52 protein-coding genes, 3 tRNA genes, 1 rRNA gene and 1 pseudogene (2 of these 57 running past the window's edge) are annotated in these 56059 nt (G+C 59.1%); 22 read left to right on the top strand and 35 right to left on the bottom strand.

Features of this window, described 5'->3' with window-relative positions:
• On the bottom strand, nucleotides 1–325 hold the 5' portion of the coding sequence (locus CZ345_RS16570; protein WP_144277281.1) for a hypothetical protein. Its footprint begins 101 nt before the window's first position; only the first 325 of its 426 coding nucleotides appear in the window; it begins with the start codon at nucleotides 323–325; its stop codon lies beyond the left edge, outside the window.
• Between the two features lie 254 nt (nucleotides 326–579).
• Here CZ345_RS16570 and CZ345_RS16575 point away from each other — a divergent pair, with 254 nt between their 5' ends.
• Entirely contained in the window at nucleotides 580–969 is a 390-nt protein-coding gene (locus CZ345_RS16575) for a hypothetical protein (RefSeq protein WP_144277282.1), read from the top strand.
• A gap of 3315 nt (nucleotides 970–4284) precedes the next feature.
• On the opposite strand, the gene CZ345_RS07935 is transcribed toward CZ345_RS16575, so the two are convergent.
• From CZ345_RS07935 to CZ345_RS07955, 5 genes are all read right to left on the bottom strand, one after another.
• Complete coding sequence (locus CZ345_RS07935) at nucleotides 4285–4662, bottom strand: iron hydrogenase small subunit (protein WP_077072616.1); 378 nt, start codon at nucleotides 4660–4662, stop codon at nucleotides 4285–4287.
• 9 nt (nucleotides 4663–4671) lie between these two features.
• Nucleotides 4672–5922 (bottom strand): [FeFe] hydrogenase, group A, encoded by a 1251-nt coding sequence (locus CZ345_RS07940; RefSeq protein ID WP_077072617.1) that lies wholly within the window; start codon nucleotides 5920–5922, stop codon nucleotides 4672–4674.
• A gap of 568 nt (nucleotides 5923–6490) precedes the next feature.
• Nucleotides 6491–7291 carry a MetQ/NlpA family ABC transporter substrate-binding protein gene (locus CZ345_RS07945; RefSeq protein WP_077072618.1) on the bottom strand — a complete coding sequence of 267 codons (801 nt, stop codon included), beginning with the start codon at nucleotides 7289–7291 and terminating at the stop codon, nucleotides 6491–6493.
• Between the two features lie 35 nt (nucleotides 7292–7326).
• Nucleotides 7327–7989 (bottom strand): methionine ABC transporter permease, encoded by a 663-nt coding sequence (locus CZ345_RS07950; RefSeq protein ID WP_077072619.1) that lies wholly within the window; start codon nucleotides 7987–7989, stop codon nucleotides 7327–7329.
• On the bottom strand, nucleotides 7982–8989 hold the full coding sequence (locus tag CZ345_RS07955) for a methionine ABC transporter ATP-binding protein (RefSeq protein ID WP_077072620.1): 1008 nt from the start codon (nucleotides 8987–8989) through the stop codon (nucleotides 7982–7984). The genes CZ345_RS07950 and CZ345_RS07955 overlap by 8 nt, the downstream gene beginning before the upstream one ends.
• A gap of 189 nt (nucleotides 8990–9178) precedes the next feature.
• Here CZ345_RS07955 and ybaK point away from each other — a divergent pair, with 189 nt between their 5' ends.
• The 3 genes from ybaK to CZ345_RS07970 all read left to right on the top strand — a co-directional run bounded on the left by ybaK (nucleotide 9179) and on the right by CZ345_RS07970 (nucleotide 12278).
• Nucleotides 9179–9661, top strand: coding sequence for a Cys-tRNA(Pro) deacylase (ybaK, locus tag CZ345_RS07960; RefSeq protein ID WP_077072621.1), 483 nt, complete (start codon nucleotides 9179–9181; stop codon nucleotides 9659–9661).
• Nucleotides 9662–9799: 138 nt separating this feature from the next.
• Nucleotides 9800–11323 (top strand): sigma-54 interaction domain-containing protein, encoded by a 1524-nt coding sequence (locus tag CZ345_RS07965; RefSeq protein ID WP_077072622.1) that lies wholly within the window; start codon nucleotides 9800–9802, stop codon nucleotides 11321–11323.
• 364 nt (nucleotides 11324–11687) lie between these two features.
• Nucleotides 11688–12278, top strand: a complete 591-nt coding sequence (locus CZ345_RS07970) for a GNAT family N-acetyltransferase (protein ID WP_077072623.1) — start codon at nucleotides 11688–11690, stop codon at nucleotides 12276–12278.
• 735 nt (nucleotides 12279–13013) lie between these two features.
• Here the strand turns inward: CZ345_RS07970 and CZ345_RS07980 are convergent.
• The 8 genes from CZ345_RS07980 to CZ345_RS08015 form a co-directional block, all read right to left on the bottom strand.
• A complete protein-coding gene (locus CZ345_RS07980) occupies nucleotides 13014–13724 on the bottom strand; it encodes a formate dehydrogenase subunit gamma (RefSeq protein WP_077072625.1) in 711 nt (236 codons plus the stop codon).
• On the bottom strand, nucleotides 13721–14482 hold the full coding sequence (locus CZ345_RS07985; protein WP_077072626.1) for a 4Fe-4S dicluster domain-containing protein: 762 nt from the start codon (nucleotides 14480–14482) through the stop codon (nucleotides 13721–13723). Before CZ345_RS07985 ends, CZ345_RS07980 begins: the two co-directional genes overlap by 4 nt.
• A gap of 12 nt (nucleotides 14483–14494) precedes the next feature.
• Nucleotides 14495–16651 (bottom strand): molybdopterin-containing oxidoreductase family protein, encoded by a 2157-nt coding sequence (locus CZ345_RS07990; RefSeq protein ID WP_077072627.1) that lies wholly within the window; start codon nucleotides 16649–16651, stop codon nucleotides 14495–14497.
• Between the two features lie 267 nt (nucleotides 16652–16918).
• Nucleotides 16919–17206, bottom strand: coding sequence for a transcription factor (locus CZ345_RS07995; protein ID WP_239446643.1), 288 nt, complete (start codon nucleotides 17204–17206; stop codon nucleotides 16919–16921).
• 27 nt (nucleotides 17207–17233) lie between these two features.
• A complete protein-coding gene (locus tag CZ345_RS08000) occupies nucleotides 17234–18403 on the bottom strand; it encodes a hypothetical protein (protein ID WP_077072628.1) in 1170 nt (389 codons plus the stop codon).
• Nucleotides 18404–18562: 159 nt separating this feature from the next.
• The gene (locus CZ345_RS08005; protein WP_077072629.1) at nucleotides 18563–18856 is read right to left on the bottom strand and encodes a ComEA family DNA-binding protein; all 294 of its coding nucleotides are present in this window, start codon (nucleotides 18854–18856) and stop codon (nucleotides 18563–18565) included.
• Between the two features lie 193 nt (nucleotides 18857–19049).
• Complete coding sequence (locus CZ345_RS08010; protein WP_077072630.1) at nucleotides 19050–20051, bottom strand: TOBE domain-containing protein; 1002 nt, start codon at nucleotides 20049–20051, stop codon at nucleotides 19050–19052.
• A 24-nt stretch (nucleotides 20052–20075) separates the two neighbouring features.
• Nucleotides 20076–20345, bottom strand: a complete 270-nt coding sequence (locus CZ345_RS08015) for a hypothetical protein (protein ID WP_144277283.1) — start codon at nucleotides 20343–20345, stop codon at nucleotides 20076–20078.
• Between CZ345_RS08015 and CZ345_RS08020 the strand changes: the two genes are divergently transcribed.
• Complete coding sequence (locus CZ345_RS08020) at nucleotides 20338–21990, top strand: FmdE family protein (RefSeq protein ID WP_077072632.1); 1653 nt, start codon at nucleotides 20338–20340, stop codon at nucleotides 21988–21990. The genes CZ345_RS08015 and CZ345_RS08020 overlap by 8 nt on opposite strands.
• A gap of 136 nt (nucleotides 21991–22126) precedes the next feature.
• Nucleotides 22127–22750, top strand: a complete 624-nt coding sequence (mobA, locus tag CZ345_RS08025) for a molybdenum cofactor guanylyltransferase (protein WP_077072633.1) — start codon at nucleotides 22127–22129, stop codon at nucleotides 22748–22750.
• 311 nt (nucleotides 22751–23061) lie between these two features.
• Here the strand turns inward: mobA and selD are convergent.
• The 5 genes and pseudogenes from selD to yedE form a co-directional block, all read right to left on the bottom strand.
• A pseudogene (gene selD / locus CZ345_RS08035) lies at nucleotides 23062–24084 on the bottom strand (selenide, water dikinase SelD); the annotation flags it as partial.
• 83 nt (nucleotides 24085–24167) lie between these two features.
• Nucleotides 24168–25097 (bottom strand): sugar kinase, encoded by a 930-nt coding sequence (locus tag CZ345_RS08040; RefSeq protein ID WP_077072636.1) that lies wholly within the window; start codon nucleotides 25095–25097, stop codon nucleotides 24168–24170.
• Nucleotides 25085–25663, bottom strand: a complete 579-nt coding sequence (locus tag CZ345_RS08045) for a putative Se/S carrier protein (protein WP_083717240.1) — start codon at nucleotides 25661–25663, stop codon at nucleotides 25085–25087. The genes CZ345_RS08040 and CZ345_RS08045 overlap by 13 nt, the downstream gene beginning before the upstream one ends.
• Nucleotides 25663–25866 carry a sulfurtransferase TusA family protein gene (locus tag CZ345_RS08050; RefSeq protein ID WP_077072637.1) on the bottom strand — a complete coding sequence of 68 codons (204 nt, stop codon included), beginning with the start codon at nucleotides 25864–25866 and terminating at the stop codon, nucleotides 25663–25665. Before CZ345_RS08050 ends, CZ345_RS08045 begins: the two co-directional genes overlap by 1 nt.
• Before the next feature lie 21 nt (nucleotides 25867–25887).
• Nucleotides 25888–26976 (bottom strand): YedE family putative selenium transporter, encoded by a 1089-nt coding sequence (yedE, locus tag CZ345_RS08055; RefSeq protein ID WP_077072638.1) that lies wholly within the window; start codon nucleotides 26974–26976, stop codon nucleotides 25888–25890.
• Nucleotides 26977–27385: 409 nt separating this feature from the next.
• Between yedE and CZ345_RS08060 the strand changes: the two genes are divergently transcribed.
• The 9 genes from CZ345_RS08060 to CZ345_RS08100 all read left to right on the top strand — a co-directional run bounded on the left by CZ345_RS08060 (nucleotide 27386) and on the right by CZ345_RS08100 (nucleotide 35215).
• Nucleotides 27386–28114, top strand: coding sequence for an AzlC family ABC transporter permease (locus CZ345_RS08060; protein WP_077072639.1), 729 nt, complete (start codon nucleotides 27386–27388; stop codon nucleotides 28112–28114).
• On the top strand, nucleotides 28111–28431 hold the full coding sequence (locus tag CZ345_RS08065; protein ID WP_077072640.1) for a branched-chain amino acid transporter permease: 321 nt from the start codon (nucleotides 28111–28113) through the stop codon (nucleotides 28429–28431). Before CZ345_RS08060 ends, CZ345_RS08065 begins: the two co-directional genes overlap by 4 nt.
• Nucleotides 28432–28899: 468 nt before the next feature.
• On the top strand, nucleotides 28900–29592 hold the full coding sequence (locus CZ345_RS08070) for a GDSL-type esterase/lipase family protein (protein ID WP_077072641.1): 693 nt from the start codon (nucleotides 28900–28902) through the stop codon (nucleotides 29590–29592).
• A 189-nt stretch (nucleotides 29593–29781) separates the two neighbouring features.
• Entirely contained in the window at nucleotides 29782–30240 is a 459-nt protein-coding gene (locus CZ345_RS08075; RefSeq protein WP_077072642.1) for a Spy/CpxP family protein refolding chaperone, read from the top strand.
• A gap of 128 nt (nucleotides 30241–30368) precedes the next feature.
• Nucleotides 30369–30947 carry a nitroreductase family protein gene (locus CZ345_RS08080; protein ID WP_077073013.1) on the top strand — a complete coding sequence of 193 codons (579 nt, stop codon included), beginning with the start codon at nucleotides 30369–30371 and terminating at the stop codon, nucleotides 30945–30947.
• Between the two features lie 334 nt (nucleotides 30948–31281).
• Entirely contained in the window at nucleotides 31282–32457 is a 1176-nt protein-coding gene (locus CZ345_RS08085; protein WP_083717245.1) for an ABC transporter substrate-binding protein, read from the top strand.
• A 71-nt stretch (nucleotides 32458–32528) separates the two neighbouring features.
• On the top strand, nucleotides 32529–33542 hold the full coding sequence (locus tag CZ345_RS08090) for a FecCD family ABC transporter permease (protein WP_077072643.1): 1014 nt from the start codon (nucleotides 32529–32531) through the stop codon (nucleotides 33540–33542).
• Nucleotides 33532–34419: an ABC transporter ATP-binding protein gene (locus tag CZ345_RS08095; RefSeq protein WP_083717247.1), complete on the top strand. Its 888-nt coding sequence runs from the start codon at nucleotides 33532–33534 to the stop codon at nucleotides 34417–34419. The genes CZ345_RS08090 and CZ345_RS08095 overlap by 11 nt, the downstream gene beginning before the upstream one ends.
• A 181-nt stretch (nucleotides 34420–34600) precedes the next feature.
• Complete coding sequence (locus CZ345_RS08100; RefSeq protein WP_083717249.1) at nucleotides 34601–35215, top strand: FmdE family protein; 615 nt, start codon at nucleotides 34601–34603, stop codon at nucleotides 35213–35215.
• A gap of 579 nt (nucleotides 35216–35794) precedes the next feature.
• Here CZ345_RS08100 and CZ345_RS08110 read toward each other — a convergent pair.
• From CZ345_RS08110 to CZ345_RS08180, 14 genes are all read right to left on the bottom strand, one after another.
• The gene (locus CZ345_RS08110; protein ID WP_077072645.1) at nucleotides 35795–36196 is read right to left on the bottom strand and encodes a (deoxy)nucleoside triphosphate pyrophosphohydrolase; all 402 of its coding nucleotides are present in this window, start codon (nucleotides 36194–36196) and stop codon (nucleotides 35795–35797) included.
• A gap of 13 nt (nucleotides 36197–36209) precedes the next feature.
• A complete protein-coding gene (locus tag CZ345_RS08115; RefSeq protein ID WP_162274950.1) occupies nucleotides 36210–37583 on the bottom strand; it encodes an MATE family efflux transporter in 1374 nt (457 codons plus the stop codon).
• 48 nt (nucleotides 37584–37631) lie between these two features.
• Nucleotides 37632–37746 (bottom strand): 5S ribosomal RNA (gene rrf / locus CZ345_RS08120).
• Nucleotides 37747–38204: 458 nt separating this feature from the next.
• Nucleotides 38205–39752 carry a sulfatase-like hydrolase/transferase gene (locus CZ345_RS08130; RefSeq protein ID WP_162274951.1) on the bottom strand — a complete coding sequence of 516 codons (1548 nt, stop codon included), beginning with the start codon at nucleotides 39750–39752 and terminating at the stop codon, nucleotides 38205–38207.
• A 193-nt stretch (nucleotides 39753–39945) separates the two neighbouring features.
• Nucleotides 39946–40021: transfer RNA gene (locus CZ345_RS08135), tRNA-Lys, on the bottom strand.
• A 49-nt stretch (nucleotides 40022–40070) separates the two neighbouring features.
• Nucleotides 40071–40146, bottom strand: a tRNA-Lys gene (locus tag CZ345_RS08140).
• Between the two features lie 130 nt (nucleotides 40147–40276).
• Complete coding sequence (locus CZ345_RS08145; RefSeq protein ID WP_077072649.1) at nucleotides 40277–40741, bottom strand: threonine/serine exporter family protein; 465 nt, start codon at nucleotides 40739–40741, stop codon at nucleotides 40277–40279.
• A 5-nt stretch (nucleotides 40742–40746) separates the two neighbouring features.
• Nucleotides 40747–41550, bottom strand: a complete 804-nt coding sequence (locus tag CZ345_RS08150) for a threonine/serine exporter family protein (protein WP_077072650.1) — start codon at nucleotides 41548–41550, stop codon at nucleotides 40747–40749.
• Nucleotides 41551–42803: 1253 nt separating this feature from the next.
• Nucleotides 42804–43247 carry an IS200/IS605 family transposase gene (gene tnpA, locus CZ345_RS08155; RefSeq protein ID WP_077072651.1) on the bottom strand — a complete coding sequence of 148 codons (444 nt, stop codon included), beginning with the start codon at nucleotides 43245–43247 and terminating at the stop codon, nucleotides 42804–42806.
• A 186-nt stretch (nucleotides 43248–43433) separates the two neighbouring features.
• The gene (gene secG / locus CZ345_RS08160) at nucleotides 43434–43886 is read right to left on the bottom strand and encodes a preprotein translocase subunit SecG (RefSeq protein ID WP_077072652.1); all 453 of its coding nucleotides are present in this window, start codon (nucleotides 43884–43886) and stop codon (nucleotides 43434–43436) included.
• Between the two features lie 16 nt (nucleotides 43887–43902).
• Nucleotides 43903–44658, bottom strand: a complete 756-nt coding sequence (gene tpiA / locus CZ345_RS08165) for a triose-phosphate isomerase (protein WP_077072653.1) — start codon at nucleotides 44656–44658, stop codon at nucleotides 43903–43905.
• Between the two features lie 73 nt (nucleotides 44659–44731).
• Nucleotides 44732–45592, bottom strand: a complete 861-nt coding sequence (locus CZ345_RS08170) for a TIGR00282 family metallophosphoesterase (protein ID WP_077072654.1) — start codon at nucleotides 45590–45592, stop codon at nucleotides 44732–44734.
• On the bottom strand, nucleotides 45592–46389 hold the full coding sequence (locus CZ345_RS08175) for an HD domain-containing protein (protein ID WP_077072655.1): 798 nt from the start codon (nucleotides 46387–46389) through the stop codon (nucleotides 45592–45594). The genes CZ345_RS08170 and CZ345_RS08175 overlap by 1 nt, the downstream gene beginning before the upstream one ends.
• On the bottom strand, nucleotides 46379–46609 hold the full coding sequence (locus CZ345_RS08180; protein WP_077072656.1) for a hypothetical protein: 231 nt from the start codon (nucleotides 46607–46609) through the stop codon (nucleotides 46379–46381). The genes CZ345_RS08175 and CZ345_RS08180 overlap by 11 nt, the downstream gene beginning before the upstream one ends.
• A 167-nt stretch (nucleotides 46610–46776) precedes the next feature.
• Here CZ345_RS08180 and dnaE point away from each other — a divergent pair, with 167 nt between their 5' ends.
• The 3 genes from dnaE to CZ345_RS08195 all read left to right on the top strand — a co-directional run bounded on the left by dnaE (nucleotide 46777) and on the right by CZ345_RS08195 (nucleotide 51371).
• Nucleotides 46777–50307 (top strand): DNA polymerase III subunit alpha, encoded by a 3531-nt coding sequence (gene dnaE, locus CZ345_RS08185; RefSeq protein ID WP_077072657.1) that lies wholly within the window; start codon nucleotides 46777–46779, stop codon nucleotides 50305–50307.
• A gap of 159 nt (nucleotides 50308–50466) precedes the next feature.
• Nucleotides 50467–50859 carry a 6-pyruvoyl trahydropterin synthase family protein gene (locus tag CZ345_RS08190; RefSeq protein ID WP_077072658.1) on the top strand — a complete coding sequence of 131 codons (393 nt, stop codon included), beginning with the start codon at nucleotides 50467–50469 and terminating at the stop codon, nucleotides 50857–50859.
• Nucleotides 50856–51371: a hypothetical protein gene (locus CZ345_RS08195; protein ID WP_077072659.1), complete on the top strand. Its 516-nt coding sequence runs from the start codon at nucleotides 50856–50858 to the stop codon at nucleotides 51369–51371. The genes CZ345_RS08190 and CZ345_RS08195 overlap by 4 nt, the downstream gene beginning before the upstream one ends.
• A gap of 401 nt (nucleotides 51372–51772) precedes the next feature.
• Here CZ345_RS08195 and CZ345_RS08200 read toward each other — a convergent pair whose 3' ends face one another.
• Nucleotides 51773–52057 carry a hypothetical protein gene (locus CZ345_RS08200; RefSeq protein ID WP_077072660.1) on the bottom strand — a complete coding sequence of 95 codons (285 nt, stop codon included), beginning with the start codon at nucleotides 52055–52057 and terminating at the stop codon, nucleotides 51773–51775.
• A gap of 69 nt (nucleotides 52058–52126) precedes the next feature.
• On the bottom strand, nucleotides 52127–53161 hold the full coding sequence (locus tag CZ345_RS08205; RefSeq protein ID WP_077072661.1) for an AI-2E family transporter: 1035 nt from the start codon (nucleotides 53159–53161) through the stop codon (nucleotides 52127–52129).
• A gap of 257 nt (nucleotides 53162–53418) precedes the next feature.
• Here CZ345_RS08205 and CZ345_RS08210 point away from each other — a divergent pair, with 257 nt between their 5' ends.
• The 4 genes from CZ345_RS08210 to CZ345_RS08225 form a co-directional block, all read left to right on the top strand.
• Complete coding sequence (locus tag CZ345_RS08210) at nucleotides 53419–54027, top strand: TetR/AcrR family transcriptional regulator (RefSeq protein WP_077072662.1); 609 nt, start codon at nucleotides 53419–53421, stop codon at nucleotides 54025–54027.
• Nucleotide 54028: 1 nt separating this feature from the next.
• Nucleotides 54029–54835: an undecaprenyl-diphosphate phosphatase gene (locus tag CZ345_RS08215; RefSeq protein WP_077072663.1), complete on the top strand. Its 807-nt coding sequence runs from the start codon at nucleotides 54029–54031 to the stop codon at nucleotides 54833–54835.
• A gap of 87 nt (nucleotides 54836–54922) precedes the next feature.
• Nucleotides 54923–54999: transfer RNA gene (locus tag CZ345_RS08220), tRNA-Met, on the top strand.
• A 104-nt stretch (nucleotides 55000–55103) separates the two neighbouring features.
• Nucleotides 55104–56059 carry the 5' portion of a manganese-dependent inorganic pyrophosphatase gene (locus CZ345_RS08225; RefSeq protein WP_077072664.1) on the top strand. Its footprint extends 100 nt past the window's final position, so 956 of the gene's 1056 nt are visible here — the first part of the coding sequence; the start codon lies at nucleotides 55104–55106; its stop codon lies off the right edge, out of view.

The raw sequence follows: 56059 nt of genomic DNA on the forward strand, positions 1-56059 counted from the left end.
GCTTCTGCAGCCGAAAATCAGGGAAAACATGCCGTGAGAAGGCCGCTTTTGAAAAGCACGCCGCGGCAATCTGTGCCGGGATGTTTTTACGACGGATGATTCCGAGGCGTTTATCTTTCTTCGGTTTAATGGTTCGATATTGTCCGCAGCGCCATTTCATAAAACGTCGTTTGCCACCTGGCAGGAAAACCGGGCAGCATAGAAAAATCGCACCCTCGTAGCGCAGACTTTCTTCAAGCAGAATATTCAGGAGCTGATCCGTTGCAGGTCTGCCCGTATTGCCCATTCGGGAAGGGGACTTTTCGTGACAAAAATTTTTTGACATGGCGTTTTATATCTGTCGGAGCATCACCAGCAGAAGAGCAGGGCAGAGGATACCCTTTCACAGCGCTGCCTGCATTGTATCTCTCGCATGGCGATTTCAGGTGTTTTTGCATTTTTTTGCAAAAGCAGAGAGTTTTTATATTTTTTGATGGTGTCTGGTTTTTGCTGTCTCGAACTTTCGCGTCGACGTTCCGGCATAGGGGGATCGAGTGGCAGCATCGAAGACTCGGAAAAAGCGACGGATCAGGCGCCGTCATGCAGGGGAGTCCCTGTCTCTTTGGGGAAACCGAGAGCCAGTTCTTACTGTACAGGCAGAGAAAGCTCTGGAAACTCCACGAAAAGCCGGAAGAGAAGGGGAGTGGATTCCCGCAATACAGAGACGGAAGTCTCTTGTTCTGGGGTATATATTTTCATGTCTTTGGGGGCCGTGATGGGGACTTGAAAAAACGCCGGGCGGCAACATGCGGAAGTTTTTCGGCGACGTGGTGCCGTTCTCAGGCGATCCCGAAAAATACATTTATTTCTGCATGGCCGGAAAAAGTCTGTAATTCTGAAAAAATGAAGCATAAAAAAGATAAAAGGAACACAACAGGTAAGGTATATTTATATCTTGCATGTTTTTTTATAATGAAAAAAATAAAATAATATGAATCATAGAGACTCCGCTTCAGCTATCTCTGCGACGCAGGACTATGAGTAAAATTTTCTTCTAAACGTTCATGCCAGGAAGATACGCCTTCGATATAGCAGAAAGTGTGCTGTTTTGAGGAGGAGAGAGCTTTTTGTCGGTCCAGAAGTCGGTTTTCATTTCAAAATGTAGTTTCCGGTCCCCATTCCCCGCCTTTCCGCGCAGAACGAGGCGGAGAATGGGCATGACTTCGACCACGAACAAAGTCCGGCCTTGCTCCACATCTGCCGCTCCTGCGCTCAGGGCAGAATAGTACAGCGTATTTCAAGAAAGAAAAAATTACCTTCTCTGATATCTCCCTTGGGGGGGATTTATGATGTTCGTGCCGCAAATCGCCCCCTGCGGAGTTTTTTCTTTCCGGTCTTAAAAAAGAAACACGTTATGCTTCGACGTCGCAGCCATTCGTTCCCAGGAACAGGGAGAATATGTTTTCGAGAGGAGTCTGCTTTTGTAAATACGAGGAAGAGCTCGGCAAAAATTTCGATATGTGGCGACCCTTTAGGTAGTGGAGGAGGTTGAAGTTCGTATTGCGTTGAGATTATTGTTTTTTGTGTTTTCAAAGTTTACATAATTTACATTATGGGACAAAAATAAAAAATAAACATATTTGCCGTTGCCGCCGTTTTTCAGCTTTCCATGGCATGACCCCTTAGGCTGCTGGAACGGAACGCTCTCAGAAATGCGAACCCGTCAACCATCTGGAGTTTTCCCCAAAAACAGACCTTCCGATGTCAGCGCTGTGAAGTTTCAGATGCCGCAGTACAAAGCGTTTCTATTAATCAAACTTTCGCGGTGATGTTACTTCGACCAATACCTCGTTATTCTTGCGCGGCGTACTTTTTTGAAGGTCGTCGAAAAAAAGTCCTCACAGAAGGCGTTTTAAGGCTCAAAAATAAAAAATCCGACTCCGGCATCACGAATGCAAAAAAAAACGGCCTCTTAAAAATCCGTTTTTTCATGAATCTCCGGTAATCGAAAATATTCACACACTCTCTGCATAGGTGCGATGACAGGCCATCAAATTTTCAAACTCAGAGCTACTCGTTATTGCCCCTGTCTCCTTTGGAGCAAGATTCTTTAATTCCCCTTTCTCAGAAAATCGCCCTCCCCTCCCCGACTTTTCCGAGATGTATTTTTATTTCATCCGGTATTTCAGAAACGGAACCTGGCGGCAGCTCGTCTTTCCTTTTCCCCCGCAGCCTCCGGTCTCTCTATGACGCAGAGGGTGAACCTTATGACGCTGCGAAGCAGAACTTTTACGGCAGAACCTTCACCTGTCCGCTGTCCTGATGTGGCCCCGGCTTTCTGGTCATTTGTTCGACCGGCAAAAGTATTACGCCACGCATATTTTATTTTTGAAACAGCTCTTCTTGCTCCGCACAGCACACAGGAAAATCGGTTCTCATATCTAGCCCGCCACAGGCAATGTTTCCCCAAACATCCCTCTGTGGCGTAGAATAAAACCGACCGTACTCCCTGCAATGTGTTGCAGGAGACATGACGGGTTCCCTTCTCCCCGATACGCCCCGAATTTCCATTTTTCACAGGGGGCATCCCGCATTCCGGCATCTTCTGGTCGGCCAGTGGATTTCCATATATGCCTGTATGACGCTTTATTTTTGCCCGGGCCTTCCCTGGAAGGACAGATGCTTCTGCCTTCCGATGCCACCGGCACCAGCGCTGATTATTCTTGTCTTCAACCAGAAGAGAGAGGAAAAGCACGCATCCGGGACCGGAAAGATACTCCGTGAACGCTGTTTCCAATATGAACCGTGACTTTTCCCGCTCCGGGTCTGCTCGAAAAGAAAAGACGTCATGATACCCCATAACCGACCTTTTCTTCCAAAAAAATCCGCCTCGATATGCTGCGAAAAGCGCCTTTCCGCCTCTGTGTGCCAGAATTTTCTTTCCTGTCTGCGGGGGGGGGCAGCGGCAGGAAAACTTCAGAAGTCGGGCCACAAAAAGGGTATGGAATGTACTTCTGTGTTCTCTTCCCCTGTGGAGCTTCTCCCGCCGTTTCCGAAGGTTCAGAATACCGTACCGTTCCGGGCTGTCTGCCTTCTGGCTTCTTCCGGGAAGAAACAGGTGGCAACTAATAACATATCTTTATTTTTCGCTTTATTGGAGAAATTTTTTCAAGTATTCCTTGAAGTATCGGCATATGTCCTTTCAGAACGTGCGCATCGACTCTCGCAGTCTCCCCACTTACGAAGCAGACTTGCCGCTCAAATTTTTCTTCCCGCAACATAAAAAATACCGCCGGAGGCATTGTAAAACGGTAAGAGCCATCCGTACATTAATGCGGCTTTGCATCTTCTCTCCGGGACTCAAAACTCACCTACTCCATGCTATAAACACATGCCCGCAGCCCGCCTGTACTCTCCCCTGCTCCATGGTTCTTTACTTTGCCCCTTTTCCGACCTGTCCTCCCCTTGTCATGACCATACCCTATGGTCAACATTATGCCTTTCTTCTGCACCGCAGCATCTTGTCTGCATGGGGGAAATACGATTTTTCGGCTCCATTTCTTGCAGAAAACAAGACTCGTTATCTCCTCAATATGCCCGCAGATATCGCTTTTCATGTGTCACCAGGGAATACCGGACAGCGCTGAAGCAAATTTTAATTCCGTTCATGCAGCGAAGATGGAAACATCTTCGCTGCTCTGATCCAAGATGCGCCCCCCCCTTCTCCATGCCGAGGCATAAAAAAACTGACCGGCTGCGCCTGGACAGGCGCGTGTACGATTTGCTCTCTGCTTTCCTGTTACCGGCGGCTCATAAGCGGGCTTCCGACGAAGCGAAGAGTCAATGCCCTCCGATTTTATCCTCGTCCCTGCGCTGACCGATACCCAAAACAATCTTTGCCTTGTTTTGCCTGTCGTATCGACATCGTGACCGCGGTGCCGGAATCCTCGATTCCGAATTTTCCAGACTGCTCATCTCTCATCAGACTGTCTTCCCTTTCTCATACCCGACGAACGACGATACGCCCATCTCCGACGGATTTTCCGACAATATATGGTTAGCAGTCCGCTTTGCCGTGCCTGCTCCTTTCCTTTCACAGCGTCTTCATCCTGTTTCTTCTATGGCGCATTTCTTTCTCCATGGAAAATCTGTCTGCGATATTCTGGTAAAATCCTGTGTGATGTTTGCCTTTCGTATGCGCTGTAGGCATCATTATATTTTTGGAGGCCCCCAGCCAGGCCGGGGGGCGTTAAACGAAAAAGCCCCGTGAAAACACGGGGCTTTTTTCGGAGACGGAACGAAGAACTACGCTTCGTAAGGATACTTCTTGTAGCGGAATTCACCGCCGCGAGGTCCGGGATACTGACCGGCCTCATGCAGCTTCTTCACAGCCGCAGACTTGTCATACCACTTGGTATGCAGCAGGTGATGCGACTTTTCGCTCAGCGGCTTATCCAGGAACTTCTGATACAGGGCCTTCACCTGTTCGTTGTCCTGCGAAGCGCGATGCGCGAAAGACTTGTCTTCGCGGTACACGCTGGCAATACGTTCCTGCATGTAATCCTTGATGCTGCGCACGCCGGCCACGGCGCGACCGGTCCAGTGAATGCCCATGGCCAGGCCGCCTGTGAGAATGCAGCAGCCGCGCAGGAAACCACGGCGGGTAATGCTCTTGATGGACATGGTATCTCCTTACGCCTGGTTTTCTTCAAGGCGCTGTCTGTAGCTGGCGAAAAGCTGGCCGGCCTTATGTTCAAACACATCCCACACGGTGGGCATGATGGGCTGACCGCCGCCGCAGACGCAACCGCCGGGGCAGGCCATGAATTCAATGAAGTGGTAGGGGCATTCACCGGCGCGCACCTTGTTGAGCACGGCGGGGAAGTTCTTCGCGCCGTGCACCACGGCGACCTTGATTTCCGTACCCGCAATGTTCACGGTAGCTTCACGGAAGCCCTTCATGCCGCGCACGGGATGGAAATCCATCTTGCCGGGCTTTTCGCCGGTAACGGCTTCATAGGCATAGCGGAGAGCCGCTTCCATCACACCGCCGGTAACGCCGAAGATGGTAGCGCCGCCGGTGGATTCGCCCATCAGACTGTCCACGCCGCTTTCAGGAAGATGCGCAAGGTCGATGCCCGCCTTCTTGATCATATAGGCGAGTTCGCGGGTATTGATGGTGGCGTCGATGTCGCGCGTACCGCTGGAATGGAGTTCAGGGCGCAGGCCTTCATACTTCTTGGCCACACAGGGCATGATGGAAACCGTGTAGATGCTTTCCTTGGCATAGCCCTTCTGCTCGGCGCCGTAGGTCTTGGACAGCGCGCCGTTCATGCCCACAGGAGACTTGCAGGAGGAGAAATGCGGCAGCAGATCGGGATAGTAGGTTTCACAATACTTCTGCCAGCCGGGGCAGCAGGAAGTGAACTGGGGCAGATCCTTCTTTTCGGTAAGGCGCTGCACGAACTCGGAGGCTTCTTCCCAGATGGTGACGTCGGCCGTGAATTCCGTATCCCAGCAGTGGGCGAAGCCCAGCATCTTCAGGGCGGTAAGCATACGGCCGGTGGTCACGGAACCTACGGGCATACCGAAGGCTTCGCCGAGGGCATAGCGCACGGCGGGTGCGGGCATGGCGATGCACTTCACGCTCTTGTCGGCAAGCTTCTTTTCCAGTTCAGGAACCCAGGTCTGCTCTTCATAAATAGCGCCCTGGGGGCAGTGCACAAGGCACTGGCCGCAGTTGATGCAGGCTTCGGGGTGAGGAATACTGTGCACCTTGCCGGATGCGCCATAAATGGCATCCACGGGGCAGTAGCGCTGGCAGGAATCGCAGCCGATGCACTTTTGAGGATCGATCTGCACGAAAGAAAGCTGGTCCGGGTTGCTCCCAACCGCGGGGACATGCGCTTCATACTGCACATGCTCCATAGTAATACGAGCCATTCAACTCTCCACAGGTAAGATGTTCGGCCATGAATCCCCCGCGTGAAAAGCGGACAGGTCGGGATACATTGCGTTGTAGTACCCTAGCCTATTAAACGCCCCTTGTAAATAATCCGGCGGATTTTTCTCTCACGGTGAAGGCGGCGGACAGAACGTGGCGCTTCCGGGGAAAAAGCACTTCACCTCTTCCCGTAATTTGCTTTTTTTCTTTGAAAAAACAAGAAGTTCCCGCGTCGTACAGAACCCGTCTTTCTCCACATGCGGCAGAATGTGTTCTCCGGTTCTTCCTTTCCTCATTGAAAGAGCGCACAGAATCTTCTGCAAAGGCAGAGACCGCCGATAACAAACACTTCCCGGAACAGCCTGTATTTCAGAAAAATACGGCTTTTTCCTTACCGGTCCTTCCGTCGGGCCTCCTTTCCGAAAAGCTTCTTTTCACGGACGGCCCGGGGACTTCCCGCTCCGGGCGCCGCCTCCCCGACCGTCCGCACCGCCCTTCTCCCCAAGGCTCCGGGCATAAAAAAACGCCGTGTTTCCACGGCGCTTTTCCCATATCGGCGGGGGCTTCCTACTTGGCGGGAACCACGGCGCCTTCGTACTTGTCGTTGATGAACTTTCTGATTTCGTCGCCCTTCAGGACTTCAACAAGAGCTTGAAGTTCGGGGCGCTGTTCATCGCCTTCACGCACGGCAAGCACATTGGCGTAGGTGGTGGCGGCCACGGATTCCGCGGTTTCGGCAGCGAGGGCATCCTTCACCTTGAGGCCGCCGAGAATGGCGTAATTGCCGTTGATGGTGGCCAGATCCACATCCGGCAGGGAACGGACAAGCTGCGCGGCTTCCAGTTCTTCAATCTTCAGCTTGAGCGGATTTTCCACGATATCACGGCGGGTAGCGCTGAGGCCGGCGCCTTCGCGGAGCTTGAGCAGTCCGTTTTCCTGGAGCAGCAGCAGTGCACGGGCTTCATTGGTGGTATCGTTGGGCACGGCCACCACGGCGCCCTTTTCGAGAGCCTTCAGATCCTTGGTCTTGCCCGCATAAATACCGAAAGGCTCATAGTGCACGGAAGCGATGGAAACAAGCTTCGTACCCTTTTCCTTGTTGAAGTCGGTCAGATAGGGCTGATGCTGAAAATAGTTGGCATCCAGATCACCGGCGTCCAGGGCCATGTTGGGCTGAACGTAGTCGGCGTATTCGATGATCTTGAGCTCATGCCCTTTGGCCTTCATCAGCGGAATGGCGGCCTGAAGAATTTCGGCATGAGGGGTGGGGGAAGCGCCTACCTTGACCTCGGCGGCTCCGGCCTGGGAAAACGCGCCCGCAAAGCCGAGGGCAAGAAGAGCCGAAAGAAAAACGGGGCAGAGTTTCATAAAAACCTCTCTGTGTTGCCGGTGCGGGGCACCGTTTAGAACATGCGCTTGTCACAGCGCTTCGTCGCCCAGTTGCCCAGCATCTGGAACAGCTGCACGATAACGATCAGCAGAATGATGGTGGCGAACATGATATCCGTCTGATAGCGGTTGTAGCCGTACATGATGGCAAGCTTGCCGAGACCGCCGCCGCCCACGGCGCCCGACATGGCGGAGTAGCCGAGGATGGTGATGGCCGCCACGGCGCTTCCGTTCAGCAGGGAAGGCAGCGCTTCCGGCAGCAGCACCTTGGTGATGATCTGCCATGTGGAAGCGCCCATGGACTGCGCGGCTTCCACCACGCCGCCGTCCACTTCAAGAAGCGAGGCTTCGATGAGCCTTGCGACGAAGGGCGCGGCCGCAATGACCAGCGGCACCACGGTGGCGTTGTTGCCGATGGTCGTTCCCACCAGAAAACGGGTGAAGGGAATGACCGCGATCATCAGAATGAGGAAGGGGAAGGAGCGCGTCAGGTTCACCACCACGTCGAGCACGGCATAGAACACCGGACGCGGCGCGATGCCGTCCTTGCGGCAGATAACGAGCAGCACGCCCATGATCATGCCGAAAACATAGGAAAGCACGGTGGAAACCACCGTCATGTACAGCGTGTCGAGCACGCCCTCCCACAGCATTTCCATAAGGTGGGCGTCAAACATGGTTCATATCCTCCAGTTCCAGGCCGCGGGAAGCGGCAAAGGCATGAATGCGTTTACAGGCTTCCGCGTCGTCGGGAAGCTGCATGACCATCTGCCCGCAGACGACGCCGTCTATCTCACGCAGATCGGAATACAGAATGCTGAGGGGCTTGCCGCAGTCGAGAATCATGTTGCCGATGATGGGTTCCAGGCTGCTCGCGCCGTTGAACACGATGCGCACGACGCGCTCGGAGGGAAGCCTTTCCGGCTTGAGTGCGTCGGGAATGACCATGGTGCGCGCCGCTTCCGTGCGGGGGTGATAGAACACTTCCTCAACAGGTCCGGTTTCCGCAATCTTGCCGCCTGCAATGATGGCGACATGGCTGCATATCTTTTCGATCACGCTCATCTCATGGGTGATGATCACGGCCGTAATGCCGAGACGGCGGTTGATGTCCTTGATGAGGGAGAGGATGGATTCCGTGGTGCTCGGGTCGAGGGCGGAGGTGGCTTCATCGCACAACAGGACCTTGGGGTCGGAAGCCAGGGCGCGGGCTATGGCCACACGCTGCTTCTGTCCGCCGGAAAGCTGGGAGGGGTAGGAATTCGCCCTGTCGGAGAGGCCCACCAGTTCCAGAAGTTCGGCGGCTCTCTTTCTGGCCTCTGCCTTCGGAGTGCCCACAAGTTCCAGCGGGAAGCACACGTTTTCCATGGCCGTGCGCTGCATGAGCAGATTGAACTGCTGGAAGATCATGCCCATGGACCGCCGGGCATGGCGCAGTTCCCTGTCGGAGAGAACGCACAGATCCTTTCCTTCGAAAAGAACCTGACCGCCCGTAGGACGCTCCAGCATGTTGATGCAGCGCACCAGCGTGGACTTGCCCGCGCCGCTGCGGCCGATAATGCCGAAAATATCACCGCGATTGATATCGAGATTGATGCCCCGCAGGGCATAGACTTCAGAATTTTTGCTCTGGTATTTCTTTTCCAGGTTGCAGATTCTGATGATTGGCTCAGCCATAGTTCACTCCACCCGTCTTGCGGGAAAAAATATGTCCTTCACAGAAGGACGCGTCAGCTTAGCTTGTTTTTCTTTTTTTGTGAATAGAAATCTTTCCCCCGGCAGAACCGGCTCTGTACTTTCCCCTTATTCAAGGTTAAAAGAGGCCTGCCTTCTGGTTCCGCACATCGGATACAATATGGAGTTCTTATGGCATCCCTCAAGAAAACAAATGCAGCCCGGGTTCTGGACAAGCTGGGCATTCCCTACGCGCTTAACAGTTATCCTGTGGATATTGATGATCTTTCTGCAACGCATGTTGCGGAAAGCATGGGTGTGGATCCTTCCTGCGTATTTAAAACACTCGTTACCCGGGGGCATCCCAACGGCATCGCCATGGCGGTGGTTCCCGGCAATGCCGAACTCAGCCTGAAAAAACTCGCCGCCGTTTTTCACGACAAAAACGTGGAAATGGTACCTCTTAAGGAAGTGCTTCCCCTCACGGGATACATCCGTGGCGGCTGTTCTCCCGTAGGTACCAAAAAGCCCTACCCCGTCTGCATCGACGAATCCGCCAGAAATTTTGAAAAGATCTACGTTTCCGCAGGGCAGCGCGGTCTTCAGTTCCTCATTGCGCCGGAAGATCTGGCCCGGGCGGTCAACGCCGTGTTTGCCGACATCGTCATGCGCTGAAGCTCCGCCCGGAAAACGCCTCTCCGAGTCTGGAGGAGAAGAAAACGCCGGCATCGCCCTGCGGCACGGCGCAAAAAACTTCTGCTCACGGCAGCCGCGCAGAGGCCCCCCTCTTCAACACCAACAGCACCGGACGCCATGTATCTTGTTCTGCTTACCGAAATAGCCGACGCGCTGGAACGCTCTCTGCCTCCGCGCGAAGCGCTTCAGCTCACGCTTCAGATCATGTCCCGGCATCTGGGGGTGAAGCGGGCTTCCGTTGCGCTGACCGATCCCGACGGGAAGGAGGTGCGTATCTACGCCTCCCTCGGACTTTCCTCCACGGAAGAAGCACGGGGGCACTATGCCCTGGGCGAAGGCATCACGGGCCGGGTCATTGCCGGGGGAAGACCGGAAATCGTTCCCGACGTGGCGGGCGATACGCGCTTTCTCAACAGAACAAGAGCCCGAAACCTGCGTAAGGAACATACCGCCTTCATCTGCGTCCCCATCCGTCTGGACGATCAGGTCGTAGGCGCACTCGCCGTCGACCGCAGGGCCGGGGCCCGTGAATCGCTGGACGATCAGAGCCGCCTGCTTACCGTCATTGCCTCCCTCATGGCCCATACGGCAGGGCGGTGCCGGGCCGGACTTTCCCCGACGCCGAAAAAGAAGGCGCAGCCTCAGCCCGGGCGTATTCCGGGCTTCATCGGGCAGTCGGAGGTCATGAACCTCGTGTTCACCCGCATCCGTCAGGCAGCGCCCTCCTCGGCTACGGTACTGCTTCGCGGCGAAAGCGGTACGGGCAAGGAGCTGGCAGCCCATGCCATACACGAAGCAAGCGGCCGCAGAGACAAGCCCTTCATTTCCCTGAACTGTGCCGCCCTGCCCGACAGTCTGGTGGAAAGCGAACTTTTCGGTCACGAACGCGGAGCCTTCACCGGTGCAACCACCGTAAGGAAAGGCCGCTTCGAACTGGCCGACGGCGGAACCCTTTTTCTGGACGAGGTGGGAGAACTCAGTCTGCCCATGCAGGCAAAACTTCTGCGCGTCATTCAGGAACGCAGTTTCGAACGTCTGGGCGGCATGGAAAGCATACAGGTGGACGTAAGACTCATAGCGGCCACCAACCGCGATCTGGAGCAGATGGTAAAGGAAGGCGCCTTCCGCAAGGACCTCTATTACCGCCTCAACGTCTTTCCCATCGTGCTTCCCCCGCTGCGCGACAGGCCGGAGGATATCCTTTCCCTTGCGGCGCACTTCATCCAGCGCTACAGCGCGGCCAACGGCAAAACAGGCGTGCGCCTTTCCCTTTCCGCCATGGAAATGCTTCAGCGCTACCGCTGGCCGGGCAACATACGCGAACTGGAAAACGTCATGGAACGGGCGGTGCTTCTCGTCAGCGGGGAAGGTCTTATTCTGCCCCTGCACCTGCCGCCCAACCTGCACAGCGCGGGCTGCCCCTACGGGGAGGAAGGAGGCTTCGGAGAACATCCCCTCATGGGTTCCCTGCAACAGCGGCTGGATGAAATGGAACGCGCCTACATCATCGAAGCCCTTTCCCATTTTCAGGGGCATCTCGGCCGGGCCGCCGCAGCGCTGGGCCTGACGGAACGCATGATGGCCCTGCGCATGAAAAAATACGGCATTACCTACAAGGCGTTCCGGCATCCCACCGCCTGAACGACGCGCCGGGAAAGGCAGTGTCTTCCCCCTTCCCGGAACACGCCGGAAACATTCACAAGTCAGTTTTGCCGCCTGACGCGGCGCTTTGAACCGCGCCGGTTCCCGACGTCCCGGCGAGCCTGTCTGAAAATGAGGCAAAAGCACCTTCCTGCCGGAAAAATTTCTCTTCTGTACTCCCGGCCCAGAACGGCAGGAACATCATATGGTTCTTTCCTGCCGGACGGCATTTTGACACGCCCCGCCGGGAGGCCTATCGTGTTTTCCACACGAACCGAGCTGCGCCCATGAACGCGGCGCTCTCCCTGTCCCCAATCACGGGTATTTTTCTCTCCTGTATCATCGCCCCAGAAGGAGCCTCGTCATGATTCTTGAAACTTCGCGCGTCCGTCTGCGTCCGTGGGAGGAAAGCGACCTTGCGCCCTTCCGCACCCTGAATGCCGATCCTGCAATCATGCGTTTCTTTCCCGCTCCGCTGACGCATGAAGAAAGCGACGCTCTGGCCGCATCTCTGCAGGAACGCATGCAGCGGAACGGATTCGGCCTGTGGGCGCTGGAACTTCCGGGGATTGCGCCCTTTGCAGGCTTCATCGGGCTGAACGTGCCCGCCTTCAACCCCTCCCTTGTGGAAATAGGCTGGAGAATGCACAAAAACTTCTGGGGCAGAGGTTTTGCCACGGAAGGCGCAGCTCTGGCCATGGAAGCGGGCTTTTCCCTCTTTTCTCTTAAGGATATCTGCAGCTTTACGGCCACGCTCAACACGCCTTCCCGGCGCGTGATGCAAAGGCTCGGCATGGAACATCACCCGGAAGACGACTTCAACCACCCCGCCCTGCCTCTTGAACATCGCCTTTCGCGGCATGTGCTCTACCGCATGTCGAAAGAACGCTGGACCGTGCAGAAAGAACGCTTTCCCTTCCTTCGGCATATGCGCGTGACGGAAAAAACGCGTTAAACAAAGCCGGGGCAGGCACGGCAAACTCCCCTGCAGCAGGGTCAACTGTGTTCTCTCCCGGCGGATAGGCAGAGGCCCTTGCCGTCTTTGGGGCACTTTCTTCCCGCCTCCGCCGGAAAACCGGCGTTCTTTGCTGCCGGGCGGAAGCCGCAGTGAAAGCCCCGTGCCCCTCTGCCTGCAGAACATACGGCTTTTTCATGAACCATGCCGGGGGTTTCCCGGAGGAATTTCCGCCTGTTCCCACTTCAAGGAGCGTTTCCCCTTTCCGTCTGCCTGCTTTTTTCTGTCCTGCATGTGCGGAAACTTCCGGCATTCTTCTTTCCGTCCTCCGCCTGGCCATGTTGCAGGCACGCCTTTTTCCGGCAGATGACGCCCGGCACTACGGGCTGAACACCGGCCGCATCTTTCTCTCCGTGCAGGGCGGAATAAGAAAAGCAGCGCCCTCTCCCTCTCTTTTGCTCCTCTGGGCGCGGCGTGCTCTCAGCATTGCGCGTCCGTCGTACTTTACCCCTGCAATCCTGATCCGCATGGGCGATATCCCCGCTTCTTCATTCTTCAAGAAAAGGTTTAAAGTATGACCAGGTTTTTGGGGATGAATGTTCTGCAACTGCCCGGAATCCCCTCTTTACCTTTTTTCCGCTTTGATTTCGGGCCTCGGGCTGGGGCTTTTCCCCCCCCAAAAAAAAACGGAGTCTCGCCCGGAGACTCCGCTTTTTTGAACTGTTTCGTTCCGGCCTAGAGGCGGCCTTCCTTCTTCAGTGCCTCATACCAGAGCGGGTTGTGATGCTCGATGTGGCGTTCAGGCACAAACCCCGTGAACATGGAACGCAGCGCGGGGCCTTCGCCCGGAGCCAGCGCCGCCATGTAGATATGGACGGGCAGGAGTATGGCCATGATGCCCGCGCAGCAGAAATGAAGGAAGATGCACCACTGCAGCACGGTTTCCGAAAGGGCATATTCCACATTGCCGGAGAAGAACCCCATGATGATGCCCGTCACGGCAAGCCCGATGCTCGCCATCACGGCCATCACGGCCACCATGCGCTGACCGGCGTTGTAGAAGCCCTGCGGGGGAAGTGCCGGATCTATGCCGAGCTTCATGGTCTTCTTCGGGCCGAGCACCAGCCACAGCCCCTTCTTCATGCACCATTCCACATCGCTCTTGATATGGAAGGTGGTGACTTCACGCAGGAAGGGCAACACCTCTTTGCGGCAGAAGACCACGATATACAGCGCGTAGACGACGACCCACAGGGTACCGACGGCAAGATGCGCCACAAGAAGGCCTCTGTCGCCGAACATGCCCTGCCAGAGATTGATCCACCATTCGCCTACGGGCTGCATTTCCCCGGCAAGCAGAGCAAAACCGGAAAACAGCAGAAACAGCCAGCACAGCGCATTGAACCAGTGCATGAATATCGCGGAACGGGAATGTCGACGGATCATGCGTTATCCTCCTTTTCGCGCTTCTCTTGAGCAGCGCCCTTCTTTTCCGCCGCGATTTCCTCGTCTTCCTTTTCGGAAGACTTGATGAGCTGACGGACGAAGGTGCCGGTGAGCGCGGCCAGCACAAGGCCGCCCACCCAGGTGACGCCCTTGGCCAGGGGCCGCATGGTATCGACGGGGTAGCTGACGGTGCTGCCTTCGGGCAGCGCGTCGGGCGTGGTGGTATCAAGATAGGTGAGCGTGGGCTTCGCTCCGCTGTTTAAAGGAACGACGTGCACGGCCTTGCGCGAGGCGAGAACCTTCGCCACTTCGGAGGAAGGATCGTCCGCATCGCCGAAAATACGGCAATGCACGGGGCATACGGCCACACATGCAGGCTCCTGCCCGGGCGTGCTCGCACGGCAGTAATCGCACTTGTCGGCGGTTCCGGTTTCGGGGTGACGGAACCGGGCATGATAGGGGCAGGCGGAAATGCAGCTTCCGCAGCCGATGCAGCGGGAACGGTCTATTTCCACGGCGCCGTCACTGCCCTTCCATGTAGCGCCCGTGGGGCAGGCCCGCACACAGGAAGGATCGTCGCAATGCATGCATGCGCCGGGCTGGAACTTGAAGCCGCAGGGAGAGCTTGTGCTGTCCGTTTCATGCACCCAGTTGCGGGAAAGGCCGTAGGGAACATGATTGCGCTGCTGGCATGCAATGATGCACGCCTTGCAGTTCATGCACTTTTCAGAATCAATGACCATGACATATCGAGCCATGACGACCTCTCATCATATTTTTCTCAGGCGGCACCCTGTGCAGTTGTGCTGCGCAGAAATGCGGTCCCAGTAATTCGGCAGGATATCGCAGATGGATTCGCTCTGGTTTTCCTTGAGCGGCGTGGTCCGGCAGCAGTTGGCTGGGGTGAACACCGCGCCGGGGAGCACGTTCTCCGTAATATCCACCCAGGCTTCGATGCCGCCCATGGTGGTTTCCAGCATCACGCGGTCGCGCTGCCTGAGGCCGAGTTCCTGTGCGGTCTTCGGGTTGACCTGCACGAAACGGCCGTTCGAGAACTGTGCCATGGAACGGGCAAAGTTGGTCAGCGTCTGCTGCCAGTGCCAGAGCTGCTTGCCCTGAGTAAGAACAAGCGGAAAATCCTTCTTGCCGTCCTTGCTCTTCGGGTGACCCTTGGGATAATCCCAGCGATCGATGCCGCCGAACACCCTGTCCATCACCGTCATCTTGCCCGTGGGGGTGAGGAGCCTGCCTTCCGTGAACACGGTCCCCCTGCGCTCCTCATCGCCTTCTTCAAACAGCGGCCAGGTCACGGTGGGGGAAGTACGCATACGCTCCATGGTAATGCCCTTCCAGGAGGGAACCTCCTTCTGCATCATGCGGCAGATTTCTTCCGGGTCCTTGAAGTCGGGATAATGTTCGGGGTCCATCTTGCGGCCGATATCGCGGTAGAACTGCCACGCAGGCACGCATGAACCGGGAGCTTCCACAATTTTTTCTCTCCAGGCTACCTGATTTTCATTGCCGTAACCGCAGCCCTGACTTTCCGGGCCGAAGGTGGCGGGAATGAACAGCGTGGAAACTTCGGACTCCTCGTCAAGGAAGAAGCCCATGTGTACCACGAAGGGCACTTTCTGGATGGCCTTGCGCACGCCCAGCGCGTCGGGATTGCGGCGATAGCTGGAATTCAGGAAAAGAATGTCGAGTCTCTTCTTTTCCATGGCCATGCGCAGACGGCGGAAGTTCATTTTCGGAGTCTTGTTCTCGCCGAAGTAATGGTCCACCAGTTCCTCACCGCCGCCGGGCTTGCCGCTCTGGAAGGTGAGCATGCCCCTGCCCTCGCCGATGAGGTTGTCGCGCAGGGCCTGCATGAGAATGATGGCACGGTCGGTGGTGATGCCGTTGGTCTGACGGGAAAGGGAACCGCCGATCCAGACTATGGTCTTTCTGCTCGCGGCCACGGTATCGTAGAAGGCGACGATTTCCTCGCGGGAAAGGCCGGTGACGGACTGCACGTATTCCAGCGTGAACTTTTCCGTCTGCGGAGCGAGATTTTCGAAGTCCTCAATCTGGAAGCGGGCCCGCTCCTCGTCGTAGGAGCCCTGCTCCAGAATATAGCGGATGGCGCCGAGAGCCAGCACGCCGTCGGTACCGGGCTGCGGACGCAGCTGGCTGTCGCACCAGATGCTGGTACGCGTTCTGCGCGGATCGATATAGATGATTTTCGTGCCCGCCTCACGCGCGGCCTTGAGCCAGCGGGTATAGGGCGGATACAGGTCGTTGACGTTGGCGCCCCAGAGAATGACGGTCTCTGCCCTGGGCAGCTCGTCCACCTGGGTGGAACCGCTGTTCACGCCGAGCATGAGGCCCAGCATGTTGGAAGCCGTGGATACGCAGGTTTCCCCCGGGGGCATGGCCTGCACGCAGCCCACGGTACGCAGCGCCATGAGCGCGGCCACTTCGGATTCGAAGCAGTCCCACAAGGGCATGGTCAGCGCAACGCGGTTGCCTCCCTTGTCGCCGTACTTGTCGCGCACGGCCTTCATGCGCTCGACAACCATGTCCACCGCTTCCTGGTAGCTTATCCTGCGCCAGCTTCCGTCCGGTTCATGGTACATGGGTTCGGTAATGCGGAAGGGGCTGTCCATGAGTTCAAGAATGGACATGCCCTTGGGGCACATGGCGCCGCCGGTCCAGTAGTTGTTCCTGTCCCCGGTAATGCTGAGTATCTTGCCGTCCTGCACACGGGCGATATAGGTGCAGCGCACCTGACAGAAGGGGCAGTACCCCTTGACTTCCGTCACGGGGCCGCCTTTGGGAGGAACGTAGCCGATGGCGCGTGCTCTGGACGGATTGGCGATGGCCGCTCCGCCCGCGACCAGGGCTGCGCTCAACTTAAGAAAATTTCTTCGTGAGTAAGCGTCGGGCATGATGAACCTGCCTGTTGAAACTTGTTGCGCAGAAGATGCTGCCTGTATGCCGCGCAGAGCCGCAACGCCGCACGGGACCGGCCCTTCAAAAGACCATATGCGGCGACGGGAACCTCAAAGTCCGGGAAGGCTCCGTCAAGCCGGCTGCGCGAGGGAAAGAAAAGCCAGACAAAGCGCCTGGCCCTTCTGTTGAAGCAGGCATCGAGCTGCCTGCCTCAACCGATGAAAAGGGCACGGGAACCGCAGAATCCCCGTGCCCGACCGATGCTATTTGAACACGTCCATGCCCTTCAGATGTTCATCATACATCTTGCCGTACCAGCGGCTGATGAAGTGAACGGTGGAACGGCACGCCTTGCCGACGACAAGGTCAATGTTCTTGCCCTGGGCGCGAGTCGCGAGGTTGTCAGTCTTGGCCTTAGCGGTTTCGACATGCCAAGCCTTCACGGTCTTGCCGTCAAATTCATCGATAACGATCTTGAACTGATTGTTGGGACCAACAAACACGTTGTTGGCTCCGCCGTCGAGTATGATCGGTTCCTTGTTGGCGATCATGACTTCGTGCGGATAGGTGCAGGTCGCTCAGGTCTCGGGACGTGTCAGGAACCGCGGGTCAGCAGGCCAGTCGGAACCATTCTGCACGTCGATGACATCAGAGTACGCAACCAGTTCAACCTTACCGTCCTTGAACGGATTGCCGGGGCGGATGTTCAGATGGACAAGAGTCTTGCCATCCTTGGAAACCACGTAGCACTTGTCGCGCTCAACCATGGACTGCATGAGCCACTTGGCGTTCTTGGAGTCGATGTAGAGCTTCTTGGTGGTGACGGTACCGGCCTTGTCGGTGATGGAAACTTCCACACTGTCCTTGCCGATGTTCTTCACCGCCACGCTGGCGTCGCCGACCTTGAAGGTGGCGTTGTTGCCGTAGGTTCCCACCACGGGCTTGGCAGGCGACATATAAATGTCGGTGCAGCTGTCGGTGGCAAGTTCGCGGACGTGAACATTGTTGTTCTCGTCGATCTTGTCCACGACGACCCAGGTGCGGCCCACGCTGGACACGTTGTGTCCGTAGTCGAAGCGGGAAAGGTTGTTCGTTTCGTCAGGCACGGTATGGCCCACGGGCTGATTGGAGCCCTTCACCAGGCCGCCGTCGGCGGCGTCATTGGTGATGCTGGTGCCTACCTTCACAGGGAAAGAGGAACCATAATAGTTGCCGGTGGTCTTCACGACCTTGAACACGGCTTCCTTGCCGTCGGCCAGGCCGTAGGTCGTCCAGCCTTCCACGGAAGACAGTTCCCATCCGCGGGACTTGTCTGCATTGCTGGTAATGACATCGCCCTTCTTCATGACGACGTCGCGCACCACGTCGCGGACATAACGGTCCACGATGACGCGGTAGGTGTCACCGGCCATGGTGATGGGTTCGTTGTCGAAGGGATACCAGTTGCTGGAACGGGCGGTGGTGTACAGGCCTTCGGAAGGAATGATGATCTTTCCGTCTTTGATGTAGCTCTGACGAATGACAATACCGTCGTTGATGGTGCGTTCGAGGCCGAGCATGGTCTTTTCGTGACGGTTGTTCACGAGACCGATCAGCTTGGCCACCACGGCGGCATTGCTCGCAGGAGACTTCATGGCAGCGCTGCCGTCGGCAGGCGCCACTCCAGCCAGAGCTACTCCGTTCAGGCTTGCGGCAAGCAGCAGAGCAAGAGACAGCTTGCCGAGGCCCTTGAGAGCACTCATGTTCATATAGAACTCCTTGGGATGATACATTCCGGCCCGCGGGCGTCACACGAAGGGGCGTTCTGCGCCACCCCGTCGGCACGCCGGACGGGAACCAACGATTTCCCATGAAATCCCGGAATGTTGAAAACAAATCAGACCCTCCGCACAGCGGAGGGGAAAGCGTCAGCAGTTGCAGTCGAAGCTGGCCACGCCTTCGATTTCGAAGTGTTCGTTGATCTGCTTGATCTTGGTGTCGGTGATGCCTTCCACTTCCTTCAGTTCTTCATAGCTCGCAAAGTCACCGACGTTTTCGCGGTACTCCACGATCTTTCTGGCGAGATCGGCGCCGATGTTGGGATCAGCGGCGAGCTCTTCTTCGGTGGCGCTGTTCAGATTGGCTTTTTCAGCGGCGAAGGCGGTGCCGGTAAGGCAAAGGGCGGCAACGGCGAAGCAGGCAAGAATGCGCTTGATATCCATGACACGTTCTCCTGAAAATAAAGGTGGAATTTTTGCTCGACTCTCATAGCTCGCTTGTTACTGTTCTGTCAAGCTCGCACCGACCATTCTTTTTTCCGAACGAGGGAACCCATCAGGCGCCTGTCTCTCCCTGCAGATGCAGGGACCGGGATAAGACTACGTTATCATTTTTCTTCGCTGTTGTGAAGCATTTTCAGGACGGAAGCGACGAGGCATTGCCGAAGGTGAAATCTTCCGGGCGTATCAATACCCAGACGCTTTTCCCCCGCTCCGCCCGGAGCTCCTCAAGGTTCATGCGGGAGAGCACGGCGCAGAACTCCTGCCCTCCCTGATCGAGCCGTACCATGACGCGGGCTTCCTCCCCGCATTCCAGAATATCGACGATGCGCCCGCTGAAGCAGTTCTGTTCCCGGACTCTGCGCAGCGGAAGACGCACCTGAAGGGAGCGCACGAAGACGCTGACTTCCTTCTGCTCCAGAATATCCAGCCGGGAAAGCGCGCGCGTGGAGCAGCGCACCGCGAAAGCAGGACCCGACGGAGGGGTGATGTGAATGAGGCAGGAAAGTTCTCCTTTCCAGACAAGTTCGGGCTTTCCGCTGACGATATTGTGCCTGCCCGCCTGGCGCGAGCCTTCCCAGAGCCGGAAGGCCTCCCTTATCCGGGCCGTTTCCCGCTCTCCGGCCTTTCTGCCGTTTCCTCTGCCGAGAAAAAGCTCCACCGCAGGCAGTGATACCCCCTGCCGCAAAAGTTCCTGTTCCCGGAAGTCGCGTATGTCCGTGGGATTCACGCCGTCGAGCCCGGCCTCCTTCGCCCGCTGGGAGAAGATACGCCGCACATAGCCCTGATCGAGGCGGCACAGCCTTCCCTTCTCCCGTACGTTGCAGGGGGCGTCGCGAAGTTCCAGAATCTTCTTCAGCGCGGTGCGCGGCAGGGGCACGTCTCTTTCCCATTTGCCCCGCACATGAAGCAGCTCCTGCGCCTCGTCGATATCGTCCGTATCGTTCACGGCCAGCGCCTCGCCGAGGCGCAGCCCCGCAAAGCGGACAAGCAGACAGATCAGCAGCACCCTTGCGCGCGAGCACTGCTGCATGGGGCCCCGTGCCTCCTCGTACCAGCGGTAAAAAGCCTGAAGGAAGGCCCTGAGCTCCTTCTCCTCCAGCACTCCCCCGAAAAACGATTCTTTTCTGTCCTGCATGGCATTCTCCCGGCCGCGAGGCTATCAGAAGCAATCACGATTTTCCAGAAAAAAGGACTCTGTTGGGAGCGCGGCCGCAACATGGTAATCTTTTTCGTCCTTCGTTATTCCTGCAGGGAAGAAGGCCTGCTCCCTTCTTCCCGCCATGATAATGATGCCGACTCTCAAAAGGGCCGCCGGAACCGCTGCTTTGTTTTCCCAAGGCCCGCTTTTCCGGCCCGCGCCCTTCCGGCGCCCCATCAACCCGCCGCGCCGAAGCGGAGCGGCAATGCGAAACGGATGCATCATGAACATCGGCAACCATACCTTTGAAGAATTCAAATCTCTGGCGGAACGCTTTCACGGCTATGCCGCGCCCGGCCTGCTGCTCGGCGGCTACATGGTGGCTCTGGCAAAGAGGCATCTGCCGGAGGGCACGCTTTTCGAGGCCATTTCCGAAACGCGCAAATGCCTGCCCGACGCGGTGCAGCTTCTTTCCCTGTGCAGCATGGGCAACAACTGGGTCAAGGTGCGCAACCTGGGGCGCTATGCCGTCACCTTGTATGACAAGTACACAGGCAAGGGCGTACGCGTAAGCGTGGATCTTGAAAAGCTGAAGGCCTGGCCGGAATACTACGCCTGGCTCATGAAGAAAAAGCCCAAGCAGGCACAAGATGAAAAAAGGCTCCTGAGAGAAATAGAAGATGCGGGCGACACCATCTGCCGCGTGGAAGAAGTGGCCGTGCACACCGGCCTTCTGGGACATGCCCATACCGGTTCCGTATCGGTGTGCCCCGTCTGCGGGGAAGGCTACCCCACGGCGGACGGGCCCATCTGCCGCGCCTGCCAGGGCGAAACCTACTACGATTCCCGGGCGGCGCAGGCTCCTCAGGCGGCATCCTCCACGGGCGTACGCATCGTTCCCGCGGAAGAAGCCGTGGGCAAGGTGCTCGCCCACGACATGACGCGCATCGTTCCCGGCGAATTCAAGGGCAGCGCCTTCAGCGCTGGGCAGACCGTAAGCCCCGGCGACCTGTGCCGCCTTCAGCAGATAGGCCGTTTCGACGTGGCCGTGGTGGACGAGAACGCCGCCCCCTCGCCCAAGGGCGCACCGGCCCATGAAAACGAAGCCGCGGAAGCCTTCGCCCGCCGCATGGCCGGGCCCGGCGTACGCTACAGCCTTCCTCCCCGCGAAGGCAAAATCGATTTCGTGGCCGAATGTTCCGGCCTGCTTTCCGTAGACGTGAAGAAGCTGGAACGCTTCAATCTGGTCCCCGAGGTGATGTGCGCCTCCCGGCAGGACGCCACGCTGGTGCAGGAAGGCAAGAAAATCGCGGGAACCCGCGCCATTCCCCTGTTCCTCAGCCGCGAACACATGGGGCAGGCGCTTTCCGTTCTCGGAGAGGAACCTCTCTTCACGGTCACGCCTCTGCGCCGCGCCCGCATGGGCATACTGGTCACGGGTACGGAAGTATTCAACGGACTCATCGAGGACAAGTTCATCCCGGTCATGAGCGAAAAGGCCCGGCAGTACGGCTGCGACGTGCTGCGTACCGTCATCGTTCCCGACGACAGGGCGAAAATCGCCTCTGAAGTGAAGAACATGGTGGAAGCGGGCGTGGATCTGCTCGTGACCACGGGCGGCATGTCCGTGGACCCCGGCGACGTCACCCGTCCCGCCCTTCTGGATGCGGGACTTACGGACATGCTTTACGGTATGCCCGTACTGCCCGGAGCCATGGCCATGGTGGGGCGCATCTGCGCTCCCTCCGGCGACGTGCAGGTCATGGGCGTGCCCGCCTGCGCCCTGTTCTTCAAGAACACCGTGTTCGACCTGCTGCTGCCCCGTCTTCTGGCAGGCCGCCGCATCACCCGCGGCGAACTGGCCCGCATGGGGGAAGGGGGCTACTGCCTCACCTGTTCCGTATGCACCTACCCCAAGTGCGGTTTCGGCAAATAGCAAAACGTCATGAATCCGCGCCTGCGGCCTCCCTGTGCGGCCGCAGGCCGAACGTCCCGGGCGCGCCGCAGTTTTCAGGCGCGCCTTTTCCACAACAGCCCCGATGTCAACGTCAACGCCCTGCGGAGTTTCCGGCATGATCGGTCTTGTGCTGGCGGGAGGCCGCTCCTCCCGCTTCGGAAGCGACAAATCCCGCGCCGTGCTCCATCCCGGCGCAGGGAACATGACGGAATGGAGCTGCCGCCTGCTCGCCTCTCTTCCCGGCGTGGAATACGCGGCGGTTTCCTGCCGTCCGGCACAGGCAGGAGTGCTGCGGCAGGCGGGCCTGCTTCCCATTCCCGACGAGGCGGACGGCCCCCCCACCCCGCTGCGCGGTCTTGTGGCCGCACTCAAAGCAGCCTCCACAGCCGTGCTGGTCATGCCCTGCGACCTTCCGCTCATGACGGCAGGCACGCTTTCCCTGCTTCTCGACGCCAGAAGAAAACGACGGGAGGAACATGCCTCCGCCCTTCTTCGTACCTGCTTTGTTCATGCCGACGGCCGCACGGAACCGCTGGTGGCCGTATATGAGTTTTCCAGTCTTCCCTGGCTGGAAGCCGCCCTGCACGAAGGCCGCTTCGGCATCCATTCCGCCCTGCCCTCATGGGGCAACAGCCTTGTGCCCTGCCCTGAGGAAACGGCCTTTTTGAATATGAATACTCCCGAAGAGCGCGAACGCGCCCTGCTGCTCATCAACGGTAAAGAAAACCTTCGTCCGTGATTTCCGGGAGCCGGAAGACGGCGCGGGTTCCGGGCCCTGGCCGCGCTCTTCGCCTTTTCATGCCCGCAAGGCTCCGCCTTTTGCCCTCCTCCTGAACAAGGCAGATTGTTTTCTCCCTTCCTCCCACAGAAAAAATCCGGGAAGCGGCCGGAACGCGCCGCTCCGCCTGCCGCCCCATCTTCCACAAGAAGCCCGGGGCGGCCTTTTCTTTGTCGACGGCTTTTTCTCCCGCGCCCCATGCCTGCCCGGAAAACAGGCATGAAAAAAGGCCCCTGAAAAGCAGGAAGCCGTTTTTTTTCAGCCGCACGCCGCTAAAGCAGAATCAGTCTCGACTTTCCTTCCCGCTGGGGAGTTGCACGGCCCACGAAGAACGCCGGTTCCCCCAGGGCTGCAAGCCTTTCGCAGGCTTCCTGCCGCCGCGCTTCGGGCACGGCCAGAAGAAGCCCGCCGGAGGTCTGCGCGTCGAAGACCAGCGTGGAACGCAGCTCATCCGCACTTTCGGTCACGATGGTGCGGCAGGCGCAGTAATCGCGGTTGCGGTAGGTGCCCGCGGGAATAAGCCCGCAGGAGGCGAATTCCTCCACCTGCGGCATGAAGGGCAGAAGGCCGGTTTCCAGTTCCACGCATACATGGGAACCTCTCGCCATTTCCAGCACATGTCCTCCCAGACCGAAACCGGTGATGTCCGTGGCGGCCTTCAGCTGCATGGCGCGTATCACCTCCGCGCCGCGGGAGTTCAGCCTTGTGGTCCAGCGGTACATTTCCTGTTCCGCCTCATCGCCCCCCGGCCACTTCGCCTTGATGGCCGTGGCAAGCACGCCTGTCCCCAGAGGCTTGGTAAGAATAAGGGCATCCCCCGGCTGCAGGGCGTCGTTCTTCGCCGCGTGCGCCGGGTCGATCACGCCCGTGACCGAAAGGCCGAACTTGATCCAATCGTCATCCAGCGTGTGCCCTCCCGCGAGCACGGCCCCGGATTCCGCCACCTTTTCCATGGCCCCGGAAAGAATATCCGCCAGAACGGACATGGGCGTATCCGATTCCGCCGAAGGCGAGGGAAAAGACGCGATGTTCATGACCGACCAGGGCGTTCCGCCCATGGCATACACGTCGGAAAGGGCGTTGGCCGCAGCCGTCTGCCCGAAAAGACGCGCATCGTTGCCTATGGGGCCGAGTATGTCCACCGTCTGTACCAGCGCCATGCCCGCAGGCGGGGCCTTGATGAGCACGGCATCCTCGTTGTTGGAAAAGCCGTGCAGAATGCGGCCTTCCCTGTCGGGCGGCGGGGTGATGTCGGCAAGTATCTGCTCCAGCAACGCCGGAGAAGCCTTGGCCGCTCAGCCGGCCCCTTTCGTCTTGTCCATAAGGCAGTATGTCGCCATAGCCTCTCCTTTGAGTCTGCCGTGCCCGGCATCCGTCCTTAAATCCGCCCGCCCGGCAACGATGTCAGCCGTTCCCGGCACATGATCGCCGCTCTGCCCACAAAGGGCATGAAGGCGGCAATGCCCGTTGCAGGCGTGGGCTTCGTCAATTCCCCCGTGAACCTCGCCCCCTGTGCGGCCAGAAGGCAGGCCTCCTTCAGCGGAATATCCGCCGCCGCCAAAGCGGTAAGCAGCCCGGCGACGAGATCGCCCGTACCGCCCACAGGCTCCATGAAGGGAATGCAGGGGCTGTCCACCCTGCCGCATACCCGACCTTCCTCCACCACCATGTCCACCGCTCCCTTGACCAGCAGAAGGCGCGCGCTGTCGCCGTGCTCCCAGGCAAGGCCGGCCAGTTCCGGGGTTTCTCTGCCTTCGGCAAGCAGAAAGCCCCGGGTATAGAACGGATGCGGCGCCTTTTCATCCGCAAGAAAGGCCAGCTCCCCGGCATCGGGCGTGAACACGTCGTAACGCGAGGCGTAACCGCTCATCTTCGCGGCGTACATGAACCCCGCATCCGCAATAAGAACGGGCATGGGCCTCTTGCGTTCCTCCAGCGCCATGAGTATGCGGTTGTGTCCGTCCACACTGGGGAAAAGATAGTGGAAGGTCAAGCCTCCCAGCGTTTCCGCATCCGGCGTGCCCAGCCAGGAGGCGAGATGGGCATACAGTCTTGTGCTCCCCTGCGAGGAACCGCAGTCCCCGGCAAGCAGAAGAAGCGGAGCTTCGCCGCCCAGAGCCTCCAGCGCCAGTATCGCCGCTGCGGCAAGGGCGGGAGTCCCTCTCTCCACCGGTACGGCGGGAGGAAGTTCGCCCTCCCCGCACACCTTCACATCGGCGGGAACAAGCCGTCCGTCTTCCACCTTCCATGTGCCCATGCACAGCGGAAAGGCATCGTCCGGCACGGTGCCGCATATCAGAGTGCGCATGTACCGCCTCCTTCCCGCCACAGGCGGCGGGCTTCCAGAAAAGCCTTCTGCAGCGCATAGGAACAGAGGGTATGGCCCCGCACCCGCGGCTCTTCCGCGCCGCGTATGTCCTGCCCCACCAGCAGGGAGGCAAGGTAGGGTACGTCCGGGCAGCCGCCGCCGGAAACATTGACGATGCGCCCGGATGCCTTTTCCACGGTGATCTTCACATTGGCGGCCTGCACCATGAACCATTCCCCGTAATCCTTCACGCGGAAAAGGGAAACCGGCTCCAGCATGGGACCGCTTACGGGAACGACGGCCATGGGGCTGAGTCTTTCCTCCTCAAGAACGCGCCTTACGGCCGACTCCATGAGCAGGGGAAAGGTCACCACCATGTCGCACCCGGTACGCAGTTCCGGCGGAGGTCCCTTGACCTCCACCGGAAAACCGGCCGCCTGAAGACGGCGCTCCGCCTGAATGACCTCTCCGGTATGCTGAAAGACCAGAAAGCCCTTCTCCACACCGTGGCCTTCCGAAGCGCCGCTTCCGCGTTTCTTCCACCAGCCGGTCAAGCGTCCGAACATTACCTGCGAAGCTCCAGACGGACGATGCCGTCGCCTTCTTCCTTCGCCTCCACCTTCCAGCCGTTCTTGGCCGCGGCGCGACTCACGTTCTCCTGGCTTGTGGTATTGTCCACCAGTACGTCGACAGGTTCCTCACCGGAAAGATGAGGATACACCATAAGTACGGGCTGAGGGCAGGAAAGCCCGCGCGTATCAATAAGCATAGCAGTCTCCTTCAGTCAATGTCAGGCCTTTTTCGAAAAGGCGAATCCGATGAACAGGCAGAGGGCAAGACCGATGATGGTGGCATGAGCGCCGTACACGCCGATGCCGGCGGCGGAGCTGGCCGTACCGAGGTTGTGCGCCATGGCCGCGCCCGCCAGCATACCGAGGGCGAAGATGGCCGCGTCGCTGTCGCCTTCACCGGCCATGAAGAGCTGCCTGCCGGGGCAGCCGCCGGCAAGAGCGAAGGCAAGTCCCGCCGTCACCATGCCGAGGAAGTTCCAGAGTCCGTCGGTATGAGCCACGGGCTGATTTTCAAAACCGGCATGGAAGCCGCCGGTGAGCAGGTTGGCGACAATGGCCGCCGCAAACATGGCCGCCACACCGAAAAAGAGGTGCCCGTAACGGAAAAGAATGAGGTCGCGGAACGCTCCCATGGTGCAGAAGCGGCTGCGCTGCGCCAGAGCGCCGATAACGAGGGCCACTCCGAAGGAAAGCAGGAAGGGAGCATGAGCCGCGCCGGGGCCGCTGACGGAATAGAAGAGCGGGCCGCTCTGCGCCTGACCGGAAACCTGCGGGAAGGCAACATACAGGCCCAGCAGTCCCGCCATGAGCAGGGGGAACAGCCAGCCCGCGGCCGCGTTCTGCTTCGTGCTGCTGCCCAGCGAATACCCGCGCCTGAAGAAGAAGGTACCCCCCGCAATGCCGCAGATCAGCCCGGCAAGGCCGAACAGCGCGTTGCCGTCGCCGCCTGCAAGGCGGAGAATCGTACGCCACGGACAGCCGAGAAAGACCAGCGCGCCCATGGCCGCAATCATGCCGAGAACGAAGCGCACCAGCGGCGAGGAACCGCCGCGGGGGCGGAATTCGCCTGCGGCCAGAGCCATGCCCAGGGAACCGAGCACGAAACCGATGATTTCAGGGCGGATATACTGCACGATGGCGGCGCGGTGCAGGCCGAGCCCGCCCGCAATGTCGCGCTCAAAGCAGGCTACGCAAATGCCCATGTTGGCGGGATTGCCGAATTTCTGCAGCAGAATGGCCGCAGCTCCGATGACGGCGCCGACAATAATGATGCCGGCCGTGCTGGCAAAGGGGTTCTTGCCGTTCATGAAAAGGCTCCTCCATGAGAATGTGTCACATTGCCGTGCCGCAACGCAGTATAGAGCGAAACGGAATCCGTGTACCCGGCACGGAAAAGGCGGAAGGAAGAGCCTTGAAATTCAGGCGGAAAAAATCATGCGCGCCCGAAAAGAGTCCAGGGAACTTCCAGTTCCGCCGAACCCGGGCGTCAGGTAGCGCCGCGGAAGATCACTTCCGCGGAAAAAGCGGATATGCTCCGCCCTGTATCCCTGATTGCGAACATGGTTTCCCCTGACATGATTTTTCTCTTCTATATCCCGGGGCATGGGCCTTTGCAAGAAAAATATGGCCGAAACGCATCCACCACAACGTTTTTACGCCCCCCCTTGCGGGGCTGCTCTACGGGTGCTACATAACAAAACCTGCTCTGGAGGTTTTATGGCGTTCTCCCCTCTGCGCCCGGATAAAGGCACGGCTGCCGCGGCCCTGGCAGCCTTCCGCGTCACGCTGCCCATACTCGTGGGCTTCGGCTTCTGCGGATTCTCCTACGGTCTGTACATGCACTCCCTGGGCTTTGCTCCCATCGTGCCCGTCATCATGGCCACCACCATTCTCGCGGGTTCTCTGGAATTCATCATGGCCAGTATGCTCATCGGTCCCTTCGCCCCGCTCACGGCCTTCACCGTGGGCCTCGTGGTCAACGCAAGGCACCTTTTCTACGGCATCGCCATGCTGGATGCCTACCGCGGCGCCGGAATGCGGAAGGGATACCTCGTCTGCGGCCTCATCGACGAAACCTTTTCCATACTCCAGTCCGAACCCGTGCCCGAAGGGCTGAACAGGCATCAGTACGCGTTCTTCGTCACGCTGTTCAATCACAGCTACTGGGTGTTCTCCACCGCGGCGGGCGCATACTTCGGCAGCGCCCTGCCCTTCAGCACCCGGGGGCTGGAATTCGTGCTTCCCGCGCTGTTTCTCGCCATCTTCACGGCAAGCTGGCAGAAGGAAGGCAGTCACGCTTCCTCCCTCATCGGGCTTTCCGTCACCTTTCTCTGCCTGCTTGTTTTCGGGCCGGAATACTTTCTTCTGCCTTCCATGGCCATCATCATCGTGCTTCTGCTTCTCTTCCGCAAAAAACTCTCTTCCTCCGCAGGAGAACGGTCATGACCACCCTTCAGACAGCCGTCATGATAGGCCTTGCCGCCCTGTCCACGCAGATCACGCGCTGGGCGCCCTTTCTGCTTTTCCGCAAAAAAACGCCGGACCTCGTGGCCTACCTCGGCACGGTGCTTCCCTCGGCCATCTGGGGGATGCTCGTGGTGTACTGTTTCAAAAGCGGCACGCTCGTCGAAGGCAGTTCCGGCCTTGCGGAAGCGCTGGCCGCCGCCTTCACCATCGCCCTTCAGATGTGGAAAAAGAACATGGCCCTGACCATAGCGGGCGGCACCTTCTGCTACATGGCGCTCGTGCGTCTGGCCGCCTGATGCGCAGAGGCACGCCTTCCGGCCCCCTGTACGGAAGTCCCGTCCGGCCTCCGGCCCGGAGTCTCCGCCGTAGCCATCCGGGCACAGGGAAGACTTTTCCCCAAAAAGCAAGCCGCAGTTCTCCCCTCCCCGCGGGCAGAGCAGCGGCTTCTGCGGAATACGTATCCGTCAGTCTGTTCCGCTTTTGAAGCGGCCCTTCTGACTGCCTTTCCCCGGAAGAACGGATATCCGTGCAGGATACGATTCGGGGCCGATGGGACCTGCGCCCTTTCCCGCCGTACCGGCCGCATGTCCCATCGATCCCATCGCGGCACACGGTTTTCGTGGATTTCCCGCAGCACGCCCCTTCCTTCTTCCGCCGCGTCGACTTTCCCCGGCTTCCGGCGTAACATGAACCGCGTCCGCCGCATGAGGAATGCGGATTTTCTCTGAATGCCTGCCGGGGCCGACGGCCCGAGGAGTCTTTCCATGACGGTAAAACGCCTGCTCTGTTTCGGCGATTCCAACACCTACGGCTGGAAGTGCAACCTGCACGGCCCCGCGTTGCGCCATCCCTCCGAAATACGCTGGACGGGCCGTCTCGCCCGCCTTCTCGGCCCCGGCTGGGAAGTCGTGGAGGAAGGGCTCGGAGGACGCACCCTGCGCGATCATTTCACGGTGGGCGGCGGCCTTGCCGTACCGGGCGCGGGCCTCTGCGGCAAGGAGTATCTGCCCGCCTGTCTGCTCTCGCACCTGCCTCTCGACGCCGTGGTCATCATGCTGGGCAGCAACGACATGAAAGCCGCCCTTCACCGCTCCGCCGAAGATATCGCCGAAGGCATGGCGGAACTTGCCGATATCGTGCTCTCCTTCCCCTGGGGCGAAACGCTGGACTACCCGCACCCTGCGCTCATCATGGTTTCTCCTCCATATATCGGGGAAAGAAAAATGAGCCTTGCCGGAGAACGCTACCTGGGAGCGCCGGAAAAATCCCGCGCTCTTGCCGCTCTGTACCGGAAGACGGCGGAAGAAAAAGGCGCGGCCTTCCTCGATGCGGCCCGGGCCCTCGGCGGCGACCCCTTCGGCGAGGCCCATGGGGAAGACGGTATGCACCTCAGTGAGGAGGATCACGCCGCCCTGGCTTCGGCCCTTTGGAAAAAACTCCTGGCCATGTTTCCGTAGCAAAGGAAAATCTCCTTTTTCTCCATGGAGATACTCCATGCCCTTCCCGGCGTTTTGCATGATTCTTTCCACGCCTTGCAAAAAGCTCCCGCCTGAAACAGTTTGAAACGTGACAAAGATTCCCGTCCTGCCTATAGCTATATCCATCTTGCCGCACCTGCAAATCAACACACCATAAAGGATCGAGCCATGACCAAGAAAACCCTCTCCCTCTCTCTGCTTTCTCTCGCCGTTCTCGCCGCTGTTCCCATGGTCGCCATGGCCCAGCCCCACTATTACGACGGCGGCCGCCATCACGGCTATCACCGCATGGCTCCCTGCCAGGCCATGCCCGAGCTGAGCAAGGAACAGATCGCGCAGATGGACAAGTACCATGAAGAACACCGCGCCGCGGTCGCCCCTCTGTTCGATCAGCTCATGGAAAAGAAAATGGAACTGCGCGCCCTTTCCCCCAATCCCAACGTCAAGCCCGAGGAACTGAAGGCCATCACCAGCGAAATCGCCGCTCTCCGGGCGAAGATCCGCGCCGTCAATGATGAATTTTACGCCAACATGGACAAGGCCGGTCTGCCCTGCGGCGATTACGGCTGCGCCTGGCACGGCGACGGCTATGGTTACGGCCACGGCCGCCACGGCTGCTGGCGCTGAACCGCAGGGGGCAGTTCCTCCTTTCCCCCGTTCCGGCTTCCTCTTGCCGTTTACGCCCCTTTCATCGTATGATGGAGGGGCTTTTTCTTTCCGGGCCTGCGCCCGTGCCTTTTTCCATGGAGCCTTGTATGAAACTGAAGGAACTCATCACCAGCGCACGCACCTGTCGTCGCTTCAAGGGCGAAAAACGCCTCTCCTCCGACATTCTGGCGGAACTTGCGGATCACGCGCGACTTTCCGCATCGGCCCGCAACATGCAGGTGATACGCTTCGTCACCGTTGCCGACCCCGATACCTGCGAAGCGCTGAACAGGCTCGTAGTCATGGGCGGCGCGCTCACGCCGCAGCAGCGCGCCCGTGAAAATCAGCATCCCGGGGGCTTCATCGTCATTGCCGGACCGAAGGACATGGACGACTTCGCCCTCATGGATGTGGGCATCGCCGCCCAGAGCATCAATCTGGCAGCCTGCGAGGCAGGCCTTGCCTGCTGCATGATAGGCGCGGTGAAAAAGGACGAGGCCGCCGCACTCCTGGGCCTGCCCGAAGACCTGCAGGTCAGGCTGGTGCTCGCCCTCGGCGTTGCGGATGAAGTGCGCCGCATCGTCCCCCGCAGAAGCGACGGCAAGCTCACCTATTACCGCGATGAAAACGATGAGCACTGCGTGCCCAAAATCACTCTTGAAGAAGCCGTCATCCTGAAAAAATAGCTTTCCTGGCCACCAAGCTCATCAGGGCGCAGGCGCTTTTCCGCCTGCGCCTTTTTCTGCGGAAGCCCCCCGGCCCTTTTCCTTGCCGGGCTTTCCCCTTCTTTCCCGCAGCACCTCACCATGTCCTGCATACGGACTTCTCCGCCTGCCGTATCTTCCCGGATATTCCTGCCGGAAGCCCCCCCTCCCCTCTGCCGCTCCGCCAGACGCTTCCCGCCCCGGGCCTTTTCCTGCCCGAAGTTCTCATGGCATTTTAAAAAAAAACGTGCTACTCCTGTCTTTCGTGACACGTTTTATTTTTTAGTGTCACCTTTTATTGCTTACAGGAGCCTTCATGAAACTTCCCTTCCTTCTTGCGGCAGCCGCGCTCACTCTGGCCGTATTTCTTTCCCCGGCAGAGGCCAGAGTCGTCACCGACATGCGCGGCAAGGCCGTCACCGTTCCCGACGATCCCGCTTCGGTAGCCACCATAGACGACGGCTTCATCGAAGGCGTGATGACGCATCTCGGCGTCATAAAGCGCGTCAAGGTCATCGGCTCCTGGTCCATGAAAAGGGATTACCGCTACAGCATTCCTTCAAGTTCCGGTTCAACTTTTGAATACCGGGGCTGGAACACCATGAAGTACCTCCACCCCTGGCTGAATGATCTGCCCTGCGTCAATTCCCCCCAGGGGAACATCATAAGCTATGAAACGCTGGCCCTTTCCGCCCCCGACGTGGTGCTGATGCGCGTGGGCGACACTCCCGTGGGTACCGACAGGGAAAAAGTTCAGAAAACGGTGGACACCATCGAAGCCCTGGGCCTTCCGCTCATCGTGCTCTATTCCCCCACATGGTTCCGCTCCTCCGATCTTTCGAGCATGAAGACGGAAGCGGGCATCATAGGGGAACTCTTCGGACAACGGAAAAAAGCGGAAGATCTGGCCGATTTTCTGGCGCAGACGGAAGCGATGATACGCAGCCGCACCGCCTCCGTGGCCGAAAGCGACAAGGTTTCCGTACTGCTTCTGGGGCTTCGCCCGGATATAAGGAAAAAAGGCGGCGCAGGCTCCGTGCACGGAAGGGACACCGCGGAATCCTATATCGTGGAAGAGGTGGCCCATGCCAGAAACGCCTTTCAGGGCAACGGCACGGGCGTACCCATGAGCGCGGAACAGGTGTACGCCTGTGATCCCGACGTCATCATTCTTCCTACGGCCAACGGCTACCATCCCCCGCAGGAACTGTGCGAAGCGCCCTATTATGAAAATCTGCGCGAACTGCGCGCCGTGAAGGAAGGCCGCGTCTACGCTCTGCCCTGGTCGCCTATGAACGCCTCGCGGCGTGTGGAATACCCGCTGGACATGCTCATCATCGCCAAGGCCGCCTACCCTGAACGCTTTTCCGACATCAGCGTGTACGATTTCGCCCTGCGCTTTTATCAGGACGTGTACGGCGTCGGCGAGGAAACGGCCCGGGGGCTTCGCAGCACGCAGCTTCTCGACTGGATGGCGGAAAGCGGGTTCTAGTCCGCCTCTCGCGCCGAAACCATGCCTGCGGCGGAGCGCCTTTCCGTCAGCCCGCCGCCCCATGAGGAACCATGAAAACACTCCGTGTCCCCCTTGTCGTTCTGCTCTGCTGCGCTCTTGCGGCAGCATTTTTCCACGCCCTGCTCGCGGGGGAATACTCGCTCGGCATAGGCGACGTACTGCAATCCCTCTCCGTCCATGCAGGCTGGAGCGACGGCACGGCGCAGAAAACACACGAGATCATCCTCTGGCGCATACGGCTGCCCCGCCTGCTGCTCGCATGCATTACCGGCATGGCCATGGCCGTTTCCGGGGCCGTCTATCAGGGCTGTTTCCGCAACCCTCTGGTGGAACCCTACATTCTGGGCGTGTCGGCGGGCGCATCCTGCGGTGCGGCGCTCGCCATCGTGTTTCCCATGTTCTTTCCCGGCGGGCAGCTTTCCGCCTTTCTCATGGGCATGGCCGCGGTGCTTCTCTCCTTTTTTCTTGCCAGAAACAGAGGAGAAACGCCGCCCGTCACCCTGGTGCTTTCCGGCATCATCGTGGGTTCTCTGTTCTCGGCATGCATCGGCATCATGAAGTACCTCGCTTCGGACGTGGAACTTCGGGAAATCACCTTCTGGATGATGGGCGGTTTCTATTACGCCACCTGGGAGGACGTCGCCATCTGTGCATGCACCGTTCTGCCCTGCCTTGCCCTGCTTTTCGCTCTGGCATGGAAACTGAACATTCTTTCTCTGGGCGATGAGGAAGCCCGCAGTCTGGGCGTGCATCCCGAAAGGCTGAGAGTGCTCTTCATCATCCTTGCCACGCTCGCCGCATCCGTATGCGTATCCGCCGCAGGCATCATCGCCTGGGTGGGCCTCATGATGCCCCATGCCGCCCGTATGCTGTTCGGTCCGGACAACCGGTGGGTCATACCCGCATCCGCGCTTCTCGGCGCGCTGTATCTGCTTCTCTGCGATACCATCGCCCGCACGCTCACCGGCGCGGAAATTCCCATCGCCATCATCACATCCATCGTGGGCGCCCCGTATCTGCTCTGGCTGCTCCGTGCCAAAGGAAGGGAACTTTATGGCGCATGATCTCTGTCCGTCCCTGCCGGGCCTGCTGTTCCACGGCGACGGCCGTGGCCTTTTCCGCTTTTTCCACGGTACGGCGAACGTACGCGAAACCTGCGCCTTCCCGGCCGACGCCGCGCTGGACATACGCAACCTGTCCTTTTCCTACGGCAGAAAAAACATTCTCCGGCAGGTGAGCCTCACGGTGCGCCCCGGAGAAATATGCGGCCTTCTCGGCCCCAACGGCAGCGGCAAATCCACACTGTTCCGCTGCTGCATGGGCTTTCTGCATCCTCAGGAGGGGCACATCCACGTCAAGGGCGTGAACATCGCCCACATGCCCCCGGCAAAGCTGGCCCGACATGTGGCCTATGTGCCGCAGGAACACCGCCAGCCCTTCCCCTTCCCTGTGCGCGACATGGTGCTCATGGGCCGTTCCCCGCACATGACGGGGTTCTCCCCGGTCACGAAGGCCGACCGCGACATCGCCGCCGAAGCCATGGAACGCATCGGCATCAGCGCTCTGGCCGACACGGCCTGCAATCAGCTTTCCGGCGGGCAGAGACAGCTCGTGCTCATTGCCCGGGCCATGGCGCAGCAGACGCCGCTCATTCTGCTGGACGAACCCACCAGCGCGCTGGATTTCCGCAATCAGCTTGCCGTGTGGAAGGTGCTGCGCGAGGTGGCCGGGCAGGGGGTGGCCGTGCTTGTATGCTGCCACGATCCGAACCATATTCTCTGGTTCTGCGACCGGGCGGCCGTTCTGCACAAAGGCTCCCTTGCGGCGGAAGGCCCGGCGAGGGAGGCCCTCGGGCAGGATACGCTTCGTCAGGTGTACGGCGAGGAATGCGTGCGCCTTTCCACCGCATCCATGGACATGGTGTGCCCGCAGCGTTCCTGAAAAAACGCTTTCCGCATCTTTCTCATCACGAAGCCTCGCGCCTCCTGCCCGTGCAGGGCCGCGCATCCCCGTACGGCAGAACAACATAAACTTCCCGGCGATCTTTGCGTGACAGGCGGCGGAATTGACGAGCCCCGGCGAAAGAGCTTTAAAAGGGACAGCAAAACATGAAGGAGGACGCATGTACGCCTCAGGCATAACTCAGGAACTCATCGACAGGGCCGTGGCCTTTCACGGTCACTGGTGCCCCGGCATAAGCCGCGGCATCCGGGTGGCCGCTTGGGTCATGGAAAACATGGGTACCGCAAAAGATGAAGAAATCGTGGCCGTCACCGAAACCGACATGTGCGCGGTGGACGCCATCCAGGCCCTTGTAGGCTGCACCTTCGGCAAGGGAAACCTGATATTCCGCGACCGGGGCAAGGTGGCCTTTTCCTTCTTCCGCCGCAGCGACGGCAGAAAGGTGCGTATCGTGGAAAAAGTCCGCGACGACGACATCTCCCGCCGTATGCAGGAAATCCGCAAGGAACTCACGGCGCAGAACCTGTCGGAATGGATACGCACCAAGCTGGAAATAGAAAGGGAACGTCTCAGAAGAAAGGATATGGACTTTCTTCTCTCCGCGCCCTTTGAGGAACTCTTCACTCTGGGCGAACCTTCCTTCGACATGCCTCCCATGGCCCGCCGTCTCCCCACCATCGTGTGCGAAGGCTGCGGCGAAGGCGTCATGGCTTCGCGCATCCGCGAGGTGGGCGGCCGCAGGCTGTGCATCGACTGTGCGGAAAAGCAGGGCTGATTCCGTTTTTCTCCCGGCAGCAGAGGGGCGGGGCCGAAGGCAGCCGCCCCTTCCGTTTCAACACGCCCTTTTCCCGGCCCGCCGGCTATTCTTCTCCCCGGCAGCCCCCTCTTTTCGCCCCTGCCGGGCGTGCCTTTGCGCGAAAGCACATGCCCGGGGCCGCCTCTCGCCGCAGCACAAGCAGAAGGCCATGCCGCGTCATCCTGTCCCGTCCGGCCAGCCTCTTTCTTCAACCGATACTTCAGGTTTTGCCGAAGAACACGCTCCTGCCCCGGCCGGAAAAGCCGGCACCGCTTTCCCCACGGCGCGCCTTCCGTATCAACGGGCTTCTTCGTCATGCAGAACTCTCCGGCGGCGACCGTTCTTTTCGATGAGAACGAAAGCCGGAACACCGCCGTCCTGCTGAAAAGGTGTTTTTCCGGTATAACCTTTTGTGCTTCCCCCGCCTGGCGGATGGATTTCCGTTCCCGTACCTTCCCTCAGATGCCTGAAGGCATTGAAAAAAGCCGCGCCTCCTCTCCCCAAGAAAGAATGCGCGGCTTCTCAAGCCGGAAATTCCGCCATATTCTGCAAAATCTCTCAGCCCAGAATCTTCTCCAGCTTTCGGGCCACGGGCACATCGGCAGGCAGAAGCCCGGGGAAAACGGCAAGCTCGTGCAGGGGAACCCAGCGCATGTCGTCGTGCACGGTCAGCGCCATGTCTCCTGTCCAGGAAAGCACGCGGTACACGCAAAGGTGCACAGTGCCGAAATCGTATTCATGGCTGTTCTCCGTGAGGAATCCGCCGATCTGCGCTTCTATGCCCAGCTCTTCCCTGAGCTCCCGGGCAAGGCACTGTTCATGGCTTTCCCCTTTTTCCAGCTTCCCTCCGGGGAATTCCCAGCTTCCCGCGCAGCTCATGAAGGGGGCGCGCCGCATGACGAGAATACGGCCCTGTTCAAAAAACACCGCGCCCATCACTTCCTTGGTCACCTTTTCCATCTCCTTTCTCCTTTCAGGCGGGCAGACCGCCCTTTTCCGCCGCCATGCGCCTTTCCTGACGGCGCATCGTGACCAGATAGCAGACAACGATATACAACGCGCACAACGTACATGTCACGGGTTCGCAGAGACACACGCCCATATACCCCATGGAGGGCACCACGAACAGCGCAAAAATCACGTTGCCCGACAGTTCCAGCACGCCTTCTCCGAGACTCAGCAGCCTTCCGCCCATGCCCTGCAGGGCGCAGCGCAGCACGATGAGCACGGCGATGCCCACATAGAAGGGCGCATCCACCCGAAGGTACCGCTCTCCGGCGTACAGCACTTCAGGACTGGCGGAACCCGTGACCAGAAGCACCAGTTCATCCGCCCACAGCCATACCACCACATTGACCAGCCCCACCCAGATGAGCGCGAGGAAAAGCGCATGGCGCACTCCCTGCCGGGCTCTTTGCCACTGCCCCGCCCCGATGTTCTGACTGGCGAAGGTGGAAGCCGTCACGCCCAGCGTTCCCAGGGCCAGCATGAAGACGCTGTGAAAACGCCGCGCCGTGATGTAGCCGCCCACGATACCGGTTCCCAGGTCGTTGATGGCCGACTGCAGGATCATGATGCCAATATCCACAAAGCACATCATAAGCCCCATGGAAAGGCCCGTGCCCAGCATCTGCAGCAGAACGGCCCTGTCGGGCAGCCAGGGACAGCCTTCCTCCCTTTTTCCGGGGCGCAGTTCCGGGCAGCGCCGCGCCACATACCACAGGCACAGCAGCACGGAACAGCCTTCGGCTATCACCGTGGCCACGGCAGCACCGGCAACTCCCATGCCGAAACCTGCCACCAGCAGAAGGTCGAGTCCTATGTTGCACAGGGCTGCCGCCAGCAGAAAGACGAGCGGCATGAGACTGTCGCCTATCCCCCGCAACAGGCCCGCCAGCATATTGTAGGCAAGAAGTACGGGCATCCCCCAAAAAATGACGCGCAGGTAGGAAACGGCCATATCCAGAGCCGCATCCGGGGTGCGCAACGCACGCAGCAGAGGTTCTGCCGTCAGAAGTCCTGCCAGCGATGTCAGAAGGGCCAGCCCGGCCCAGAGCCACAGCGCAGCCGTCACGGCCCTGCCCATGGCTGCTCCGTCCCTGCCTCCGTAGCAGCGCGCCACCACCAGGGAAAAACCGTTGGACAGACCGGAGAAAAGTCCCACCACCACGATATACACCGCCACCGTGCAGCCCAGAGCGGCCAGAGCGTCGTCGCCGAGCACATGGCTCACCACGGCGAGGTCGGCCATCTGGTAGCCCTGCTGGAATACATTGCCGAGAAAAATGGGCAGCGCGAAAAGCAGCATACCCGTGAGGGGATTGCCCCGGGTAAGATCAATCTTCATGGGAAACATCAAAAAAGCCCCCGCGGTTGTCGCAGGGGCTGAAAATAATGCCGGCATCGGCCTACTTTCCCACGCAAAAATACGCAGTATCATGGGCGATGAAGCGCTTAACTTCCGAGTTCGGAATGGGATCGGGTGTACCCGCTTCTCTATGGACACCGGCAAATATGGAAACCGCAAAAACGGTTGTTGTCGCTTCGAGGCTTATATAAAAAAGCCACTCCTCTGGCAAGCATTTTTTTGCCGTTCCGGGAGCAGACGCAAGCATCCCGCCTGCCCGGCCGCCTCAACTTCCCGCAGGAGCATGGCTTTCCCCGAAGAGACGCCGTGTTTTTGCGGCCCGGTCCCGCATCCCTGCAAAAAGCGCCGCATCGCCCGCGCGCATACGCAGAGCGTCTTTTCCCGGTCATGTTCTCCGGGGGAACACGGCATCACCGGCAGGGCCATGCCCGCGCCCGCAGAAAACGCCTCCTCCGCCGCATGGGGAAGAAGCCCGGCCGCCCCCTTCAGGCCCGGGAGAGGCCGGAAAAACACGCCGTCCCTGCGCGGACCATACGGTATCGCCGGCGGAATACGGCGTCATCCTTTACGGGCGCGCCCCGGCGGAATGTCCGGCGCGGCTCAACTGTTTTCTTTGACATACTCCGGCAGCCACAGGCTTTCGTATATTTTGCTGCGCCCGAGCACTCTTTTCCGCAGCGTATCACGATAGTTCTTTTCCGGCGCAACATCCGTGGAAAAAACGTTGTAGCCGAAGCCCAGCCTGTCGCCTTCCACGGTAAATCCCAAAGCGGCGAGCAGCGAGGGGAAAAGGTCGAAATGCGTGATTACTTCCCGCACGGGCACAAGCGTCGCATCCCGCTTCAGGGAACAGAGCACGAAGCGTCCTTCCACATGCTTGAGGTCCACGCCGTCCATTTCCGGCATTCTGGCCAGATGATCGCCCATGACGAGAATGACGAAATCATCCTCCCAGCCCTTGTCGCTGATGTGTCTGAGCAGACGCTGCACCTGAGAGAGGGAACACTTCACATAGCCGCCCCAGTTCTCGGAAAAGCCCTGATCCACGCACGGCGGAGAAAGGAAGCCCGGTTCATGGGTATCCATGGTGGAAAGGGCGAAGCTGAACTTCCTGCCTTCCGCCATGAGTTCATCAATGCGCTCGATGCTGCGGTCCACCATGTCGCTGTCGTACATGGCCCAGATGTTCATGGTGGCCGGGTCCACATGCTTTTTCTCTATCCATTCCTCCTTGGCCATGAACTCTTCATAGCCGTGGCTGAGGAAGAACTTGTTCAGACCGGAGAACAGCCCGCTGGAACCGTTGTAGTACACGTTGTGGTAGCCGTCCTTCTGCAGATAATCCCCGAGGCACAGCGCGCCGGGAAGATACCGGTCGAGAGCCCAGCCGGTAAGGTTGCCGCTCAGGATGGATATGGACTTGAGCGGAATGCCGCACTGCGAGGCGACGATGCCGCCGATGGTGAAATCCGCGCCGGGCATCTGATCGATGCGCAGGTCGGGCGTTTCTATGGAGGGACGCAGCGGAGCAAGCAGGTCTTCTCCCATCACGTCGCTTCTGCCGAAGGTTTCCTCTATGCTCTCACAATAGAGAATAAGCAGATTCTTTTTCCCGGTTCCCGAAACCTTCACCGTGCGGGGGTCCACATACGCGCCTTCGGCATAAAAATCCCCCAGAACGGCCTGTTCCTGAAAAAAGGTAAAGAAGTTCACATAATACATGGAATACAACAGCACGCAGAGCCATGCGCCCGCAAGCCGCCATCCGCCGGAGAAGAAGCAAAGCGCCCGCTGCGTGGCCGCAGAAGCCCGGCGCAGCAGCCCCGCAAAGCCCAGAGCGGCCAGAAGAAGCACCGCCAGCACCACACCGCGGACCACGACGAAGACATCGTCGATGAAGGAACCGGGCACCCAGAACCACAGCGCCGCCAGCACCACGCAGCACGCCGCGCAGAGCGGCCGCGCCCCGTCCCCGTATTCCGTCTCACGAAGAAAGGCGAAGGTCAGCGCGCAAAGCAGCGCGTTCTTCACATGCCAGAAAAACACATGAATGAAATCTCCCGGCATGGTGACGATGTTGTCCCGCATGAGCTGCATGTGGAACAGCACCTGGTTGATGGTCACCTCATCGAATTCCCTTTTGGACATGATGAGAAACGCCACCGTGAAGCAGAACGTGAAAAAGACGAAAAAAGATCGGACAAAGCGAAAAAGAAACGCCCGTTGTGCGCGCATACAGACATCCGGTAAATGAAGTGAGGCCCCCTTCCGGCATCGCCGGACGGACGGATTCTTTTAACAAAAAAAAAGAGGCTGTGTAAACAGCCTCTTTTTTCTCACATGGTGGGTCACCGGAGACTCGAACTCCGAACCAATTGATTAAGAGTCAACTGCTCTACCAATTGAGCTAGTGACCCATGTGGGTACTTTCGTACCTGTGCGTCACAACAGAAAAACCGTTTGAGATGGTGGGTCACCGGAGACTCGAACTCCGAACCAATTGATTAAGAGTCAACTGCTCTACCAATTGAGCTAGTGACCCACACGCTCGACGCAGGTGTGTTTATAGGGAAAACGCCCCCCATCGTCAAGCGTTTTTTGCCGAAAAAAATTATTTTTTCTTCATAAAAAAACAAATATCATATTATTTCAATATATTATATACGTCATTTTCAACAGCGGCCGGTCTTCTGGGCACAGGCTCTCGCCAGTCTGCGCACGATATGGCCGATGGTCATGGCGCATACTATGCCTGCCGCGATGGCGGAAGCCAGCAGCAGCGTATAGAGTATCTGCTGAGAAAAGGCGCTCCATTCACCGTTCACGGCATAGCTCATGGAGCGGTACAGCGAGGCTCCGGGCACCATGGGAATGGCGGCGGGCACCAGAAACACGGTGGACGGCGTCTTTTTCAGCCTCGCCATGGGTTCCGAATACAGGGTGAAGCACGCGGAAGCGAAGAAAAAGCGTATCACATCGCTGTCGCACACCGCTCCGAGGGCGAGATATGCCGCCCAGCCCAGCATCCCTCCGAGTCCCGCCCAGAAAAGCCGCGCCGCCTGCACATTGAAAAGCACGGCAAAGCCCACGGAACCGCTGAAGGCCGTTACAAGCTGTATGAGAGCATCGAGACTCATGGCATTTACCATATAAGCGTGGGAAGAGCGAAACCGAAGGCGATGAGCGCGGCCAGCAGAAAGGCATTGCAGAAACCGAGCAGCGCGGAAAGGGTGTCGCCGTTGAAGATGTCGCGTATGGAGTTGGTCAGGAGCATTCCCGGAATAAGCAGCATGATGTTGCCGATGCTGATCTTTTCCGCGGAATATCCGAAGCCCAGGGAAACGAAAAACAGCGCAAGGCACCCGCCCGCAAAGGACCACAGCACCGCCGCCACGTTGGCGGGAAGCTGCAGATAGCGCGATACCGCATCCATATACTTTAAAAACAGACCTATCACGGCCGATGCCGCGGCATCCAGCCACCGCCCGCCGAAAAACAGCGTGAACGAGGCGGAAATAAGCGCATGTATGCCCAGCATCACGGTAAAGGAATACTGCGGCGTTCTGGTGCGTATTTCCTCAAGCTCGTTTTCCACCACCTCGAAAAGCGGCATTTCCTCGCAGATGCGGCGGGAAAGCGCGTTGAGCCGGGCAAGTTTGAACAGATCGTACTTTGTGGAGGTGATGCGCCTTGTCTGCGTCACGGCCCCGAACATGGGAGAATACGCGGTTACCACAATGGCCGAGGTTATGGTGAACACATCCACCTTTTCCGCACCATAGGCGATGCAGATGCGGCGCACGCTGTCTTCCACCCGGCTGACCTCCGCGCCGCTGATGAGCATTTCCTCGCCGATGTTCAGGGCGTTGAACAGAAATTCCTGGGCGTAGTCCACGCTGGAGGAATGCTGCAGCGCGACATTTTCCGCCAGATAGTATCTCGCCATAATTTTAAACCATCGCTTTAAGAATAAGAAGCGTCGTTTCTCTTCCGCAGAGCTGCCGGACAACGGCGGAGGCTCCGATACGCAGCGCTTTCCGCCCTATGCGGGGAGGCCGCACGCGGCCATGAAAGGCACCGCGTTCTGTCGTTCCGAAACCTCCGGGTACCTTCCGCATCTATAAAAAAACGGCCTGCTCGCTGTCAATGGAGAGAAACATTTCCCCTTCTCCTGCACACAAAGAAAAACGCCCTTTCCCCGAAGGCTTCCGCGCCCCTGCGTCCTTTCTTTCCCGCAGCCATCGCCGTGGGCCGTTCTCCCCCCCCCGCTCTTCTCTCCTTATCCCGGAACGACGTGCCCCGACGAAAACCATGCCGAAGACGCTCCTTCCGCCGAGGGCACGCGCGAGTACCGCGCACCTTTGCCGGGCAGAGGCTTCTCACTCCATGCCGCACGCATTTTTTTGCCCCGGCCGTCAGGCACGGTCCCGCAGCCGTGCCTGAAAGCGCATACCGCAAAAAAAAAACAGGGAATGGAGTCATGCCCCGGCACAAGATTGCAGGACGCCGGTCGGGCCGCGAAAGGAAAGCTCTTCATGCGGACAATGCTTGCGCCGTTTTTCCGCGCAAAAAAGCCTTGCCGCAGTCCCGCCCCTCTTCGGCCTCTGCCTCCGCAGTTCCGCTTCTTCCTTTTCGATCCGGCCTTTGACTGCCGTTGCCTGCCGTGCACAAAACTCTTTCCGGTATGGAGGAGCAGTCTTCGGAATGCTCCGCCCGTTTCCGTACTGTCCCCGCCTGTCTGACGCCTTTCGGGCAACCGTGCGGAATCCGCGCGAAAGGGGGCATGTCGAACGGCCGGGGATTCTCCGAACGCTGCCTCCGTCAGGGCCGTTCTTCCTCCGAAAAGCCGGAGCCGCGGTTTCCGACGGCATTGCCGACGTCCGTCCCTTTCTTGCGGCCGTTCCCTTCCTCTCCTGTCCGCAGCATGGAGTATCCGCCCTTTCACAGCTCGAAAAGCCGCGCTGCGGCACTCCGGCCTCATATATATGCGCCGCACGGCTTTCAGCGTATCCGCGGCGGCACCGCCCTCATCCGCGCAAAAGCATGTCATCCGGCTCAGGAACACCACCTGAGCAGTCTCATCCCGCCGGATGTAAAAGTCAGAACCGCCCCTTCAAGGGGCGGTTTGATTTGACCCTATAAGGGTCTGGTACTCGGCTGCCCTCTTAAGAGGGCTCTGTCTCGACTCTTGCCGGAAAGTTATTTCCTGCTGCTCGTAAACGAGCTGACGGGCCGTTCTACCAGGCTATACTGATCAGTTATTTTGTCTCGTTCTTCCTGCTCTCGCACATACTTGACTCCCACCGTGCTGACAAAATAGCCGGTGCACCAGAAATGACGATTGCCGAACTTGTAGCGCAGATGCGGAAAACTCTCGAATATCATCAGGGAACTCTTCCCTTTCAAATACCCCATGATCTGCGCCACGCTATACTTGGGCGGAATCTTGATGCACATATGGATATGGTCCACACGCGCATTTGCTTCCACTATCTCTATTCCTTTGTATTCACACAGTTTTCTCAGAATTTCTCCTATCGTCCTGCGATACCTTCCGTATATCAGCTTACGTCTGAATTTCGGTGCGAAAACGATGTGATACTTGCAGTTCCAACGGGTATGGTTTAAACTCTGGTCATTCATTATTGGGTTCCTTTGTGTATAGATTTCGAGTCGAGACAACTGGTTATCTCACAAAGGAACCCCTTTTTTAACTTGTTTAAAGGCTTCGCCTTTTTGGAACTCCCCGCATAGCGGGGAGTTTTCGGCCTTAAAAAAGAGCGCCTTCCACAGGGAAAGCGCTCTTTTCGGGGCTTTTGCTTACTGCACTTATTCAGCGGGGGCGGCGTCCGCAGCAGGCGCCGCAGCTTCAGGAGCGGCAGCGGCCTGTTCGGGTTCGGCGGCCGCAGGGGCGGCAGGTTCAGCCGCAGGAGCGGGAGCCGCAGCTTCGGAAGCGGCAGGAGCAGCGGGAGCCGGAGCGGCAGCAGGAACCTGAGCCGGGGCGGCGGGCACTTCTTCAAACTGAACATCAAGCACCGATTCCTGCGAAGTGCGGGTGGAACTGGTCATGATGTTGTACCCCAGAGAGGTGCAGATGAAGATAACGGCCAGGAACGTGGTCAGCTTGGCGAGGACGCCGCCGGCGCCGGCGCTGCCGAACACGGAACTGTTGCCGCCACCACCAAAGATAACGCCCATACCTTCACGGCCGGACTGCAGAAGAACCAGCACAACGAGGATGAGGCATACGATAACATGAAGGGTCAGGATGGCTGTCTGCACGCGAAATGCTCCTTAACTAGGCATTGATGATCTGAGTAAAACTATCAGCCTTCAAAGAAGCACCTCCTACCAGCACACCGTCCACATTGTCAAGTGCAAGAATGCTGCCGGCATTGGCGGGCTTCACGCTGCCGCCGTAAAGAAGGGGCGTCTTGTCGGCCTTGTCGCCGAGGATTTCACGCATGAGTTCACGGCAGATGGCATGGGTTTCCACGATGTCTTCGGTCGTGGCGGTCTTGCCGGTGCCGATGGCCCACACGGGTTCGTAAGCGATGGCCAAAGATTCCACGGGGGTGTCGGCGGCAACGCCCTTCAGGCCCAGCTTGAGCTGGCGTTCCAGCACATTGCGCAGAAGACCGGCTTCACGTTCTTCCAGGGTTTCGCCGATGCAGAGCATGACGCGCAGGCCGTTGGCCAGAGCAAAGGCGGTCTTTTCCCCCACGAAGTCGTCGCTTTCCCCGAGGATGTGGCGACGTTCGGAATGGCCGGTGAGCACCCAGGAAGCGCCGCAGGCCTTGATCATGACGGGAGAAATTTCCCCGGTAAAGGCGCCTTCCAGAGCGGGATACATGTTTTCCGCACCGGTGGAGGCGCCTTCGATGGCGCTCATGGCCTCGGAGGCCTTTTCCAGAGCGGTAAAGGGTACGAACACGATGATTTCACGGCCTTCGGGTGCCTTACCCTGCAGAATCTCCGCCATTTCCTTCACCGTGGCAACGGCTTCGGTTCCGGTCTTGTACATCTTCCAGTTGGCGGCCATCAGCTTCTTCATAGGAACAACCTCGCTAGAACTAAAATGGGATGGGGCAAAACTACTCTTATCGGGCAAAAATACAAGCCCCGGCTCAGGCCTCTCCGGTTCCGACATCTCTGCCGGAGGCCGGACAGTGGGAACGCACGACGCGGATCTCCCGGGCAAGGCCCGTGTCGTCGTCGATGTCCAGATACGCGCCGTTCAGGGAAACGGGGCCCTTCGCAGGCTTGAAGGCGTGGGGCATACGGGTGAGGAAACGGGCGAGCGCCACGTCGGCATCCATGCCGAGAGAGGACTGTTCCACCCCGCACATGCCGAGATCGCTCATATACGCCGTTCCTCCGGGCAGAAGCTGGGCATCCGCCGTCTGCACATGGGTATGCGTGCCGAGCACGGCGCTTACCTTGCCGTCCAGCGCCCAGCCGAAGGCCTTCTTTTCCCCCGTGCTTTCGGCGTGAAAGTCCGCAAGCCGGACGAGAACCCCTTCCAGCTCATGGCCGGGAACGCCTCCGGCAGCGCCCCTTCCCAGCTCCGGCGCCCCGTCAAGCCAGGAAAGCGCCGCACGGAAGGGGCAGGCGAGCGCATCCATGTACACGGTGCCGAGAGCGTTGAATACGGCCATCTTGCGGCCGTCCCTGAGCGTATGCACCACATGGCCCCTGCCCGGCGAGCCTTCCGGGTAGTTGGCGGGGCGCACGATGCGCCTGTCGTTTTCCAGCCGGGAAAAAATTTCCCTGTGTCTCCATACATGGTTGCCCGAAGTGACGAGATCCACACCGGCGGAAAAAAGCTCATCCAGGGTGTCGCACGTCATGCCCAGCCCCCCGGCGATGTTCTCGCCGTTGGCAAGCACCACATCCGGGCGAAACTCCTCCTTCAGCTCGGGCAGAAACTGCCGCACCGCAAGCCGCCCCGCTCTGCCCACCACGTCGCCGAGAAAAAGAATACGCATCAGCAGTCCTCTTCCCGGCTCTGGGCGCAATGCTCAAGCAGCGCGAAAAGCTTTTCCTTCGCCGGGCGCAGGCGCTCATCGTCGGGCAGGCCTGCAAGCACCGCCTCCATGAGTCCGCTTTCCGCCAGGGCGCGCCGCGTGACCGCAAAGCGGAGTTCCAGCATCCATGTACCGAGAAGCAGGCGGAAATCGTTGACGAAGCGCAGGTCGGAATACCGCGCCACGCGGCCTGCGAGCACGTCGTCCACCACCACCTGCGACCAGCTTTCCGGGTCGTCCTGAACATGCAGAAGCACGGCGTCCCGTTCCGGCAGGGCGCTGTGCAGATACCCCACCATGATGCGGAAAATGTCGAGCTTGTCGCTGTCGCGCACCACATCCGTCACGAAACGGGCCTCGGAAGAAAGCAGCGCAGGCAGGATATGGCGGTTGTGCAGGAGCACGGCGCACTGGGCAAGGTTCCGCACGCGGGGTGTTTCCTCGCGCAGGAATCCCTCGTCGCGCATGGTTTTAAAGCTCAGAACCGCATGATTGACGGATGCTGCGTCCATAAAGGTGCGGTAACGCTGAAACTGGGGAAAACGCCCGCAGTCATGGTACAGCGCGCCGAGAACCGCCGCGCGGCAGAGTTCGTCGTCAACCGCCCCCTTCTGCGAATCCGCAATGGCCACGGCATGATCCAGAACCTTGAAGGTATGGTCCACCTTGAGACGCAGGGGAGCCGCATCGGGCACATGACGGAAGCGTTCCGCATAGGAAAGAAAGCGCCCGCGGTGCGCGGAAAGCTCAACGCTCATCGCCTTCTCCCTTCCGCTGCCACTCCTTCAGGCGGCGTTCCCTCTCCTCGGCCTCCTGCATACGGATGCGCCGGTTGCTCTCATCCCATTTCGGGTCGCGGAAGAGGCCCCGGGGACCGTAAAGAGCACGCAGAAAAAATATCACGGCGGCGGAAATGAGCACCATGATGATGACGCCGCTGAGCTTGCCTGTGAAAAGGCTTTCAAGTACCTGGGCCAAGAGGCTCTCCTTAGGAAAATTTCTCTCATGATAGCCCCTGTCAGGGCCGGACGCAAGAGCCGCCCCCTTTCCGCCGTTTCCGCGCCCCTTTTCCCGGACGCGTTCCGCGCTTTACGGAAACAAGGGGCTATGCTACGACAGGGCACGGAATCATCATCGGAGAAATCATGTCGGATTTTGTGCATCTTCATTGTCATACGGAGTTCAGCCTGCTGGACGGGGCCATCCGCGTGGGCGATCTGGCCAGCAGGGCCAAGGAGCTCGGCATGCCCGCCGCAGCCATCACGGACCACGGCAACCTTTTCGGCACGGCCTACTTCTATTCGGCCTGCAAGGACGTGGGCATTCCCCCCATCATCGGCTGCGAGGTCTACGTCACGCGCGATCATACCGACAAGACCTCCGACTTCGCCCGCGTGCGTCATCACCTCATTCTGCTGGCGCAGAACCCCACGGGGTACAAGAACCTCATGCATCTCGTCAGCCGCAGCTGGCTCGACGGCTTCCACTACAAGCCGCGCATCGACAAGAACATGCTGAAGGGCTGCACGGACGGGCTCATCGCTCTTTCCGCCTGCGTGGCCGGGGAACTGCCCCGCACGCTTTTAGGCACCAACAAGCTCATCACCGGCGGCGGCACCTTCCAGGATGCGGTGAACATCGCAAGGGAATACGCCGCGCTCTTCCCCGACCGCTTCTATCTGGAAGTGCAGGCCAACAGCCTGCCGGAGCAGGCGCAGGTCAACGAAGGCATCATGAAGCTGGCCGACGCCACGGGGCTGCCCCTCGTGGCCACCAACGACTGCCACTATCTGAATGCCGACGACGTGGAGGCGCACGACATTCTGCTCTGCATCCAGACGCAGGCCAAGGTGGACGACGCCAAGCGCTTCCGCTTCGAGGCGCGCGACCTCTACTACAAATCGGAAGAGGAAATGCGCGCCGGGCTTCCGGGCATTCCGAGCGAGGCCATGGAAAACACGCTCAAGATCGCCGATCAGTGCTGTCATCTTGAAATCCAGCTCCATGCGCCGCCCTATCACTTCCCCGTGTACGAGCTTCCCGAAGGCATGACCCTTGCCAGCGAATTCTGCCGCATGGCGAGGGAGGGCCTGGAAAAACGTCTGGAGAAGCACCCGCACAAGGACACCATCAATCCCCAGGAATACCGCGACAGGCTGGAAATGGAGCTCAAGGTCATCTGCGACATGGGCTTCCCCGGTTACTTCCTCATCGTGCAGGATTACATCAACTGGGCCAAGAACAACGGCATTCCCGTAGGGCCGGGCCGCGGTTCGGCCGCCGGTTCAGTGGCGGCCTGGGCGCTGCGCATCACGTCCATCGACCCTCTGCCCAACAAGCTCTTCTTCGAACGCTTCCTCAATGTGGAACGCGTGAGTATGCCCGATATCGACGTGGACTTCTGCGAAGACAGGCGCCTTGAAGTGCTCGACTACGTCACGAAGAAGTACGGCAAGGACAAGGTCTCGCAGATTGCCGCCTTCGGCAAGATGAAGGCCAAGGCCGTGGTGAAGGACGTGGGCCGCGCCATGGGCATTCCCTTCAACGAGACGACGCGCATCGCCAAGATGATTCCCGCCGATCTCAAGATGACGCTTCAGAAGGCGCTGGACACGGTGCCCGAGCTTGCGGCGGAATACAAGACCAACCCGGAAGTTCACAAGCTCATCGACATCTCCCGCCGCCTCGAAGGCCTTACGCGCCATGCCTCCACCCATGCGGCGGGCGTGGTGGTATCCGACAAGCCCATGGAGGAATACCTCCCGCTCTTTGCCGGCCGCAAGGGTGAACAGATCGCCGCCTTCGACATGAAGTTCGTGGAAAAGGTGGGCCTTGTGAAGTTCGACTTCCTCGGTCTGCGCACCATGACCGTCATATCCAACGCGGTGAAGAACATCGTGCGCCAGGGCAAGGATGCGCCCGACATGGAGAACCTCTCCACGGACGATCCCAACGTCTACGACCTTCTTTCCCGCGGCGATACCGACGGCGTGTTCCAGCTCGAAAGCACGGGTATGCGCAAATACCTGCGTATGCTGAAGCCTTCCGGCTTCGAAGACCTCGTCGCCATGCTCGCGCTCTACCGCCCGGGTCCGCTCAACTCGGGCATGGTGGACGAATTCATCAAGCGAAAGCACGGGGAAATCGAGGTCACCTACCCCCTGCCCGAACTGGAACCCTGCCTGAAGGACACCTACGGCGTCATCGTCTATCAGGAACAGGTCATGCAGATCGCGCAGATCACCGCCAAGTACACGCTGGGCGGCGCCGACCTTCTGCGCCGCGCCATGGGCAAGAAGAAGGCCGAGGAAATGGCCAAACAGCGCGACATCTTCCTGAAGGGCGCGTCCGAACGCGGCGTTTCCAAGGATACCGCCAACGAAATCTTCGACCTCATGGAAAAATTCGCGGAATACGGCTTCAACAAGGCCCATTCCGCGGCCTATGCCTACATCACCTACGGCACGGCATTCTTGAAGTATTACTTTAAGGTCGAGTTCATGGCCGCGCTGCTTTCCTCGGAAATCGGCAACCAGGATAAAATCCTCAGCTACATCTCGGCCTGCCGGGACATGAACATCGACGTTCTGCCCCCCAACGTGCAGATAAGCCTTCGTGCCTTTACGCCCAGCGGGGAATCCATCGTGTACGGTCTCGGCGGCGTGAAGAACGTGGGCGATGAAGCCATCAACGAAATCGTCCGTTCCCGCGAGGAGGAAGGCCCCTACAAATCGCTTCTCGATCTGTGCACCCGCGTCAACCTGCGCAAGGTGACCAAGCGCGTGCTGGAAAGCCTCATCAAGGGCGGAGCGTGCGACTGCTTCGGCGTGAGCCGCGCGGGCATGCTGGCCAGCCTCGACACGGTGGTGGCCCGCGCGCAGAAAAAACAGAAGGAAAAAAACTCCCCGCAGATTTCGCTGCTCGCCTTCAGCCCCTCGGTGGAAGCCGCCCCCATGCCCGGCATCGGCTTCCCCTGCGAGGAACAGGACATTCCCGAATGGGAAGACGATCAGAAGCTGGCCTTTGAAAAGGATTCCCTGGGGTTCTACCTTACAAGTCATCCGCTCCAGCCCTTCCGGCGCGACATGCAGCGGCTCGGCCTGCTCACCCTTGAGGAAATCGGGGAACTCGGCAAGGGGTCGGTGAAAACGGGCGTGCTGGTCACGGCCGTCAAGGAATTCATCACCAAAAAGGGCGACAAGATGGCCTTCGTGCAGGTGGAAGACCTGACCGGCCATGCGGAAGTGACCATCTTCCCCAAGACCTACGCCGCCATCAAGGAAACCCTTCATGCGGAACGCCCGCTCATCGAGCTTGCCGGTACCATCGACGTCAAGGACGACGATGATGACGACGAGGGGGAAGATGAAGAAAACCGCGTCAAGGAAGTGAAGCTCCTGTGCGATTCGGCCCGCCCCCTGCTCGAAGCCTGCATGAGCAGCGATCATCCGGTGGTGGTGCCCTACCCCGTCACCTGCACCGGCGATGCGGATATAGAGGAATTCAAGGCCATTCTGGAAAAGCACAAAGGTTCCTCCTCCGTGCAGATACAGTTTGAGCTGAACAAGAAGAACTGCATCATGGAACTCGGGCCCCGCTGGCGCGTACAGGCAAGTCCTCAGCTCAACAAGGATCTGGACGCCTGGGCGAAAGCCCGTCTGGCCCTTCAACGGTAACAGGCGGAAGGCGCGGCCCGGGGGCATTCCTCTTTGCCGCGCCTTTTCTTCAGAATGCGCCTCCGGGCCGATTCCGAACACACGGCGGGCTTTTCCCGGCCTCTGCCGGGAGCGGAAGCTGCCCCGGCCGACACCACAACAGCCTGATAAGGATACGTCATGACCAAAGCGCTCTGGAAGCTCACCGTGCGCGGCGATTTCGCGGCCGCCCACGCCCTGCGCCACTACGAAGGCAAATGTGAAGACCTGCACGGCCACAACTACCTTGTGGAAATGGTGGTGGAAGGGGAAACCCTCACCCCCGACACGGAACTTGTTGCGGATTTTACTCTGCTGAAAAGGGAACTGCGGGCGGAACTCGCCCTCATCGACCACCGCTATCTCAACGAGCTTCCCCCCTTCGACGTCATCAATCCTTCGTCGGAAAATCTGGCCCGGTATCTGTACCGGAAGATGAAGGAACGCCTCTCGAACCTCCCCGTACGCATGTACAGCATGACCGTGGGGGAAACGCCGCTGCAGTCGGCCACCTATCAGGAAATGGAAGGGTGAGCGGGTTCAGTGAAGGCGCGGCAGAACTTCTCATCCGCCGCGCCCTGCCCCTCATGGAGGAATATGCCCGGGCCGCAGGCTCTTCCCTTCTGCTGGATTTCGGGCCGGTTCCTCTTCCCCGCAGAGATTTCCCCGTCCTTTCCTTCCCGGTTGCGCAGGAGAATACGCTTCCCCCGCGCGAAAAGCTCTGCGCCGTAAGCTGCTTCTGCACGGGGCTTCTTTCTTCCGCGGCATGTTCCGCCATGCTGCACGACATGCGCATTCACGCCCCCTGCGCCCTGCTTCTCGACTTCAAGGAACCGGAGCGCAATCTGGAATACCCGGCCTCCCTTGTTTCCGCGCCGCTCCGCGTCGCCCTGGGATCGCGCAGACATCACGGCGGAATGGAAGCGCTCCTTTATGAGGAAGGCCTGCGCCCTCATGCCCGGCGCACGCTGCTTGCGGGCGTCCTCTGTCTCGTGGTGCTGCATTTCGACGCGCGCCCCGGAACGTCCGGCAGTCTTCCCTCATAACCCATCCGGTTTTCCACGGCGCCCCCTCCCCCAGGCGCATCCTGCGCCCCGGGCCTTTTCGTTTCTCCCGCACGAAAAGCTTCTGCCGCTCTCCTCTCATCCCGCGCGGTTACGAAGCTTTTCCTCCGAAGCGTCTCCCGCAGGCGCTGCCGGGCCTAGGGAGGAAAAACGCTCTCCAGAACAATCCGCCTCCGCCTTCCGTCCGGCACTTCCGCGCCATTTTTCCGGCCGTTCACAGCTCATCCCTTCCCCGTATCCCGGAAATCGCGCGACCCCGTTCTCTTATCCCGAAAAAGACCGAGCGGCTTCTTCCGGCCGAAAAAAAGCCCCGCCTCACCGCCGTTTCCGGCTTTGCTGCCGGTCGGAGATGCTGCGGGGCCTTTCTTCTGCCTCAGCGGAAACTATTTACGGGGAAGCTCCATGGAAGCTCCCTGCTCCACGGCGGGCGTCGGCGCTTCCGGTTCGGCCTTTTCCCCGGGCATCCCCATCAGCGCGCCGAGCTGTCCTTTAAAGATGATATGGGTGGCCGTTTCGTCCGCCAGTTCTCCCAGGTCCATGAGTTTTTCCAGAAACTCCAGAATCTCGCCCCGGCGCTCTTCCACCGACCACTTGAAGTCCTCTTCCAGATTGCCGGACTTCAGGTATTCCTCAAGCTCTGCGATGTATTTCGCATTAAGCATGGCCATTCGCGTCACTCCCTTGTCTTGCGCCCCGAGGGCATGGAAAAAAGGCGGGCGTACCCGCCGCATACCTTGTCATATGTCGCCCCGATCGCGGGAAATATGTTCGCTCTCCACCATGGCCTGCCTTGCCATGGCCACCATGACCGGCCCGGCGATGATGCCTACCGCCCCGAACACCGCAAGACTGCATACGATGGAAAGCAGCAGCACCACCATGGAAACCTCGATGCCCGTTTTCAGGAAATAGGGCCTCAGGAGGTTGTCCGAGCCCGACACCACGATGCTGCCCCAGGCAAGGAGCATGAGTCCCGCGCCCAGCGACTGCGTGGCCCAGAGATAAAGGGAAATGGGAAGCCACACGATGGCCGTGCCCGCCAGAGGAATGACCGCCGTGAATACGGCAAGCAGGCCCCAGAATGCCGGATCGGGAACATCGAGAAAACGCAGGCCGATGCCGGTGAGCGTGCCCTGAATGATGGGCACGAACACGATGCTGATGAAGACGGAACGGCTGGCGTTGTGCAGCACGGCCACAAAACGTTCCACCATATCCTCATGATGCGGCAGCACCTGAAGCACCGCCCTGCGGATGGAAGGCGCATACACCACGATGAGGCAGGTGAACACGATGAAAAGGAAAATCGCCCACACCATGCCCATGGTATCTCCGGCGAGGTTCAGGCCGCGGGAAAGAATGTTCTTGATCACGGCGTTGACCACGGCGTTGAAATCGTTTTCCAGCTTGTCGAGATATTCTGGAGCGTTGGGAACGTTTTCCACGAATATTCTCTGAGCCTCCACGGCATAATAGGAAATGGCCGGAGGAATGGGGTGCCCCGCCTGCCACCAGGCGCTGAGCCTGCGCGCGCCTTCAAGCGCCTGGGGAATGACCATGACGAGCACGATGGTGATGGGCGTTGCCACGCATACCACCATGCCGACGGAAAAGAAGGCTATGGCCGAAGTCTTGGACATTCTCGCACGCAGCCAGCGGTATATGGGAAGCGTGAGCGCGGCGGTGACGGCCGCGATGAAAACGGAGGTAGGATAGGGAGAAAGCAGAAGACACCAGATGATGATAGCGGCTACGGCGAGGCAACGGGCCATGAATCCTCCAGAAAAACACGAACAAAGTCCGCTTTATGAGGCAAGAGTAATGAGGAAAGGAAGCGATGTCCAGTTTTCCCCGGAAAAGTTGATTGAACAAACAAACGACTTGCGTTTAAGTCTGCAATGAGGCAAACCTGAACCTGTGAAAGGAATCATGCCGCGCCGGTTCAGGAACGTCCTGGCCGCGCCCGGGGAGATTCCCCCTTTTTTCCGCCGCGTTCAGGCGCGGCACACCTCTGGACCAGACAAAGACCATGGACATGAAAAACGTCACCAAAAAGGAAGCCCTGCTCCAGGCGGCCAAGGAGCTGTTCGGCGAGTACGGTTTTGCGGAAACAACCTTTAAAAAGATTTCCGACCGGGCGGGCGTGGCGCTCGGCCTTTTGACCCATCACTACGGCAACAAGGAAAAGCTGTTCTTCGCCGCCGGGATGGACGTTCTGGAACATTTTCTGCGCGTGCTGCGCGCCTCCACGGAAGGCACGGAAGACGGCAGAAGCGGCGTGCTCTGCTTCTGCCGCGCCTACCTCGAGTTTTCCATCGATCCGCATACCAACTGGCTCGTGCTCGTGCGCTGCTCCCCCTACAGCGACATGAAGGCCAGCGAAGACAGGGAAATCATGCTGCGGAAGTTCGCAGAGGTGCATCATCTTCTGGAAGTGCAGCTTCAGCGCGGCGTGGCCGACGGCACCATCACGCAGCTCAATCCCGCAAGCACGGCGCAGGTCATCGTGGGGCTTATGGTGGGCGCCAACCGCACCCGCGTGCTCACGCCCTACACCTACGGTTCTTCCCAGAACTTCTATACGGAAACCCTGACCTTTGTCGACCGCGCCATCTCCAGCGGCGCGTCCGGGAACTGACATGGAATCCCTCCTCACTGCAAGCCTGCTCGGCCTGGTGGAAGGACTCACGGAATTTCTTCCCATCTCCTCTTCCGGCCACCTCATCATCGCATCCGACCTTCTGGGCTTTTCCGGCCCCAGGGCGGCCACCTTCGGCGTGGTCATACAGGTGGGGGCCATTCTGGCCGTGCTCGCGCTGTACTGGCGGCGTTTCCTTTCTCTGCTGCATCCCGACAGAAGCCATGCCTTTTCCGGGCTGCGCGGCATCCTGCTGCTTGTGCTCACCACGCTTCCCGCCGCTTCGCTGGGGCTTCTTCTGCACGGCTTCATCAAAACGCTGTTCACCCCGCTCACGGTGGCGGCCGCGCTGGTATGCGGCGCGCTGCTCATGCTGCTTGTGGAAAAGCTGGTGGCTCCCCGTCAGCATTCCATGCCCGTGCAGAACATCGACGAACTTACGCCCCTGCACGCCCTCGGCATAGGTTTCTTCCAGTGCATGGCGCTGTGGCCCGGCTTTTCCCGTTCCGCATCCACCATCATGGGCGGCATGATACTCGGCGTGCGCCGCGAGATCGCCGCGGAATACTCCTTCCTCGCCGCCGTTCCCATCATCACCGGCGCCGCAGCCTACGATCTGTGGAAATCTCTCTCCCTGTTCAGCGCGGCGGATATCCCCTTCTTCCTCACCGGTTCGATATGCGCCTTCGTCTCCGCCGTTGTCGCCATCCGGGGATTTATCGCCATACTCGGCCGCAACACTCTGAAACCCTTTGCCATTTATCGCATACTGCTCGCCGTTCCCGTGTACTGGTTCATGGCTTCCTGAAAAATTTAAAAAAAACCGAAAAAAACACTTGCCAAGGCATCTCATTTTCTATAATAACACTCCTGCGCCGGATGTTTCCGGTTTCACGGCAAGGTAGCTCAGTTGGTTAGAGCATACGGTTCATACCCGTAGTGTCGAGAGTTCAAATCTCCCCCTTGCTACCAGTACATATAAAAAGTCCAGGATTTTTCTTGGACTTTTTTTTATGCCTTCCCGCGCGGGAGCCACCCCGCGCCCTACATATCCTTCTCTCTCTGGAGTTCCCCCTATGGCTTCCCCTTCCCGTCCCCAGCGCATCCAGGTGTTCGGCCATAAAAACCCCGATACCGATTCCGTCATCGCCGCCATCGCTCTGGCAGAGCTTCAGAATCAGCGCGGTATGCCCTCCAGCCCCAAGGTACAGGGCAGCACGAGTCCCGAAACCAACTTCGTGATGCAGCGCTTCAACATCAAGCCTCCGCGCATTCTGGAAAGCGCGGCGGGCCAGCAGGTCAGCCTCGTGGACTTTTCCGACATTGCGCAGGCGCCCTTCGGCTTTGAAAGCAGCACCATCGTCTCCGTGGTGGACCATCACAAGCTCGGCGACGTGACCACCGCCTCTCCTCTGGAAATGTGGGTCTGGCCCGTGGGCTGCAGCAACACCATTCTGAAGGCCATGTACGACTTCTACGGCGGCTATGTGCCCACCTATCTCGCGGGCGGTATGCTCTGCGCCATTCTTTCCGACACGGTGCTGTTCCGTTCCCCCACCACCACCGATGCCGACCGCCGCGCCGCCGAGGAGCTTGCCGAAATCGCCGGCGTTACCGACATCATGGAACTCGGCATGGAAATGTTCCGCGCCAAGTCCGACCTGCACGATTCCGCGGACAACCTCTTCCAGCGCGACTACAAGGAATTTGAAATCAACGGCCGCAAGGTGGGCGTGGGACAGCTCGAGCTCATGGACGCCCACATGATCGACCCCATCAAGGCCGACCTGTTCAAGGCCGCCCGCAAGCTGCTGGAAGACCACGAATGCCACACCGTTCTTTTCCTCGCCACGGACATCATGAAGGAAGGCTCGCAGATGCTGGCAGTTTCCCGCGATCTTTCCGTGACGGAAAAGGCCTTCAGCGTCACGCTCACGCCGTACAACATGCCCAAGGTCCGCAACGTGGCCCCGGCCTATGCGCGCGATGGCGAGCCGGAATATCACGAACACAAGAGCGCCGCAGGCGCCCC

The organism is Mailhella massiliensis, assembly GCF_900155525.1.
Taxonomy (GTDB): domain Bacteria; phylum Desulfobacterota; class Desulfovibrionia; order Desulfovibrionales; family Desulfovibrionaceae; genus Mailhella; species Mailhella massiliensis.

Bases quoted from the DNA above. Each gene is read 5' to 3' on its own strand.
- CZ345_RS08095 (WP_083717247.1), top strand. From the start codon at position 33,532: ATGGCGCATGATCTCTGTCCGTCCCTGCCGGGCCTGCTGTTCCACGGC.
- CZ345_RS08010 (WP_077072630.1), bottom strand. From the start codon at position 20,051: ATGCAGGACAGAAAAGAATCGTTTTTCGGGGGAGTGCTGGAGGAGAAG.
- tnpA (WP_077072651.1), bottom strand. From the start codon at position 43,247: ATGAATGACCAGAGTTTAAACCATACCCGTTGGAACTGCAAGTATCAC.
- CZ345_RS07965 (WP_077072622.1), top strand. From the start codon at position 9,800: ATGTATCTTGTTCTGCTTACCGAAATAGCCGACGCGCTGGAACGCTCT.
- CZ345_RS08145 (WP_077072649.1), bottom strand. From the start codon at position 40,741: ATGAGTCTCGATGCTCTCATACAGCTTGTAACGGCCTTCAGCGGTTCC.
- CZ345_RS07980 (WP_077072625.1), bottom strand. From the start codon at position 13,724: ATGATCCGTCGACATTCCCGTTCCGCGATATTCATGCACTGGTTCAAT.
- CZ345_RS08015 (WP_144277283.1), bottom strand. From the start codon at position 20,345: ATGTTCATGATGCATCCGTTTCGCATTGCCGCTCCGCTTCGGCGCGGC.
- CZ345_RS08150 (WP_077072650.1), bottom strand. From the start codon at position 41,550: ATGGCGAGATACTATCTGGCGGAAAATGTCGCGCTGCAGCATTCCTCC.
- CZ345_RS08110 (WP_077072645.1), bottom strand. From the start codon at position 36,196: ATGGAAAAGGTGACCAAGGAAGTGATGGGCGCGGTGTTTTTTGAACAG.
- CZ345_RS08080 (WP_077073013.1), top strand. From the start codon at position 30,369: ATGAAACTGAAGGAACTCATCACCAGCGCACGCACCTGTCGTCGCTTC.
- CZ345_RS07945 (WP_077072618.1), bottom strand. From the start codon at position 7,291: ATGAAACTCTGCCCCGTTTTTCTTTCGGCTCTTCTTGCCCTCGGCTTT.
- CZ345_RS07995 (WP_239446643.1), bottom strand. From the start codon at position 17,206: ATGATCGCCAACAAGGAACCGATCATACTCGACGGCGGAGCCAACAAC.
- CZ345_RS08090 (WP_077072643.1), top strand. From the start codon at position 32,529: ATGAAAACACTCCGTGTCCCCCTTGTCGTTCTGCTCTGCTGCGCTCTT.
- CZ345_RS07955 (WP_077072620.1), bottom strand. From the start codon at position 8,989: ATGGCTGAGCCAATCATCAGAATCTGCAACCTGGAAAAGAAATACCAG.
- CZ345_RS08085 (WP_083717245.1), top strand. From the start codon at position 31,282: ATGAAACTTCCCTTCCTTCTTGCGGCAGCCGCGCTCACTCTGGCCGTA.
- CZ345_RS07950 (WP_077072619.1), bottom strand. From the start codon at position 7,989: ATGTTTGACGCCCACCTTATGGAAATGCTGTGGGAGGGCGTGCTCGAC.
- CZ345_RS07990 (WP_077072627.1), bottom strand. From the start codon at position 16,651: ATGCCCGACGCTTACTCACGAAGAAATTTTCTTAAGTTGAGCGCAGCC.
- CZ345_RS16575 (WP_144277282.1), top strand. From the start codon at position 580: ATGCAGGGGAGTCCCTGTCTCTTTGGGGAAACCGAGAGCCAGTTCTTA.
- mobA (WP_077072633.1), top strand. From the start codon at position 22,127: ATGATCGGTCTTGTGCTGGCGGGAGGCCGCTCCTCCCGCTTCGGAAGC.
- CZ345_RS08050 (WP_077072637.1), bottom strand. From the start codon at position 25,866: ATGCTTATTGATACGCGCGGGCTTTCCTGCCCTCAGCCCGTACTTATG.
- dnaE (WP_077072657.1), top strand. From the start codon at position 46,777: ATGTCGGATTTTGTGCATCTTCATTGTCATACGGAGTTCAGCCTGCTG.
- CZ345_RS08020 (WP_077072632.1), top strand. From the start codon at position 20,338: ATGAACATCGGCAACCATACCTTTGAAGAATTCAAATCTCTGGCGGAA.
- CZ345_RS08000 (WP_077072628.1), bottom strand. From the start codon at position 18,403: ATGAACATGAGTGCTCTCAAGGGCCTCGGCAAGCTGTCTCTTGCTCTG.
- CZ345_RS08045 (WP_083717240.1), bottom strand. From the start codon at position 25,663: ATGTTCGGACGCTTGACCGGCTGGTGGAAGAAACGCGGAAGCGGCGCT.
- CZ345_RS08215 (WP_077072663.1), top strand. From the start codon at position 54,029: ATGGAATCCCTCCTCACTGCAAGCCTGCTCGGCCTGGTGGAAGGACTC.
- ybaK (WP_077072621.1), top strand. From the start codon at position 9,179: ATGGCATCCCTCAAGAAAACAAATGCAGCCCGGGTTCTGGACAAGCTG.
- CZ345_RS08040 (WP_077072636.1), bottom strand. From the start codon at position 25,097: ATGCGCACTCTGATATGCGGCACCGTGCCGGACGATGCCTTTCCGCTG.
- yedE (WP_077072638.1), bottom strand. From the start codon at position 26,976: ATGAACGGCAAGAACCCCTTTGCCAGCACGGCCGGCATCATTATTGTC.
- CZ345_RS08170 (WP_077072654.1), bottom strand. From the start codon at position 45,592: ATGCGTATTCTTTTTCTCGGCGACGTGGTGGGCAGAGCGGGGCGGCTT.
- CZ345_RS08075 (WP_077072642.1), top strand. From the start codon at position 29,782: ATGACCAAGAAAACCCTCTCCCTCTCTCTGCTTTCTCTCGCCGTTCTC.
- CZ345_RS08070 (WP_077072641.1), top strand. From the start codon at position 28,900: ATGACGGTAAAACGCCTGCTCTGTTTCGGCGATTCCAACACCTACGGC.
- CZ345_RS08175 (WP_077072655.1), bottom strand. From the start codon at position 46,389: ATGAGCGTTGAGCTTTCCGCGCACCGCGGGCGCTTTCTTTCCTATGCG.
- CZ345_RS07985 (WP_077072626.1), bottom strand. From the start codon at position 14,482: ATGGCTCGATATGTCATGGTCATTGATTCTGAAAAGTGCATGAACTGC.
- CZ345_RS07940 (WP_077072617.1), bottom strand. From the start codon at position 5,922: ATGGCTCGTATTACTATGGAGCATGTGCAGTATGAAGCGCATGTCCCC.
- CZ345_RS08005 (WP_077072629.1), bottom strand. From the start codon at position 18,856: ATGGATATCAAGCGCATTCTTGCCTGCTTCGCCGTTGCCGCCCTTTGC.
- CZ345_RS07935 (WP_077072616.1), bottom strand. From the start codon at position 4,662: ATGTCCATCAAGAGCATTACCCGCCGTGGTTTCCTGCGCGGCTGCTGC.
- CZ345_RS08130 (WP_162274951.1), bottom strand. From the start codon at position 39,752: ATGTCCAAAAGGGAATTCGATGAGGTGACCATCAACCAGGTGCTGTTC.
- CZ345_RS07970 (WP_077072623.1), top strand. From the start codon at position 11,688: ATGATTCTTGAAACTTCGCGCGTCCGTCTGCGTCCGTGGGAGGAAAGC.
- tpiA (WP_077072653.1), bottom strand. From the start codon at position 44,658: ATGAAGAAGCTGATGGCCGCCAACTGGAAGATGTACAAGACCGGAACC.
- CZ345_RS08205 (WP_077072661.1), bottom strand. From the start codon at position 53,161: ATGGCCCGTTGCCTCGCCGTAGCCGCTATCATCATCTGGTGTCTTCTG.
- CZ345_RS08115 (WP_162274950.1), bottom strand. From the start codon at position 37,583: ATGAAGATTGATCTTACCCGGGGCAATCCCCTCACGGGTATGCTGCTT.
- CZ345_RS08060 (WP_077072639.1), top strand. From the start codon at position 27,386: ATGGCGTTCTCCCCTCTGCGCCCGGATAAAGGCACGGCTGCCGCGGCC.
- CZ345_RS08200 (WP_077072660.1), bottom strand. From the start codon at position 52,057: ATGGCCATGCTTAATGCGAAATACATCGCAGAGCTTGAGGAATACCTG.
- CZ345_RS08210 (WP_077072662.1), top strand. From the start codon at position 53,419: ATGGACATGAAAAACGTCACCAAAAAGGAAGCCCTGCTCCAGGCGGCC.
- CZ345_RS08190 (WP_077072658.1), top strand. From the start codon at position 50,467: ATGACCAAAGCGCTCTGGAAGCTCACCGTGCGCGGCGATTTCGCGGCC.
- CZ345_RS08100 (WP_083717249.1), top strand. From the start codon at position 34,601: ATGTACGCCTCAGGCATAACTCAGGAACTCATCGACAGGGCCGTGGCC.
- CZ345_RS08065 (WP_077072640.1), top strand. From the start codon at position 28,111: ATGACCACCCTTCAGACAGCCGTCATGATAGGCCTTGCCGCCCTGTCC.